This window comes from Natrialba aegyptia DSM 13077 (assembly GCF_000337535.1).
Classification (GTDB): Archaea; Halobacteriota; Halobacteria; order Halobacteriales; family Natrialbaceae; genus Natrialba; species Natrialba aegyptia.
Window position 1 is genome coordinate 1 of record NZ_AOIP01000022.1, and the last position, 53,829, is coordinate 53,829.

Below are 53,829 nucleotides of genomic sequence, written 5' to 3' on the forward strand. Positions count from 1 at the left end.
GGTGTGGTCAGTGTTCTCTACTCCCGCATCAGTCCGACTAGATTTAAGTCGGTTAGGCTTGAACGTCTGCATGCTATCCTTGTCTCCAAACGGGGTAGCGCCGAACACTGCGCCCATAACGCAGTGTTTTCCGTGACTCAGTTACCGGAGAGCCACTGGTTCAGCGCTTGATTACTCTATATGATTGATACCACTTATAGATTCGGTATTATCCGCTTATCAGGAATAGCCTTTTAAGCTACTATTCCGTAAAGGCGAATAGATGGATTCCGAGTTAGTTGCGGTGACCTACAAACACGCACCAAGCGAACGGCAAACAGTATGGAAACAACGTGCTATTGGGACCGCCCTCGAGAAGTGGGAACATGAGCATCCGAGTGACTTTGAAGAGGTGTTCTACGAGTACGATACGAACTGGCTCGTCGACATTCGCGTTCGAACGAATGGTCTCGGTCAATACGGATGGGATACTGGTTTCGAGTTATCAGTCGAGATCGATGACGAACTACTGTCCCAGGTCGACGTGTCTGACACCTACCTCAAGTCATTGGAACAGTTTGTGAGCGCCGTCCAAGACGAACTTGTCGCTGTTGTCGAAAGCGAACAGGAACAATCGCAGTTCTCGTCGAAAGAGTTCGCGGCGTTGATGCTCTATAAACGAGAGATGGTCAGCGAGAACGAGGCCGCCGATGCACTCGACGTGACGGTTGGGACCTACCGTGGGAAACTGGGTCGTATCCGCGAGAAGATCGCCGCAGCCGAGCTGACCGAGCAATTACTTGGGGAATTTGAAGCGCATAACGAACGCGTGCGCGAGTCGAGCGGCTATCGGGCCTATGGCGATCTTGTTTCCATTCACGACGCAGAGGATTACCCTGTTTCAGAGTCAGATCACGGCAACCAAGTTCGTCACCATATCCAGAATATTATCGACCTACTCGAGCATGATAACGATGCCGCGTATTACGATAGTGTGATTGAACGGGCACAAGACCGACTCGAGATTAGCTACTACCGAGCGCGATACGAACTCGAACGGGCGATCGACAAAGACCTCGTTGTCCGTGACGGAAATACGGTTACGCGGCCAGAATAGAGAAGTTAAAGCAGCCTGACTAAGTCTACGACCCGTCGATCGGCTACGGACGGCACAACTTCGAACATCATAACACGTCTGTTATCACAGTGTTATGAGATCCTATAACAGCAGTAGAAGGTCAGAGAGTAGCGTCTATCTGGAAAGCGCCGGTTCTGATAACACCTGTTGTTATGAGATTCGTCGTACTGTTCTGACCTCGACCAGGGAGTTCTAATGAGAGATCAATGCCGAGAACAAGTATAGTGTCCGATAATCGGGGAATCAGAGTTTGAGTCTACTGAATGGATCTCATAACACCGTTGTTATGGAAAGCGAGGGTCTGTTGTTGTGAGATTCCGCCGAATCAAGGGTTGCTTTCACTTTCTCATAACAGTGAGAGAACAGTGAGAGAATAGACCTGCTAGTAGAGAAGTGTTGTTTACAACCGTGTTCTGTGTGGTTTGTTTAGGTTGGTGTAGCCGAGTGGGTCTGAATGGGGGCTAGCCATAACACCGGACCTTCGAATCCCATAACAACGGTGTTATGAGATTTCGTCCATCGCGATCGGGCTCACCCCCTCCGTTCCATCCGATCCTTCGCGGGATCGGAACTGTGGGCAACACTCGTCCTGAATGTCTTCAACGTCGCCACGCAGGCAGCTACGTCCTTTCTTGTCGAGTTCTTTCGTGAGTGCGCCGTTAGTCCAGTCTTCGAAGCGATCCATCACACGGTTCGCTGTCGTGTCCATGCCGCTGGCTGAGGCATTGAACTGTGCATACTCGAGGATAGTTTCGCGAACATCCTCTCCGGATATCTGAAGCGTGTCACCTTGATCGTCGCCGACCAGGTACTTGTTTCGCCAGATCACGAGTGCGCGGTACTTGTTCCGTCCACCACGCTCGTTCAGCAGATCCTGTTTTGATTTGACCTTATAGTTGAGTTTCAGCAACTCCGCTTCGAGGTCGCAGTACTTATCGAAATCAGGGATCTCAGTCACGGAACCTCCGCCACCGCTCTCCTCGGTGTCGGGGTTCATCAGTCGGATGTGGTTGTTATCGTCGCCAACGATCGCGAGGTTGTCACCGAACTCGTCTTTGAGTACGTTTTCGTCGACGCCGTCGCGGCTGACAACCTTCCCTTCTTGAAGCCGTTCCATCTGGATTTCCGTCACACCGACGCGCTGGCGACGGTTCTCCTTAAAGAACTTATTTGCCTGTTCTTCTTGCCGGTCCTGGCGTTCTTCGACGGCGTCGAGGCGGTCGAGCACGTCAGTCAGCAAGCCTTCGAGCTGGCCGACGTATTCCTCTAGGTCATCGGACCCTTTGCGCAGCGCCTCGAGTTCTGGCCGTGTCGTCTCGTCGGCCGTTTCGACAGGGTCATCGGTCGTCGAAGTCGCCGTGTCTGTGGTGGACTGATCGAGTGCGTCGGCGAGATACAGTCCGCTTTGCCCCGCAGAACTCGTGATGACCCCGTGGTCGAGTGCGTCTTCCACGAGTTCGTCGGCCTCGTCCTCGTTTGCAAGGTCGAGTTCGAACATGATACCGAGGTTCCGCTTCCCTTCCGGTGGAAGCGGCTGTTCGACACCGCCGGCCACTTCTTCAAACACGGCGTGCCAGTCGACGTCGGTCACGTCAATCCTGTCGCCGCCATCGACTGGGACGTAATAGTCACCATTGCGCTCGTCGATGTGTCCCTGTTCGGCGGCGTCGACCAGTAGCGCCGAGGCTTGCCGGCTATTCTCGATCCCGTCGATAGATGTGGTGAGTGCGTCAGTCCGGTGGGATGCATCCAGCAGACCGTCACTCGAGGCGTGTTCGGCACCGATTGCCGCCCAGTCGACCTCGGCCGGGTCGACGGTGTGCGTTTCTGGGACCGACTCCTCGAACGTCGCTGATTCCCCCTCCACGCTCATTCGCCGACCTCCGCGTGCTCGTGCTGGATGAACTCGAGGGTCGTCTCGAGGTCAGTCAATCGTTCTTCGACCGTCGCGAGCGCCTCGCGATTTTGTCCAGGGTCGGCGTCGAAATCAACGTCGCCTTCCTCCCCCGTGAGCGTCTGAATCAGGATATTCACGACTGATTCGTTCACGGCCGCTTGGTCGACGCGCTCGATGTGTTCGCGAAGCTCGTCAATCTCGGCTTCGATACGGTCGAGCCGATCGTCGATACTCTCGTTTCCGTCGTCTGGGTGTGTACTCGTATCTTGGTGAGTCGCACTCATGCGTGTCTCCGTGCGGCTCGGCGACGCCCGAAGACGCCACTCCGAGAAACAAAGCCACGGCTCACGCCGGTAGATTTATTCTCTCGGAGCAAGAAGGGGAGAGTGTCCAAGCGCCCCCCTTCTGCCGAGGTTGCATTCTTCAGCGGTGCGTGTGTCCTATCCTTCTCACTGTATGTATGACAGCGGCGTGGCTTAAAACTAGTAGCCGCGTCAGACGTTTCGCTAGGACTAGACACGTCTGCTGACGTGCCGTCACCACGTGCGATACTGGTCCTCATTCGTGTCTCCAAACGGGATCATGTTGTTCTCATGTGCGTCAGTGCGCGCGTCGCGGATGGCCTGCCCATAACAGGCGTCGCGACGGGAGTCGATACGTCGGTCGTACTTCATCGCTGAACGCTGATCTCCGTCACGTCCATCGATTCGAGCACTTTGTGCATCCATCCGGGCACGCGCTCGGGTTTTGCGGCGTTGCGCTCACCGAAGACGCCGGTGAGTTCAGCAGTTGAACCGCTGCCCTCGATAATCCAGCGCTTCCCGACGAACCTGATCTCGATAGTGAACGCGCCTGGTTTCCCCCGGAACGTCACCTCACAGGTCGCGTCGTCGGGCAAGTCGTCGACCGCTTGGCCGATCTCGATCTCGTCGGTCAGCTCGACGCGCGCCGCGCCAGAGTGGTCGGATTGCGTGATTGCCATGTTAACCGATACGTCGGATGGGAACTTATTCGATGGGGGGTGAGTTCCACCCGTTCCACCCTCGCCTGCTTGCGATTTTGAATTGCCGTTCGCGAGTTGGTGCTCGTGAGAGCAAGTGGCAGATGACTCGCGCGCGTCGTTAAGACAGGTCGCGAAATCAGACGTTTCGCGTGTCATAACTGTCTTAGGAACGACATTGTTTTGGGGTTGCGTACCGTCTTTCATGGTAGGGTTGTCAGAATTCTAACCCACTGGACGGCGTGTTGAGGCCACGCCCGTCCATCATTTTCACGGACAGGTAGTCCGTCCAGAGCGTCGTACTTTCTGACACTGCACCTCTTGTTAGGCTATCACTATAAATCTTGGCACTATTCAGTGCCACAAATTACAGGGATATGTGCATAGTAGCATTCATTAATGACTAATGACATTGTATGGTATGGAACTAAGACGAGAAAATTGCTATTGCGGGATAGATGCGCCCGCGTGTTTCGTGGATGACTGGGAATGATGACTCCATTTTGGAGTACCTCGCTGAGCGTGATGTGGCGCTCTCACCGCGCGGACTCGATATCAATCTTGAGCGTGAAGGTATCGGGATCTCCTATCGGACAATCAATAGACGTCTCAAACAGCTACATGAGAAGGGGCTGGTCGAAAAGGGGGATGGTGATAAAGGATGGTACATAATTTCAGACAAGGGCCACAAGTACCTCGAGGGCGACCTCGACGCAAGCGAACTCGAGGATGACGGGGACAACGATGGGCAATAGCCCCGACGCCCCGTCTCGACTTGCCGAACTCACAGGCGAACCACGCGAGAAATTCGAGTTCACGGGTGAGATCCGCGACCTCTCGGAGATGGAATCAACGCCGATCGACAACAGCGGCGGTGTCGATGTCGGGTCTGGCCCGTTCGATGCGCTGGCTCACCACCATCACGAGTCCGACGCGAGCAAACCAAAGGATAATCATTCACGCTAAATGGATCCAACCGGTAATTTTTTATAAATAGAAGGCCTCAACCCAAATGCTAAGTGTGGACGAAGGGGTCCCAATTTGTAGGACCCAGTCCTCTATTGCTCTTGAGCGTATGCTGTTCGCTACTGTTCAAGCACTCAGTACTGAAATACAACCGTCCTTTCTCTCTAAAGGGGAAGATTCCCCTCCCGTTCAGAAGGCGATACCAACGGACCGCACCTAGACGCTCAACCCAATTCCGACGAAATCCGCCACGACCTGGGCTGCCAGGAGCGTGAGGTTCGCAATCGTCATCTTCCGGTCGAACTCCCGATTACCGGCAGTGTCTAAACAACACTGCGGACACGGGCGTCTATCTGCGGCCCACCGCCGTCGACAGTTCTGACAGTGGGTCAAGATTATCGTACTTGCCCACGGCTCACGTCCGTCGGAGCCTCCGTCACGTGCTAAGTGTGGACGAAGGAATCCCGATCTTCAGCGGCAGTGGGTCTTGTCGCCGACCCGTCTCCAGACCGGCTTATTCACTAGTACTGACTGATCAGGAATAAGTATTACCAACGCGCGCGAGCGTTGAAATGCTGGTGAGTGACAGACTTGGCGTACTGGAATGGCTAGTCGAATCTCTGACGATATTATGGCAATAACAGTTCTTCTAATCTACACCGTAACCCCCAGCTCCTCGATCACAACCTCGCGAACCTCATACACTGGCTCGTAATCTGGCCCCGACACCGTCACGAGTTCATATTTCTTGAATTTCGGTAGCCAGCCCCGCATTGTCCGATCGCGAACCGGCGATGCTGACCGCTTGTTGTAACACTCGTAGATCGGGCCACTGGTCGCCGGACCGACGTCGGCCAGACATTCAAGAGCGAGCCGCTGTTCGCGAGAGAGCGACGACAGTCGCGACCGGATAACGTGCCGGGTGGCATCGGGTTTCGATCGATCGATAACTGCTTTCGTGAGCGTTTCCTGTCCGTCCTGGTCGGCGTTCCGAACGCTGTGGTACAAATGCGCAATTGCCTCTCGTGCATCGTTGTCGGCCTGTCGAGCGATATATTCCAAATCCGACTGCGAGACAACACCGGGCTTGATACCGACGCTTGCGCGCTTATCGAGGATTGACACGAGTTCACTATCGGTATAGGCTGAGAACGGAATTTCACCGAGTGAGCCGATGCGTGAATCCAGGCGGGGGTGTGATTCGACATCTCGTAGGTCGAACTCCCGCCACGGCTCGTTCGAAATAAGCACGAGTGTCAGTTCTGGGATGCCATAGAGTTCGTGCACGACGCGCAACTCATCGAGCTGGTCGGCCTCGTCGAGCACCACGACCGTCGGTGTGTCGATCGTCCGCCGAATCCGTGCCGACAGATCATCAGTTGAAACCGACCGCCGTCCAAGAGAGTTGCCCTCACCAAGCCCTTCGAGGACACGGTTCAGCACCGAGCGTCGCGCGTGTGATCCAAGACAGTCGATAAAGATCACGTTCTCAAGTTCGTCGCAGACACACCGTACTGCACAGGTTTTCCCCGCACCGGGCGGGCCGTAGACGAACGCGCCATTCGGTGCCACACCGTGGGTGATCGGCTCGAGGACGGCCGTGAGATGGTCAATCTTCCCATCTCGCTGCATGATGACCTCCCGATCGGGCTGAATCTCCGTTTGTAACACAGCGTAATCGGTAATCATACTACACCTATCAGACGGCGTGAGCATAATAGCAGTGGCTGTAGTGGCATTTACTGTCAATAACTTACAGAAAAACAATCGTATTGATTCGACTGCTATTCTCCGCGCGGCGTTACGCTACCGTTGTAGACGATCGGCTCGACGATGACGTTCTCGTGTGCGAGCACTGGCTTTTTCGACCGTCCATTCTGCTCGTAGTCGATGATATCCGCTTCGAACAGGATATCGAGATCGCGACTGACGACACTGACGTTCCGATCGACGCGCCGTGCGAGGTCGCGCATTGAACTACTCTCTGCTGTTGCGATTGTTTCGAGCAGGCGCTCCCGTTCGGGGGTGAGCACTCGCTCGGCTGTTTCGCGCCGAATGATGTGGATGTCCTCGAGTTCGGTTTTCGAAAGGTCGCGGACAAACTCCATTTGTGATGGATACATTTATTTGGAGATATGTAATCATATCTGTATGTACGATCTTACGGGCTTCCAGCGCGACTTATTGTATACAGTTGCTGGACAGGACGATCCACATGGCCTGGCAGTCAAAGATGAACTCGAAGAGTATTATGAGACAGAAGTCCATCACGGCCGTCTCTATCCGAATCTCGATACACTTGTAGACAAAGGTCTCGTTGAGAAAGGCCAAGAAGATCGCCGGACGAACTTCTACTCGGTTACACGTCGCGGAACTCGTGAGATTGAAGCACGGCGTGAATGGGAAAACCAGTACATCGACGGTAGCTAGGATTGGTTTCCTTTCCCTGAATCGAGGCGCTAAGCCCTCTTCTTCAGCGAGTGCCGAAGGCGTGAGCAAAATCTTCGTTTTCTGATGTGCGAACGAGATGCGGAGCGTCTCGTCAACGCTGCTCGTGTTTCTTGGAACGACCTCCGAAATCCACATCCAGACAGATGCGTCGCAGTGCACTCTAGTTCCACTCTCTGAAAGCAGGTATGAAAATACGCGTAATACCTATTAGGCATTACATCTTAGTAAAGATATGCCGCGCGTTACCACTAAAGGCCAGGTCACTATCCCGAAGGAAATTCGGGATACGCTCGGAATCGAACCCGGTGACGAAATCGCGTTCGAAGAGGCTGAGGCTGGCTACAAGATCCGAAAAAAAGAACCGACTACCGCAGACGGAGAAGATCCCTTCGAAAAATACCGTGGCAGTGCCGAAAGCGATGAGACAATGCCGGATCGAATGCGTCGGCTCCGCAGCGAGTACCCCCGTGATGTCGGTAACGATGAAGACGATGAGTCGGAGGGAGAGGCGTGATCACGGCAGTCGATACAAACGCTCTTCTCGCACTTTTGTACGAAGACGAACACACCACGAAAAGTGAAGCGGAACTTCGGCGCGTCTACAGAGAGGGGCGGGGTGTTATTACACCACTGGTGTACGCTGAACTCGCAGCAGATGGCCACTTCGATACCCCATCGGAACTCGATCAGTTTCTTGAGGACTTCAGTATTCAGCTCGTTGAACCATCACGAGAGGCATTGTTCCGAGCAGGTGAGCAATTCCAGCAGTATACTGTTCGGCGGCCAGATGGGCTTCAATGTCCATCTTGTGGGACGAAACAGACCGTCCGTTGCGAGGAGTGTAGTGAGGATCTTGCACCGCGTCAGCATATTGCTGCGGACTTTGTCATTGGTGGACACGCGGCTGTCGACGGAGATGCGTTGGTCAGCTTCGATAACGCCTTCTACGAGACATATTTTCCAGCATTGACTGTATATCCTGAGTGAAATGACCTGGGCAGGAACTGATTCGTCTACTGTCTGTTGTGAACTCAAAACCCGTATGTCGATTAGCTCTCCCCGAGGCGATTTACTTTCTCGAATCGACTCCAATCGTAGTGGTCGCTCGTCTGGGTAACGACGACAGCTCGAGTTCCGTCGTCGACGATCGAGACGATAATCACGATCTTCTCGTCTTGCCCGTGATTCCAGTTCTCCTTGTGGACCTCGCGATAGACAGGAATCAGGTACTGGTCCCGCTGCGGGTTGTAGTACACCGTGTTGGGATCGTGGATGTGTTCCTCGATTTCCCAGGCTTTGAGGTAGCGAAATTCCTTCGACTTGGCAGTGTGGCTCATCGTTACCTCGTACTGGTCGATCTTATCCGACTGCTCGTCACCCATCGGCGTCACCGGGTCTGGTTCCCGATCGACTGTCCGTGACCTGCTGACTCTGTCGGCACGCCATACGAACCAATACGCGAGACGGTCACATAACTAGTAGGGTCACTACCGCCGAATCGTTGTTGTGTGGTTACTCTCTGTCGCTCCGACCGGTGGGACGATGGACACTATGGAGTCGCGCGTATGGTCATTCTCGGCGTCCAATCGGTCAGCACGAACACGCCACTATCGAACTGTAACAAAATCATCTCTATTCTGGTAGGTTGTTCTGAAATAGGCACTACGTATACTGATTTTATGATAGTCAGAAAATAGAGATGAATGCGTATCTTTATAATGAATGCGCCCTAGAGATGTACCTAGGAAGTTCGAGGGTTGTCGGGAAGAATCCCGGCCCGCTGTTCCAGCAGCGGACCTCGAAGCTTCCGGAGGCTCCAGAAGCTATGAGCAAATCAGAGACGACTCCTCAAAAGCGTACCGACGACCGACCGATCCGTCACGAACGATCTATCCACCCCGTCCCTGCCGACTGGGTCCGTCTCGGTCGCGACGAACACATTCTGGCGGGCTACTCTCGATTTGTCGCTGAGAAAGTCTGCTACGAGTATCGCCTCGAGCGCGACCCCCACGCCGTCGGCGGCCACGTCGAGAAACACCTGCTCTTTGTCGCCTATCGGCAGCCCGAAACCGATGAAGTGATCGAACGGCGCTATCAGGCGTCAGTCACTGAAACTGATGCTGAGTCGCTGTCAGTCCCGACCAGCGATCGCGACGGCGACCTTGGTCCCGAGGATTGGGGCCGGGTCGATTACCAGGCGATCGTGCCGACCGACTCACTGGCCGTGATTCCGAAATGTGTCCGGAACGGCGAACCACGCAACTTCCGTGCATCCGTGGCCGTTCGACCCGACGAGCCCCGAATCGGAGGCGAGGAATGAACGTTGACGCGGCCCTCGCGAGTGGGCTGCCCGTTGGGATCGGCCAGCGAGTTCATTTCGATGTGTGTTCGAAGGAACTTGCCCCCCAACGACCATGTTGTGGGTTCAAATGATGGATAGCACTAATCACCTATTATTAATAATAACTCCTACTGAATAAAAGGAGTATGTCGACGGTCGTTATGTGTATGCGGGAAGCTCAACCTCGGCGTCAACAACCGTTGTGTCGGAAGAGGTATCGACAACTTGAGCTTGGATAGTTGCCTCGTTAGATAGATCAGTATCTTCAACTCCAATTGAGTCAACGAGTTCAACAGTTATTGTCGAACCTGCACCGAAATCTTCAGCAGGACCTGCTTCTAGAGTCACGTCCTTACTTCCTCCGGCCCCGTCATCAACGCTTGCGGTGCTTTGCTCGCCAAGTCCCATTGATGCTATCGTCGCTCCGTCGTCGTTTCGCAGAACAACATTGATGTTATCTTGGCTAATCGAGTCTCCAGAGCCATGGCTAATATACACGACATCTTGGTTCGAACTAGAGTTATCATAGTCTGAATTAACGTTCACATCTGCGTTGACGGTTGGGGATGTGTCTCCAAGTCCGTCTCCCATTCCCATCACAGCAGCTGCAATCACAGCAGCAAGAATCACAGTGACAGCAACCATTAATATGACTCCAATGACAGGCGATACAGCGCGTTCGTCCTCGTTCCCGAGGAGTTTCGTATTGAGTTTGTCGAACATGTATGATCGGTCGCACCCACGACAGCCGAAGGATTATACATTGGACCGTGGTACGGCCACCCGTGCGGATGGGGGCTCTACACCGACCCACCTGCACACCCTCTCCGTGTCGCGTTGGTGCTGATAGCAACCAGTGGAGTACCGGTATATATAACTAATCGATAGTGTACGGTTTTGGGTCACATCAGGTTCTGCATGGGTTTCACATCTGATAATCAGGGGGGCACAGAAGACTTACAGCACTCTCTTGAACCGACGCCATCTTGCGATTTACTAATCTAATCCTGAAACGGCAATACCCAAGCCAGTTCAACGACACGAATCACATATGAGCGAGATCGAGTTCGTGACTGCGCGCGATCTCGCGCGCACCTACGACGGCGGGTCCTATCGCGATGCTTGGGAGGTCGTCGAACAGTATCGTGAGGCGACCAAATATGCAAACACTCACGATGCTGGCTCAAGTGCAGCCGCATCGGCGCTGGACCTTCCCCGAAGCCGACTCCGAACGTGGATTGATGACGGCGGCAAGCCAGACGTAGTCCATGGTATCGACACGGCCCGCAAGCACGGTTGGCTCGAGTGCACGACTGACGATGATGTGTTCACCGCGCTGAACGCGCTCGTCGCGAACGTTTTCGCGGGCGGCGCGATCGCCGAGCAATACTATCGACCCTCGTTCGCGCTGAACCATCTCGGTGAGGACTCGCACGTGATCGACGCGCTCGAACTGGCCGGCGTCGACTGCCAGATTGTCGACGATCGCGATGGCCGGGCCGACGAAGTCCGCCCGACTGAGGACGGAACCGTTCTCGGGCGTGTACTAGCTGTCCTTGGCGCTCCCGTTGGCCCGAAGGCTGACCAAGATATCTCGTTACCGACGTATCTCGTGACTGGACCCGATGTTCGAGAGACGTTCGTCTATGCGTATCTCGAGAACCGTGCAGTCAAACATGATGGCAAAGATACGCTCACAGTTCGTGAGAAGCGTAACGACGACTATCTCGCGGGGTTAGCTGCAGTAATCAATGACGTTGCAGGTGGGGGTGTCGAGCGTGGTGAGGGGTCCATCACGATCTCCGCTGAGGCTGCTCGATCGCTTGGAACAGTGCGCTGACCGAATCGGTTTTCACGACAGAGAGTGTAGCCACTGGCTGTACCCCGGCACCTGCCACAGTCCTCGGGGGTTCTTATTCCGATTCGTTTTCGTCGACGTCGAAGTCGATCGTCAGTGACGACGCATTGTTCACGAGCCATGCCGCCCGACGCAACCGAGCAGCGTTGTTATACTCGTCGCCGAATCGATCTCCAAGCTTCTCGAGTTCAGATTTCGGCATCTTGACCGTCACCGACACATCTTCGTCTTCGTCGCCGACGGGCTCCTCGCCCATGCGTACCCACTGACGGCGACGGGGCAAAAAGTGTAGGAGTTCACGAATGCGACCATTGAATTTTCAGGACAATTCAGAACTTGGTCTAGCTGTCTTTGAATTGTATAAACAGTAGTTAGCGGTAGTTTCATATGACTAGGAATCTATTCATTTGATAACAAGGTCATCGTCACGGTAATCGTCCCGCACGGCCCGTATTGGATCGGTGCCGGGGTTTGGGCAGCACCCTCATGGGTGGCCGGTTGACGGGGCCGGGCCGTCTTAGTCGACGGTCCTGAGTAGCCGTTTCTATCGACAACCATGAGTCAGTCACAACAGTCTGAGCACCAGCAGTCGGGAGCACAGTATGCCGATCACGATTGGTGGGGGAACAATGATGTTGACGACGAATCGACAACCGGTCACGACCCGGCAGAGTTTCACTACAAGCGCGAGCGAGCGCAGTGGGTCGCACACGATATCCTCAAGCAAGCGGCCACGCTTGCCTGCCCGATCGCGCTGAATGCTGACCCAAATCGCCTTGCATCACTGTTCGAGTGGCTTGAGAACGGCACCGCACGGACAGGGCACGACCCAGATGCGATGCACACGGATAACGAGGTCGTTGAGCTGACTGATCCTGAGATATACATGCCGTTGCAGACAAGCGAGGACTATGGCGGCCGTCCACTCGAGTATGGCCAGCGTCCGAGCCGGTCGCGGATCAACCCTGAACACGGATACATCGTCGGCCCGCAGATTCTCGACATGGCAGAGGACGAGTTCCTTGCGATTATCGATATGGTGCTCGATCACCTCGTCGCTGATTCCGCTATCGGCCTGTCAAAACGTGAACGCGACAAACTTGCTCGTGATTCGCGGCGACTGAAACAGGCCGGCGATCGACGTGATACGGACGTGCTGGCAACGATAATCCACGATGCAACGTCGGACGGACCTATTATCGAGTAACGGATTCTCTATGAGACGCAAACGCACCCAGAGCGACGCGGATAGCCGCTGGTTTCGGCTGACCAGTGCGATCACCTCATCTTTGCCGTCTATCACACGCGGCCAGGCTCGAGCGCTGTTGTTCGTGCTTGTGATGGTCTCGTCGATCGTGGCAATGCCGTTGATTGATGGGTTCGATAGCGGAACGGCCGCGGCAACGTCAGACAACACACTCCCGAAACTGACAGCCCAGGATAGCACGGATGACGATATCTCCTATTCGGGAGGAACTAATAACGCGGTCACAGCGACAAATGCGGAGACTGGCGAACTCATATGGAATTTTACTGGGCACTCGGATAACGTCCTATCAGTTGCCCCGTCTCCGTCGGGAGATGTCGTGTATAGTAGCTCATCGGACACAACGGTAAAAGCAATCGACGCGGCGACGGGAGACGAAATATGGGAGTCGACGGTCTTCTCGACTGGAGTCCAAACGGTTGCCCCTGCTCCCTCTGGAGATTACGTTTTCGCTGGCGGTGATGGGGTAGTCCGCGCACTTGATCCGGATACAGGCGATGAGGTCTGGAATTTTACCGGGCATACATCCTGGGTACAGTCGATAGGTCCATCCCCCTCGGGTGCCACCGTCTACACTGGATCGGGAGATAACACAGTCCGCGCGCTCGATGCGGAAACGGGCGACCAGGTTTGGGAGTTTGCTGGTCACTCAAGTACGGTCCGGACAGTTGCACCGTCGCCATCGGGTGACGTTATTTACAGTGGCTCATCAGACGCCACAATAAAGGCTGTAGACGCATCGACAGGCGATCTTGCATGGGAAATCGACAATCCTGGAACCACTGCATACTCTCTCTATCCGACGCCATCGGGCGAATCACTTGTTACTGCATTTGGCGATGACACCATCCGGAAACTAGACTCGGATACAGGCGATGAAATATGGAACTCAACTGCACACACAGATGCGGCATATGCTGTTGTTGCATCTCCATCGGGAGACTATGTCTTTAGTGGAGCACAGGATGGGACAGTTCGCGCACTTGACCCAGATACAGGCGATGAAATACGGACACTTGTCGAGAATGCAGGCAACGTTCAGTCAGTTGCGGCAGCAGGGATGTACGCACCGCCGACAGAGCCAATCACTGGCCAAGTCACCGACCAACATGGAGACCCAGTCTCGAACGCAACAGTCGAAGTTTGGGGGACCAACCCACCGAACTTCGATGAATCGTCTCTCTCCGACTTGAACTCAACGATAGCTGACCTTGAATCTCAGGTTGAAAACCCACTTCCAGAGGATTTCGAAGAGTTCCGCGACGAGTTCGAAACCGGAGATGGACATCTCGACTCTGAGACGTTCTCAAGTGATATCGACGGAACCTATCCGCTCGTGCATCAAGAAGACGACTGGGGGAGCGGGGCTACTACAATCCTGAGCCAAGAGGTTGATGACCCGCGTCTAACCGTCGACAGCGGAGAAACTATTGTCCTTACGCTGTGGGATGCGACTGAACAGTCGGGGTTCTTGAGCGCAGATGGCCCGATCGATAATTCCCACCCTGGAGAGGTGACTGGAGGTACAATTGTCGTTGAACAGATCGATCCGATGGGAGATGGAATCGATCGTCAAGAGTTCGATACCCAACCAACCTACAAAACGACCACGAGCCTGTCCGAAGGATGGGGTGGCGACGAGTATCATGCAGTTCAGACAACCCTGCAGACGGGCGTCTATCGCGTCTACCCCGAAGACCATCCAGAACGGGCATATTCGTTCACTGTCGGCTCGCCAACCGATATCGCGGACTCGATCGTGAACGATTTCGAGGACAAGATTGTTAGTCTGGAAGGCCAGCAAGAGCGAATCAGCGACCTGCTCAACGACGAGCGAATCGTTCGCAAAACCGTCCAGGCGAACGAAACTGGCGAGTTCAGCGTCGATATGCCGTCGGGAGTTGAAGACGCAAATGTCCACGCCATGCGCGCGAACGGGTCGATTTTGCAGGGACTGGAAGATCCGTCGATGGACGATCTTCGCGATGCCCAACTCGGTGACTATAACGGTAGTTTCTACCTTCCCTCACCGGAACCGAATGTCGTCTCACCACCTGCCCAGGATGTCGACGTGACAGTTTACCGAAGCCCTGAACTCCCGTACGGTGATATTGAGTCGTTCTCGGATCTCATGTCGTTCCTTGACGAGCAGCGCTTGAACGAGACGGTCGAGGAACTTCGAAATGAGTACGATCAACGATTCAGTGAAATGGAACGTTCGACTCTTGAGCGCGTCTACGACAGCCACCGAACCTTGGTTGAAACCGTTCCGGGCGCGGAAAGACGCTATCTCGACCGGTCCGAGTTCGAGGAGATCCAGAACGCATCGGACCTCTCGGAAGACGAGCTGTCGACCGAGACGAATCACATGCAGCTCGCACTTGCAGGAATCGGAGAGATCGACCCTCCCGACCTCGGCGACGAGAACCCGATCGACATCGGCGATGACGGCCTCAACCTCGAATATCCGCTTCCCGACGGCGTCAATCCTGACTCAATCGCTCCCGAGATCCACTGGACCGATGGAACCGTTGAGCCGATCGGCGAGGAATACTGGTCAGTCGAGTCCGGCGGCATCCTTGGAAGCGATACGCTCGTTATCGAGGACCTGCCGATCGACAACTCCGATCCAGCCGCGTTCGACGTTCGCGTCCAGGCTGCGTCAGATGATGGCGTGCTTGACGACCGCGTGTCCGGTACGAACCCGGCGTTCGGTGGTTCGCTACCCGAGATCGATGCGGTTGACTTTTCGACGCTGGCTCCCGGTCCAAGCGAGCGCGTCTACGTCGGCCTCGATGCCGCAGACGGCACAGGCTACGACTCGCTCGTCAGCGCCGAAGCGTGGGCTGCCGACGGCACCGAGTTGAATGCAACCATCGACGAATCACGCGATCGGGCGACCTTCAGAACCGACGGCGAAGGCACGCACACGGTCCGACTTACGTTCGAGACTCAGCAGGGAGAGCAGATTGTGGTCTCTGAACGCGTCCGCGCGCACGAACAATCTCGGTCGGACCCAGCGACAGTACGAGCCGCCGACGGGACGCTCGGGACCTACGCAGTCACGGGCGAACGCTTGGATTCGGCACGAATCGAATCGAGCGCTGGCACACTCCGCGTCGACGTGATTGCTGACGACAGCGACGGTCCGGGTGAGTTGCATATCAAGCCAGCAAACGCGATGACCGGCACCGAACACCGGTTCGAGGTCAACGTGCTCCATGGTAGCTCCGAAGAACAGGTGTCTGCTCAAGTTCCCGTCCGACTCCACCTCGAAGGACTGGAAGAAGAGGGCGCGCTGTTCTGGCGCTCTGACGATGGCTTCGGCGGCGACCCGATCACGTGGGATGGCTCAACGAGATATGGAGAAGTATCGTGGCAGGGCGACGGTAAGGCCGTGCTTCGGACCTACACAACTCCGTCCGGAACCCTTGACGTGACGACCATCCAGTCGGCCGGTTATCTGGACCGACTCACACATCGCATCGCTCGCACGCTCACGGGCCTGCCGTCCCCACTGATGGTGTTCCCATCGGGTAGGTTCGTCGGTCTGCTCGGACTCGCCGGTATCGTTCGCCGTCGACGGAGGTTTTCCCAATGACACGACACACACGACGTGAATATCTGTACGGCATCGGTGCGACTGGTATGGCGGTCGCAAGCCTTGCTCCGACAACCGAACCGGGACTGCTCGGCTGGGATCGGCCCGACGATGCAATCGTGCACAGTGACGATCGGCCGAGTTGGATCGTCTCGGTTGAGGGCGACGACGCCGACGAGCGGGCGGACAATCTAAGCGCACTGCGCGACTGGGTTGCGTCAGCGAATAACCGTGAGCTCATTCCCGAGCGCGAGCACGAGGGCAGTGGCGTGGCGACGATAATTTCGTCACCCAGCGATATCGGTGCCCGAAACCGTGAACGCTGGCTCGGTGACGGTCTTCAGTCCCTCTCCTATATCGATTCGATTGAACTGAATCGGTCGGTCTCGCTGGCCGATCCGCTGACCCCAGAGAGTTCATCGGCCTGGTCCTCACCAGGACCCATGCAGTCGCTGTTACTCTCGACGTTTGCTGATGGCTCTCCGGGCTCAAGCGGTGTGGCCTTCGATTCCGATATGGACGGCGGGGAGATGACCAACGCTCGCGAAGCCACGTCCGCAACCGCAACCGACCTCACACTGCCTGATACGTCGTCGGTGACGGTCGCGGTGGTCGATACCGGAGTCAGCGCCAACGGCTATCTCGAGGACGATAGCGGCAACACACGACTCCTCGATTCATCGACGAACTTCGTTGAAGATGGTGATCCCTCAGGTGTCGGCGAAACCCGAGACGGAAACGGACACGGGGACTGGGTTGCGGCGTGCTATGCAGCAAATACCGACGATCGGCTGCGTGGCTTCCTCCCCGAAGCGAACGTCCTCGCGTGCAAGGCGCTCTCGGATGCCGGCAGCGGCTCGTTATCGGATATTGCAGCGGCAATCCGTCACGCTGCCGATGAAGGTGCTGATCTCATCAACCTCTCGCTCGGCTCACCCCAGTTCAGCCAGTCGATCGAGGATGCGCTATCATACGCGGTCAAACAGGGCTCAATCCCCGTTGCCGCGAACGGAAACGACCGGCAAGCGACCCGCTGGCTTGCGTTCCCTGCATCAAGCGAGAACGCGATTGCTGTCGGTTCGACGACGGTTGATCCGCCCGAGGACGCTCGAAGCGCCTATTACTCGAACGTTGGGCCGCACAACGGCTATACTGACCTATCGGAGGGTGCAACGGCTGGCGCAGAACCGGACGTTGGCGCGCCGGGCTGCAAACTCGAGTCCGCTTCGGGCGACACTCTCACAGGCACGAGCATGGCCGGACCGGTCGCGGGCGGGGTGATCGGGCTCTATGTCGCGGACACTGGCACGACGGATCTTGAAACAGTCCGCGACGAGCTGACCGCGACTGCTGAACCGATTCCGAACGCAGCCAGCGAGGAGATCGGCGCTGGAATGCCGAACGCTGAAAACCTGCTTTCGGGAACGGAACCCGACGAACCACAAGAGGACGCTGTTACGACCGAGGCAGCATCCCGTGGCGCGGCCTACGACTTCTTGTCTGGAAGTCGCTATACCCGCCTCATCGCGAACTTTTAGACCATGTTCTCACGACGCCAGTTCATCGTCTCGGCGAGTGCCACGGCCGCCGCTATCGCTGTACCGGGGCTTGTCAGTGCGGAGACGCCCGAGTGGTCGCCCGATCACATCACGATGACCGGCGACGATGAAGACGAACTCCGGCGCTACCAACCCTATCTCGATATCCCGTGGGCAGACCAGCAGTCACTCATCGGCGTCTACGGGTGGTTCGCAGAGAGCGAGGATTATGATACTCGCGCGTACTACTACTGGGCAAAATATAATTCGCAGAACTCGCTGTTCGACGCACTTCCGCTCATTGGCGGCCTATTCAGCGAGGACGCCCATTTCGGAGATCACGAACCCGTGATCGTCCTTGCGGACCCCGACAGCGGCGAAGTTCAACGAGTGCTCTACTCGGGCTACCATCACTTCGCTGTCGACATTTCGGGAGAGGACATGACGCTCGTCGAGGACGCTGAGTCCTACCCGACTCATCCCTCGTTGCAAGTTGCGGTGCCCCATCACCACTTCCGGCACCAACGTGACGACTCGCGCACGATTGCTGCGTCGTCGATCTCGGGCGCGGAGTTCGGTTCGTTTCTGGACCAGCGGTCCAGTTGGGAGCAAAACGGCGTGTTCGACTCATCGAGCGACACGGCTATCGCAGACCCGTGGGCTATGTCGGACCGTGGAACCTGGTGGGACGAGAGCACGACCGACTACCAGTTCGCTCGCATCCGGGTCTTGCTGAATTGGCGAGATAGCGACCACGACGAGTTGATTCGCGAATGATCCGCTACCAATCAGGAGGGGTGCCACCGCCCCCATCGGTGCCACCTCCGTCAGTTCTTCCAAGCTGTACCGCTCGACAACTAACCCATCCAATAACACATCAACACAATGAGACCCATCTTTCGCAAGTTCGCAACGCTGTTCCTCGTCCTAGCTGTCGTCACGTCCGGCCTCGGTGCTTTCGCCGGGGGCGTGGCCGCCGAGACAACGACGCTGGCCGGCGACGGCACTGATGAGGTTACAGACTTCAACGCATCGGCTTCTGACCACATCGAATACAACCTAACTGCAGATGACGGAACGAATGGTTTTGATGGCGATGGGACGACAACGGCACGTCTGAACATCACCTACGACGGCAATGAGTACGTCTCAGTCACGGACTCCATCGATGATACCACAGCCACGAGCTACATCATCAACGTGAGCCAGGACGAACTTGAGAAGCTTCCTGGCGACGCAACGGAGTCGACGGCTGTCAACGTGACTGCATGGGGCGAGGACTCAGAGGGTAACGAGACGACGACGGCTGACTCGTTCAGTGCCGACGTAACGTTCAACGAGTTCCGTTCTGTTCGGACCGTCCACACGACGAACGACTCGATCGTCAACAACTTCGAGGCCGCTGACGACGATGGCGGTCTGTTCGCGTCGCTGTCGAGTTTCAACGTGTTCTCGTCGACGCTCGATAGTTCGGCTGAACTCGAGGACACTGTCGGTGTCTCCGGCACGACTACCGACATCCAGGTCTATAGCGAGGATTCTGATCTGACTGACGCCTTTGACGCAGCCGCAGAGGACGCTAACTCTGGCGACCGACTCGGCTACCTCATGACCTCAACGCTTGACGGGCAGATCCTGCGCGTCTACAACGAGGAGCCCGGTGCGAAGTACCCTGGCGGCGATAACGTCACAGAGACTGACGACACCTACGCTGTCTACGACGGGAACGGACAGCTCACGGTCAACCTCGGCGAGGACCGCTACGACGCTGACACGACTGAGGTTGACATGACGATCGTCTCCGGTGAGGACGTTGGCTCGTCGGCCCTGCAGGAGGATCTGGACTACAGCATCTTCCAGGCGTGGGGTCTGAGCTTCGGCTCGCTGTCTGAGACCCTGAGCGACCTGCTGCCGTTCTAACGCGACGCTGTTCACTTTCGATTCTCTCGCTATCGCCCGCTCACGTAGGCGTGAGTGTCCGGTTCGATTCCGGCAGCGGGCCTGCCTTATGGCAACCAGACAGACTCATCCGACTCACGAGACCGTGTCATCCCCGACCGAGATTGTGCTCTGGACCGGGATGCTCACCGTATCGCTGCTCACGAGCGCCATCCTGTTCGCGAGCATTGCATTCGACTGGGGTGTCGTCGCCGTCGGCGGCACGACCGAGCCGATCACGGTCGCGACCGTCGCCGTTGGCCTCCCAGTGTGGATTGGCGTGATGTTCGCGAGCGAATACGATCTGCTGCCGTTCTGACCCGCGTTGGCGTACCGTCGGTTCGATTCCGACGGGCGGGCGTCGCCTTGGTTCAGGGCATTGTACTGAACTCGGTAGGTGTGGGGCGCTTTCCTCGCCCTATCACCGCACTCCCCCTCTCACCCACCATACCCCTACCCTTTCAGTACAAACTATGACAGAATCTGATCCCGACGAGCGTCGCGTCTCCCGGCGGGCGTTCGTCACGACAACGGTCGCGTCGGTTGCGGCCGCAACCGTGCCGGCGAGCGCGGCCGCAGAGACGCAGATCGAAGAGAGCAACCGGATTACGCTCCTCTTAGCGTCGGTCAACGGCAAGCGAAAGAGTGTCTGGGAACGATACGTGTGGCGGCAGTTCACGGGCGTTCCAGACGCCGAACAGACAGCACGTGACGCCAAAGCAGAGTTCAATCAGAACGCCGACGCGTGGGTCGACTACGTCAACGAGTATTCGAGTCTCGACGGCTCGATTCAAACACTCTCGCTCGAGTTCGTTCCCGCGGCTGATGAGGAGACGGACGTCGGCGACGTTGACTCGCATACCGTCTATCTCGTCAGTGAGCATGACGGCGAGGGATACACCAGCGCCGAAATCGTCGACGAGACAGATCGCGATATCGACGAGCTGGTACAGTTCAAGTCGATCGCCGCGGACAACGCCGTCGACGAAATCGAATACGCCTACAAGAACTTCGTCGAACCGGACGAACCACCCTCGGAATCACATCTTGCCCATCTCGGTGCGAAGTACCGCTTTGGCACTCAGCACGTCACGAGCACAATTCTCGGAGACGAGTTCTGACCATGCCCTGGAAACGAGACACTGACGACTACAGCGACAAGCCGTATGGCAACCCGCGACGGGCGGCGAATATCCGCTGGGAATCCCGTTCCCGACGAACGCTCAGGCGAACTCGAGAGGGCCTCGGATCGGTCTTCCGATTGCTCACGTGGCCGTTCCGGGCGGCCACAAGCCGGATTACTGGCTATACCGGGCGGGGGCGATAACTATGTCCAACCTTCGAAAAGCACCACGGCGAGCTGGTCGGCTACTCCTCTCCGGCGCTCGAGCATTCGTCATGCTCCCGGTGTCGATCGGCCGGGCTATCGCCTCGCAGACGCGTGGCACGTGGGCAAACGTCCGCGGGTTCGCCGGATGGCTCTCGATCGATCGGGCACTGCCACCCGCCGTTGCGTCGACACTCAAGTGGCTCGGTGGCATCCTGCCACAGGCACTCGGATCGGGTTCGTCGTACGAACAGACCGCGGCGTCGGGCGTCCTGATTCTCGGGGCTATCTCGGCAACCGTCCTGACATTCGGACTGACAGCGGCGATCGTCGTCGCCATGATCCCGTTCCTGTTCATCGGGATGTGGCGGTTCGTTCCGGTAGTGAACACGTTCTGGAAACGCGGGCGACGGAAAATCACGTCTCGTGACGGTTCACTTCCTCGGTGGGATCGATGAGAATTCTCGCCCTATGCCTGTTGCTCGTGCTTACGCCGATCGCGGCCGCGACACCCGCTACGGCCAGTGCGGTGACTGACGAGCAACCGCAGTGTGAGACGACGGTCACGCACGACGCGTTCCGGACGGACAATGCGACGGTTTCTGACGCCACCAACGGCACAGCGACGAGTTCTGTCGACAATACGGAGGTGTCGGTCGATACAAACGTCGCGTTCGTCCACCTGAACGCGAAGAATCCGAACGGCTACTGCGTTCGGTACGTCGTCGAGATCGGTCCTGAAGTGATTGATCCGGCCGACCTCGGTCATATCGATGCGAACAACGGGAGCGAAGAAGCGACGTGGCGGGCGCTGCACGATTTCGATGTCGACGAGACGTACACGCAGGTCGAGTTCGTGCTTGAGGGCGGCGAGGAAGCTACATTCGCGCCCTCGAAGCTCCGGGTTACGTCGCTCAAATGGACAGGAACGGCAAAGAACGCCACCTCTGGTTTGCTCCCCGATATCGGACTGGGGTCAATCTTCGGTGGCGGCGACCTTGAGCAACGTACCTACACGTTGACGGCCGAGAACAGCTCGGAAAGTGTCTCGGTCGCGCTCTCGAATGAGAGTCTGGACAAAGAAGTGGGCGAGTACCAGGCGGTCTACCGGACCGATGACCGCGGCTGGACGCCCGTCGAGACGGATTCAGACGATGCGGTATTCCTCCGCGAAGCCGACGGCGGCGACGTCGTCGAGTTCACGTTCAACGATCCGGATGCAGAGGTCGAGTTCACAGCCAATCCATCGGCCCTGGACAAGGCTCGCCACCAGTACCGATCCTATCTGAGCGGGGCCGACTGGATTCGAGACCTAATCCCCGGCTTTGCTGGCGTCACAGCGGCGCTCCATGCGGCCCCCCTTCCGTTTGCAGTGGGGGTGAGACACCACTCATGAACTGGTTCAACACAATCGTTGTCGTCGGTATCGCACTCATCGCACTCCCGGCGATCATCGCCGGCGGATGGCTGATCGCCCTGCTCTTAGGCGGTGCGTGGCTGGTCGTCACGTTTGGTACCAAGGGCGGGGGGGAAGTCTTTAAAGAACGCCAGAGCGGTGCAACAGCGGCAAAATACAAGTCCCGGTCGCTCACGAGCGAGCGTGACGAGGGTCAACGGTGGGACCGATGAACGGGCTCTTACTCGGTCTGCTGGCTATCGGTATCGCCGTCTTCCTGAGCGGGACACTGTTCGAGCGCCGTGGCGACCAGTCAATCACCGTGTCAGCCGTCACAGGACTCACGTCGAACGTCATCTGGTCGGCGGCGGCTGTCTTCCTGATCCTGGGGAGTTCCGGCGTCGGCGCACAGGCGCTTATCGGCGTGCTCTGGCTGACGCTGATGTTGTATCTCGCTCGTGGAAATCTCCAACTCTTGAGAGAATCTGAGGTGCGGGCGAAAATCGCGGGGCAAACGTGATCGACGTGGCTCGAGGGCCGTCTCCCGGCCCGCCCATTTTTCTGTCGACCCCGATTGCAACGACGCTACAATCTGATTGAAACCTGCTCTCAACACCAGAGACAATGCTTAAACCCACCTTTCAACTCCAGAGACGAATCACTATCTCGCGACGCGGAGGGCCGGCGTGATGGCGCTCCAATTCGCGGATACGTTCGACAATCCTTCCGAATCGACTGCTCGGGTCTACATTCCGGCCGAGATCGTCACAGACTCAGCGTTCCCCTTCGGACCAGGCGACTCCTACGTTCTGCGTGTCGCTCGTCACGAGGGCTTTGCCGTCACGCCGCCGGATTCTGACCGCGAGACCATCGACCTGCCGCCAATCAACGAGGAGATCCTATGAGACCAGAGAAACGCGTTGACGAAGCGCAACAGCGACGAAAACGGATCGATCGGCTATACGAACACTTCGACGACGTGGTTGGGCTGATAACCGAGAATGACCTGCAAGACGCCGTGCTCGACTGGATGGATGACGCCGACCAGGTGCCGGCGACATCGATTTTGACCCATATCGAGACGATGCTCGCCGAGTTTGAAACTGAACACGACATGTACGCCGTCGACGTGAACGGGGCTGACCACTTCCCCGATGACTGCTCGGACTGCGAGCACTACGGCGTTGCTTGCCCCGTAATCACGAATCGGTACGAGGAGATCGAGCGCGAGCGCCTACAAAAGCGCTTGCGCGGGGCCGGTGAGGACGAAGTGAAACGCGAACTTCGGCGGTATGCCGGTCGAAACGGCTGCGAGGCGATGATTAACGAAATCGACGAGTGGGAAAGCGACTACCGAGAACTGCTCACGGAAGGCCGTGAACTCCGTCGGAAGACCTTCCACTATCTTCGCCAGGCCGACGATCGCGAACAGGCCGATACCGCAATCGGTGAATCAGTCGCTGACGCCACGGAGGGACTACCGTGAACTGGAATTACGTCCTTATCGGTGCAGTGGCTATCGGTGTCCTGCTCGTCATCGGATATCTCGTCGAACGCTGGGGTGTCTTCGAGGACTCCCGCGCAGCGACGGGGGCCAACCGTGTCGATCGGTCCGAGACAGGACCCGAAACACGGCCTCGAATCCCGGTTCGAGACAAACCCCGGCAACTCCCGTTCGAACTCAAGGTCATTTCTTTTTGTCTCATCGGAATTGCCGGCATCGTGGCGTTCTACACCTACCAGTTCCTCAAAAACGGCAGTCCGGCCGAGTTCCAGTACACGACACAACTACAATTCGCGGCCACAGCCTTACTCGGCGTCGGGGCCGGCGTTGCCTATCGTGGCTACAAGGACGGCGATGTCGGGGAGATTCACCTGATCAACGAGTCCGAGAACGGCGATATCACGAGCGAACGGACGATTCCCTTCGACCGGGCGTCGGCTGAACGGCTCGATGATGGACGCATGCTCATCAAAGAGCTTCGCGATGAGCGTATCTTCGGCCTCTTCCGACGGTTCAAACTCGTGGGTCACGACCGGAAACTTCGGTCCGACCGGCCCCTCGGCGATATCGTCACTCACGAAATCCACTCCGATGCGGTGCAGCTCGACGAGGGCAAGTGGGTCATGCGAACGCAGGGACAGATCACCGTCGACGGTGGCACGAACAAACCTGCTGACTACCGCTACCACCCACCGCTGCGGCTTCCGTATGAGAAACAGGTCAAACAGCAAGAGCAGATGCGGAAAATGAGGATTGAAACCAAATCGATTCGAGCGCAACTCGCGGAGGCACACAACCAGATCGGCGATCTCGTCCGGATTCTCGAGAACAGCGAGCACCGTCAGCGCGAGGAACTGAAAGACGACCTGCGGGACATCAAGGAACTCGTCGGTCCGTCGCAAGAACACGTCACAGTCCAACAGAGCCGTGGCCAGCAGCGCCGTCAGGTGCGTAGCCAACGCGATATCTCGAATCACGAGAACGGTTCCGCGGGAGGTGAGGCATGAACCGACGCGTCGCGATACTGGCGGTCTGTCTCATCCTCGTGAGTGCCGTTATGCCAGCCGCTGCGGCGGTGGGTCCATCAGCCGACGCTGGGGCCGCCGACACCGCAACACCGTCCTACGCGGTGCAAGAAGCAAACGAGACGGACGGCAATGCACCGACGAGTGCTGAACAGGTCCGCATTAATCCCGTCTCTCTCGATGTGGATTACCAGGCCGTCGAGGTCGCGGAAGACGACTCGACGTTCAACACGACCGGCGAGTTCGTTCTGTTTTCGACAACTGAGCCCGTCGATGCGGTCCGTATCTCACAGTCCAAGGCGACAGCACGAGTGCTCGAAGGGGGCCAGACGGTCCGCGTCGAGTACGCCGATGATGCTGCCCCGCCGGACGAACAGTCGCTCTACACGCTTGAGGTGTTCTTCGAGGACGGCTCGTCGAAAGACGTGACACTGTACGCGTCGGCAACGGAGCAAAGCGTCAATGCGGCATCGCTCGAACGCTGGGAACCGGTCATCTCGACCCTACAGGACTTCGCAGAGGAGAACGGCTACGAGACCGATCCCGACAGCGTCGAATCCTACATCACGTGGGTCGACGATCGTGCTCAACTCGTCGACGGGTTCCTGACTGAACTCGCGGCCCAGACGATTGCCTGGCTCATTGCTGGTGTGATGAATCCGCTGAACGTGATTCTCGCACTCGCACTCGGCGCGCTCGCGATGTGGCGGCGGCGCTCGAAACATGGCGATCTCGTCGACGCACTTTCGAGCATGGCCGGCCGGTACGAACAGGAACTCGCCAAACTGCGGAACAACCGCCAGCAGGCGAAGCGTACTGCCGACGACGATAACCTCTCCGAGGTGCCAGCGATCGGTAGCTACGCCGACTACTACGAGGATGCATTCGGTGTCAAGTCACCGGCCCAACTCGCTCACCTTGTTGCAGCGGGTGAAGCTCGAGCGACCAACGACGGTCTCGAAATGGTTCACAACGGCGTTGACGACCTCGATTCCGAGGACCTACATGGGACGTGGCTCGAACCCGTGCTCCGCCATATCCCCAACGAACGGCAGGTCCTGAATCACCTCTTGCAGACGATCAAATACATGGAAACGGAACATCAACTCGGGTCGGTTTACCGCGAGACGCGCAACGACCTCGAAGTGATGCTTGACGATATCGAGCGCAAACAGACTCGGATAACCGGAACGCCGGCGGCGACGGGGGACGACTAGATGGAGCAACTTCTCTACATCGCGACCGGCCTTGTGCTACTGGGACTCGCTGCCGTCGCTGGGTTGTTCTGGCGAGAGATACTCGATGTGAGCCGATCGGTTGCGACGACGGCTCGCTACCGGTTCAAACAGGGTATTGTAGGCTTTCTCATGGGCTCTCACCCGAATACGTCTCGACTCCTCGCGACGGTCGTCATCGGAAGCGGACTCGTCGCCGGGGCTGGCGTAATCGGGCTCATGGTCAATCAGGCTGAGACAAGCACGTCGTCCGCCCCGATCGTGACGACAGTACTCGGGTTCGCAACGAGCCCGTGGGTGTGGGCGCTCGCGATCATCCTGCTCTGCCGGCAGTTGCTCTTTTTCGGCGACCGACTCCTCGCCAGGATTACGGCACGGAGATCCGGCTTCAGCTACAAGACGATTCGCCGACTCGCCGAGGAAGCCAAGCAACCGGACTTGGACCGCTGTGAACGCGTGTTGGTTCAGTCGGGTGACAGCGCCGAGCAAATCGCTGAGTGGGTCCGTGCGGCTTTCGACGGCGACGGTCATGGGACGCCAACGTTCACGCCGGCGGATGTAGACGACGACCCCGACGAACAGGGCGCTGGTCCGTCGGCCACTGAACCCACTGACCTTGCCCGCCGAGACCCGAACAGGCCGATCGACGTGGCTCCGAACTCCGAAGACGAGTCGGACCCGGACTTTTGGACGCAACTCCGACTGTTCCGTCTTGAGCTAGCGTCGGCAGTCGACCTGAACGGTGTCCTCTGGCGGTTCCTCGTGCCAGCAGGACTCACGTTCGTTGGCGTGATGCTCTGGCTTCGCATTTGGATTCAACTGTGGTTCTTGCCAGTCGTCGTCGCGATTTCGGTGTTCGTCGGCGGGACCTACTACTGGGCCGTTGACCTCCGTCACCGTCGCCGACTGCGGGCGCTGCGGGCCGACGATGATCCGACACGCTGGACCGATCTGGCGATCCTCACGAAGACCGTCGACGTACCCGAGACCACGATGTACTACGGCTATCTCGACGGGAACGTGTACGCGAGCGAGGACAAGTATGAACTCGCGGAGACACTCGCTGATCGGGCGATCGACCGGCTTGAGGGCCGCCAACCCGCTCCGGCAATCGAGGAGACCAACGCCTATCTGCTCAAACGATACCTGCCGATGCTCGAAGCGTGGGTCCAAGAACACGAACGCAAGGCGATTATGGACCAACTCATCGATATGGTCGCTGACGCGCCGGAAGGACTCCTTCCGCGGGATATCCTCATCGATGAGGTAATCGAGTACGACCGCCGGTATGCTGCATGGGGCTTGATCTTCATCGGCCGAGGGCGAGATCCCGATCTCGTTCGCGAGGTCTACTGCGATCTTGTCGAGATCCACGCGCTCGCGGAGACGCCCGTGACGGTCTCCGACACCGAAACTGGCGACGAACGCGAGCTGGTCGCTGTCTCGAAAGGTGATGAGTCGTTCCCGCCGAACGTCGTGCAACTCCGTGGCGAGTTCTCATCGCTATTCGGTAAGCAAGCCTTCGAGACGCGGTACGATCCCCCAGAGATTGAGACCGACATGTCACCAGCCCCGTTCGTGCGACCAGAAACGCATGAGCAAGCCGATAACTGACTGATTCAGTACTTATGAGTTCAGAAACCAGCCTTCACCAGCCGAGTGACAACACTGAAACGAGAGTCGCTGTTCGGAACAAACTCTCCTCTCGAATCGAACAGCAACGGCGCAAAGAGGAGCTAAATACAGAGGCTTATGTCCGCGAACTAATTCGCGAGGCCGAGAACGCTATCGTCGGCGAAAACGATACTGGCCGCCAACCAGAGGAGATTCTTGAGGAACTACACCTCTACCTCTGGCATGACCCGGATCGGCCGGTAGCTACCACTGAGGCAGACGTAGAACCGGACATGATCTACCGGTTCAATCAGATTCATCGTCGATTCGAAACAGGCCACGATATCGATGCCGCCACGTGGTTCGAGATTCTGGTCGCCGTCGCGAAGGGCCTTGGGATCGTTGAAGCGTTCTCGGATCTCACGCAGTATGCACCGGTCAGACTGGAAACACTGGACGAACAGGGCCGCCAGAGTAACGTCGAGACGGCGACGCCGATCGGTCGGCGTCGGATCGGTGCCGACGACGCGGCCGACCTGGAAGACCGCGCCGTCGAAATCACGCACTCGTCGTGTGACCACATTCTCGCGGTCGCACTCCCGCGCTCGGGCAAGGACTCGACGATCACCAGTATCGGGATGAACCTCTGGAACGAGCACAACTACTCGTATTTCAGCATCCTCGACGACGGACGGATGGAAACGCCGATGATCTCGATTCCGAATGACGAGAAAGCGATTCGGGAGAATCTCGATCGGATGGGACAGGAACCAGCGGCGTTCAACGCCGAGGTACTTGTCCCTGCAATGGATGGAATCCCGGCGAAGCTACCGGCGAACTTCCGCCCGTTCACGATTGGAATTGATGATCTGACGCCCCACCTAATCCTTCGTCTCGCTGGGATTACCAAGTCCGATGCGAACACCGAGCAGCGGATCAAACAGGCGTTGGATAAGACGCTTGAACGGACTGGTGAAGTCACGGAGTTGGTATCGCGATTGCAGGTATACGCCGAGGAAATGGACGCGACAATCGAGTGGACCGAAAAGCGCGACAGCAGTGCCAGCGACGGCAACGGCGTACAGACCAAAAGCGTTCAGTACCACATGGAAGCGGAGGACGCGCTGAATAAGGCGGCTCAGCGGCTCGCACACCTCGCTGGTGAGGGTCTGGTTGCTTCGCCCGAAGCCGAGACGAACATCAACATGCAGTCGGTAATTGCAAACCAGGACCAGGCGAGCGTTCTGTGCTGCAATTTCCTCTCGCAGGGCCAAGAGGCGCTGAAATATACGATCATGGACCTCTGGCTGCGGCTGATCTACAAGGCTCGCGACCAGAACAGTCGTCTCCCGCGAGTCTGTCTCGAAATTCGAGAACTGAAGAATATCGCCCCGAGTAAACTGGCCGACGTCCGGTACAAAGACACGATCAAAACGCTCCGACAGACGATATTCTTCATCTCGACACAGGGTGGGAGTCGACGGATTCTGATGCTCGGATCGACGCAGAAACTGAACGACGTGTACAAGCCCGTCCGATCGAACATGGCGACGAAGATCCTGCTCCGTCTCGGCGAGGAAGAGATCGAGACGCTGGATCGGTCGTACAATTTCAGTAACGAGCAGATGGACCAGCTCTCAGAGTTCAACATCGGGCAGGGAATGATCCTTGCCGGTGGTGACGCGTTCTGGCCGCTCGAGTTCCGCGGTGCGCCGTGTGGTCTCGGTCTCGGCGATCGTCATTGGCTCGATCGCTATGGCATCGCGTGGGGGGCTCGCGTCCGCGAAACCGAGTACGACGGTTGGCACTCGAAACACGGCGACTGCGAGTACTGGGTGGATCTCACCGAGCATACAGTCGTCACTGACGAGTCGGTTCCCGAAGTTGGGACGTGGCACTTGCTTCCCGAGGATTTCGACGACGATCTGGCTCCCGCTGACGTGGACCAAGACGCGATTGATGCAGCCCTACAGCGCCGTCGTGACTATCCCGTTCCGGCAGACCTCTCGTTGCAATCGACCGGGTTCGGTGATCGGCAGCGTGAACTCTCCCTTCAACAGCAAGACCGCGATACGACGCTTTCGGAGGTCGTCGAGCGCCACAACATCCCCGAGTCAATCGCACCGTGGCTTTCGAAAGAGGCCCCGACGCGCAAGCAGTTGGTCGCGACCTGTCGGGCCGTCGACGAGCATGATGACCTCAAACGGCAGGAAGATATTGCTGAGAATATCGGTTGGACACGTAGTACGCTCTCTAGGCACCTTGGAAAAAGCGACAGTCTCGAGAAGTGTATCACGCAAAACGGGAAGTACTACGAACTCACGCCGATCGGCAAGCGAGCGGCTAAGATCAGGTGGGATGTTGTGATGGAGGAGCTGAAATAGGGGTTTTCGAGTATGGGGCAACACGATGACCCGATGAAAGCGTTCACCGAGTTTTTCACCGGACCATACCGTGCTGAAGTGCAGAGACTCGATAATGAATATCCTGACGAGCAATCGCTTCGAATCGATTGGCACACCCTCGAGTCGTGGGACGGCTCGGTCGCCGACGAGATCCTCCGGAAGCCTGCTCGCATGCGGCAATTTGCAACGAACGCACTGAACCGTCTCGACGACGCCTCACTACTCGGCGTCAATGTCCGCGTCTACAATCTTCCCGATCGACAAACTGTTCGCGTCGGGAAGTACCGAACGCGGCAACTCGGCCAGCTACTCTCCGTTCGCGGAAAGGTTGTCGATATGGAGGGTGTGAAACCGTATGCGGAGGAAGCGGCGTTTGAATGCCCGCTCTGTGGAACCCTCTCGAGAATGCCACAGAGCTACGGCGACCTCATGAAACCGAACGAATGCATGGGTTGTGAGCACTCAAAGCCCGGGTTCATATTCAAACGAGAACAGTCTGAACTCGTCGATCTCCAAAAGATCGTCATTATCCCACCGGATAGCAATCTCGACGAACCGCCGGCGACGATCGCGTTTCTAAAAAACGATCTCGTCGACATGGTCGGCCCCGGTGACTTCGTGACCATCAACGGGATCTACGAGACGTTTGCTGGCCAAAGTGAGTCAACGCTCTCAACGTATATTGAAGTACTCGACCTCGATATCGAAGAACGGATCGAGATCGACACCTACGGCGCAAGTGAGATTCAAGAGTTCATCATGGAGACGCTCACTGATCGAATCGAAGTGACTGACGACTGGGCTGTTCCACGAGCCGAAGTTGTTGACGCAGTCGTCGATGCACATGGTGTTCGTCGCGAAGAGATTGATGACCAGATCAACGCGTTGATTGACGAGAATAAGATTGGAAATGAAGGGGCGAAACTATTCGATATTTGAGTTCTTCCTATCTGGCATATGTGTTCCAATGTTCGTGGTGATCGGTTGGTCGATGAACACGGAAAATACGGCCTCTAGCCGACTATGTTCCTGTTTATACCGTTTAAGAAGTTATTGTGCACGTGTGCACCGCGTTCGCGACAGGTACGCCATACACACTAGAGTCCATCTGAACTAGAACAATGGTTTTGTCGAACAGACACCACGGCGTCCAGGGGGCAGCGGTTGTTAGAAGGACACCGGACGAATAGAGCTGAAGATCCGAACTCGAGTTCAGTTATGCCACCAAATCACGATCGCGAGCCGCAGCACCAGTCACCGCGCGAGCAGATCGATGCACTCGCCGAGCAGTATGGCGTCGACGTTGACGACCTCCTTATCCAGAGCCGTCGACGTGACCCGATGTACAAGGGGACAGACGCCGATCACGCGAAAGCCGAGTGGTTCGCCCAACTCTGGCAGCAAGCCGTTGAGCAGCGCGAGAGCGACCGTATCCACGTCCGCGGTGTCCACTACACCGTCTACATGTCCGATATGGACGTGGAACCACCGACTGACTGCTCGTGGGACACCTACGACAACACCCAGCGGTGTTACGGCTATCTTGAGGAATGTGCCGTCCTCGCCCGTATTCTCGGCTACATTCCGCTGGACGGAATTATCGACAAACGCGCCGACACCCGAACCGTCACCGAGTACGGAACTCACACTGTCCAGCCTGATCCCGAGAGTCTCCCCACGCCAACCGGGGTTCGAACGCCACAGATACCCAATCCGGAGTCCCGTGCTGAACTCGTGTTCAATCCCGTGGAGACAGATTACTCTGAGTGGGTCGCCGATCGCGTCGCGTCACGTGCACGCGAGCAACTATCGTTCGATAAGGCCCGACAGTCGCCGTATCACATCGAACTGTGGTCCGAGAAGACGCTGCCCGATTACATCCGCGGCCGGGGCGGGTTGGCCGCCAAATATGGGTGTAACGTTGTGGTAGAGGGCGAGGGCGACCTCTCGTTGACCGTCGCGAACGAGCTGGCACAGCGGATCGACGACGCCGGCAAACCCGCGGTGATTCTGTATCTAGCCGATTTCGACGTGAAAGGCTACGATATGCCGGCGAACATGGCGGGGAAACTCGCCTGGTTGCATCAACGTGGCGACCTCGAACAACGCGTCGTGATCAAGCGGCTAGCCGTGACGACCGATCAAATCGAGAACCTAGACCTCCCGCGAAAACCCATCGAAGAGAGTTCAGCGACAGGAACCGGCGGCGTTGCGTACAATCGTCGTATCACCGAGTGGGAGCAGGAACACGGGGCCGGCGCGACCGAGTTGAACGCGCTCGAGCAACACCCTGACGAGTTCCGCCGCATCGTTCGCGATNCCGAGTGGGAGCAGGAACACGGGGCCGGCGCGACCGAGTTGAACGCGCTCGAGCAACACCCTGACGAGTTCCGCCGCATCGTTCGCGATGCTCTCGAACGGTACACCGACCCGGATCTCCCTCGCAAGAACGCCCGCCGCAGCGAGCAGTGGGAAGACGACGTCCAGGCCCGAATCGAAGATCGGCTTTGCGAGGCCGGCGTCGACGATGAACTCGATGACCTGGAAGCGTGGATCGAGGACTTCAATGACGCCTATACGGAGGTCGCGGACGTATTCGAGCGCCTACGCGGACTGATGGACGATGAGTCGCCACTTGGCACGTGGGAATCGATGGTGCAGGACCTCCTTGCGGAGACTGAACTCCCCGTCGCGACGGTTCCTGAGGGTGAGGCGACGCTTCCGGATGACCCGATCTATGATTCGGGCCGGTCGTACGCCGAGAACAAAGCCCGAATCGACCGGTATCGCGTTTCAGAGTAACGTTAGTTAGAGAGGTCACCATATCTCCCGTTCTTGGGCCACAATATATTTGTATTTAGGTTTGAATGTTTGTTTATAATGCCATCAATCACGGACCTGAAACGAATGATCCTTGAGTCAGAAGGGACCGATTGGAAGTTTTTCGATTCCCCTCAAACCTACGTCTATTCACCAGATCCACGTCTCCGAATTGAGAAATGTGGAGACTGTGAATCAGGAAGGGACTACCAGCATACCTGGACCAATCGATATAACCATTCTGAAGATACCGAGGTTTTGACTTTCAGAGTTTACTTCAATGAATCTCTGATAGATCAGCTCCAGGTTCTTCGGATCGACGAATTCCGGTGTAAGATGCCGATGCCACGGACAAAACCGGACCTTATCGATGGACTTGAATCACGCGAGGACTACAACGAAGTCTCAATTAGCAGGTACCAAGAAGGGATTGCAAGAGCGATGACTGATGACTGGGATCACTATCGAAACGTTGGTGACATTACTGTTCGCGACGAAGACGGGATTTAACCGAACTCAGGTTGGGCTAGGACAACTTCCCTATTGAGCAGTCTCTTGTTTCTGTACCGGGGTTATTCAATCGTCAGTCTTCCATGTCTCTGATTTCCCGCCAAAATTGATCCGCAACTCAGGGGTCGCACCGGTATCAATAACACCAACCCCCCAGCCTGTAATCGTTGAATCTGCGTCGATACTTGGTCGCGATCGTCCAGCAGGATACGTCTCTAACTGTTCTCCATTAGCTCCAAGTTCATACCCAGTATTGACTTGCATTTCCTCTTGCCAATCTAAATCTGGGAAATGCCCACCCTCACCAGAGCCATAGACACGGATATCGTTGATGTCATTGAAATAGATAACATCCTCTTCCTTTTCCAACGTCTCATATTCGGGGATACTCACATACGGGACATCCCTTTCGGTTACATCAGTATTGTGCGCCTCAACCTCGAATAACGCATAGATTCCGTTTGATGGTGCAGTTTTCTCGTTACCATTGAGAGTGATTTTCCCAGTTGTCATCGAGTCTGTAACAGTGATGTCAATATTGCCGAAACTAACAGTATCACCGAGTGTGGTTTCTTCACCCACATTGCTTGCTAGCTCCTCTACTTGAGAGCACCCTGCAATCAATGCTGAGGTGGAGACTGTCGCCGCCGTGAGGTACGCGCGCCGATTCATGTTCAAGATAGTGTCTCGGAAAGTGATAAATATGTAGGCCAATCCAAACATATTCTTTGATCGGATTGCTTCCATTATTCATAAAATCATGCCAGCTAACGCGACCTATACAGTGTCTAAAGGAGACGATATTTTAGAGATTGAACTGATATCAGAAGACCTTGAACCCCGCCGTAACGTCTATTTCACAGACCAATCACCTAAATTTGAAATTCACGCCAAAAATATCGGCGATAAGCCTATAGAGGGTAGAACAACCCTCAGATTCTCATTTGAAGAATCAGATAACAAAATAGAAAACGGAGTTGTAACCGTACTTGAGCTTGATATTGATCCTGGAGAAAGCAAGACGGTTACCCATCAAATTCGCATGCTTCCATATCAGGGAACAGCAGCCGTAACAGTCCGTAAATGCCGGGCCAGAGACAAAGAGGATCACATTGAATTACGCAAGATGTCGAACCATTATGAAAGAATATATACATTCATGGTTTATGACCGCAATTATTACAAAGTGAATTATCTTTGGCCAAGACGTGCACAATATCTTGCAGCCTTCCTTTCTGTTCTTATTGTTCTAGTCGGCGTTCTACAACTCACAGGCTAGCGATCACTTCCGTCCTCATCAATCGGCTCTGCCCCATCTGTTAGCCATCAAGTTGATAATTAATCTCTTTAAATATGATTGTATGGTAAACCAGGAAGCTAACTGTGAGGTTCGCGTCAATATCCTTGAATCAGATCGTATCGCTATTCAGACTCGCTCTTCTGACAGTGCTACGGATCTTGAAGAGCATCGACTCGATCAGATAGTGGAAGCGATTGAGGATTCGATTGGAAATCTTGAACCAACAAGCGGTGGAGAGATTGACGGAAATATGGATCGAGAGGGGATTTACGATAATAGAGAGCCACCTATGGCGTAGTTTCTTCAAATACGTCCGCAGGCTCATTATGCGTGCTATCGTGCCCACCGGGCAGGTTCATGACCGCTCGGAGTTGTGTATACCGCCAGAGAGTAGACTGGTGAGACTGTGAACAGACGTGTGAAATAAGAATATTACCTCCTGCCGCTATTTCTGAAATTTCACAAGAGTACTTGTGCTACTCCAACACGAGTAGGATAACAACATCACGTTTTATGAGGAATGCATGAATACGCCTCTTTGCGCACGAGCCCCTCTCCGGGCTTAGGCACCTTTAGAGGGGATATTCGTGCGAGTAGTATCAAGTATGATCTCCGTCGAACTCTCATTCGAGATGTCGGTTACGGCACTGATTACGACTGTGTACGTACTCAACGCTCTCCGGGTGCAGTACCGGGGGAGTTAGAAGACAACTCCCTCTCCGGGCTTAGGCAAGTTGCACAACGAAGGGGACCACTTTCAGTCTTTCGCAGTTGGTGACACTGGATCTTCCACCGTGTCTTGGACTACTCATGGTCTATATCGAGATCCCAATGGCTGTGATGACTCCAAGCAATCCAGCAATAAACTCTGCGACTTGTTTACCCTGCAAGATTTTCAACTCCAATATATTATTCCCAATCAGTGTTATTCAATGTTGCGACGGATAAAGTGGTAACCAATTGGTGGTATACCTACGATCAACCGATAATAGATCTATTTCTATCCACTATACTGTTGATTCGTTTACTATCCGCACAGTACGAATACTTTTCAATTTGTTTTGAATACTCTCTGTATGGAGTTCAATGTAACTGTTCTTTTGAACGGTGAGGAACCCGTTAGAGAAAACCCACATACTGTCGAATCCGGCTCTGTACTCACGATCATGGGCAAGAACTCTGACCAAACACTTGGCGTTAAAATAGAGCCGCATAGTGATCTCGAGCGAGTCACGTTCGGTAATATGGGAACCTGTCCAGTGTGCGGTGATGAGATGAACGACAAGTATGCCGATCTCTCAGAATACGCTGGCGAAACACTGCCGGTATCGAAGCAATGCGTACTCAGTGAGAACGGTGAAACAGTCCTTATAACGCACTATGAAGGTGAGTAACACAATAAGAGAGAATTTAACGGAACTGGTAGAACCACATCCACCACACGTAGTTCCGTTCGAACTCATAAGACCTCTCATACGTCCAATAATGAAGTTTCGATCCTTCGCTCCCACTTAACTGTTCAAAACGCTCACTCACGGATGCCTTGTGACCCTGCTTCTTGTACTTGTGGTAGTTGCGCGCACGCTTCGCTTTCCCCTTCTTGAGGAATTCACGGTGATATCCACACGTAGAGCAGTTACACGTGTACGTATGCATTGACGCTGGCATACTACTCCCGTACCTTATCAATCGACTCAGCAACGTCAGCGGCCTGGATATCGCTGTAGGCTTCGTGGGTCGTCTCGATTGACTTGTGTCGTAGCGCCGCCTGTGCGAGTTCAGAGTGACCCTGTTCATACAACTCCGCACCGAGCGCCCGTCGCGCTCCGTGGGGTTTCAGATATTCCTGGTCGCCCTCGAGTTCAATCCCGGCCTCGCTGGTTAGCATCTTGAGGATCTGCCGGCCGGCCTCTTTCGTGATCGACGGCGGAGCGATCGCCTGCTCGTGAAGAATTGCATCGATGTCGCTGCCGGGTTCGGGACGCTCGCCTGTAGCGTCCTCAACAGCCTGGTACTTGCTCGCCGTATGCCCGGTCGGGAACACTGGCCAGTCGTCGATCGGTGGCTTGTGAGCACGCTGAAGACGCGAGAGTGCGTTGTGTGCGCTGTCAGTGAGCCCGACGGCCTCGTACGCTCGAGATTTACCATACACTTCGAGTGTCCGATTATCGAGATCGACGTCGCCCCACCGAAGGCCGCGCCGATCGTCGTCGTTCTGATCCCGAAAGAGTTCGGCCCCACGCACGCCGAGTTCCGCGAGCAGGACAACGATGGTTCGGTCACGGTAGGCTCGTTCGAGCGGCACATCGATAGTTTCCTCACGAGCCATCCCCACGCGTTCGTCTGCGTACGAAAGAAGTTGCTTGCGTTGCTCGGGCATCCAGAACTGTGTGTCTCTCGTCGGTCGGTCCTCGGGAAGGAACTCCTCGGCACGTTCGGTGTCTGCGGGATTTGTGTCGAGCTGCTCATCGCGAACACAGAACGAGAGGAACGCCCGCACGTACCGGAAGTACGTATTTGCTGTCGAACCCGCAAGGTCGCCGTCAATCGTGCGTTCACGGAGTCGAAGCCCGTACTCGCGGCAGTCACCCGAGTCGAGTTCAGCGACGCTGTCGATTTCTTCCTCGTGGCAGAACGAACTGAACTCGGTTAGCGCCGGCCGCATACTTGCGCGACTGCCGCCCGAGTCGAGCGAGTTCAGGTAGCGGTCGACCGACTGTTGGATGGTCGAACCCGTGGGGTGACGATCGCGAGAACTGGTAGTAGGCCTCGAATTTCCCGAATCCATGAGTCTCACTGTGGGGTACAGCGTCCACCCTCCTAAACTTACTTGGTTAAACTACCTTTTAGCCATGTAACTCCGATACTGCCTCTATCGGGGATAGACGGCAGTTATAGAGCATCTACCTACAATATGCGCATCTATAAACTGTATGTCGATGTATGAAATAGACGGGTCTATTGCTAGATGCTATGCCAGCAGAAACGAGCGTCTGACGAGTTCTAGAACGTCTACAGAAAACAGTCGATTCAATTAGCACCACTTACATCTTGCAACCAAACCGACGGGGGATTCAAGTCCTTTCAATGATATTTCGTAATCATGCTATCGTCCGACGTCGAGGAAATTTCGATCAGCGAATTAGAACGCATTGTTGAAACTGGCGTTCCCGAGAGGACAGAGCTTGAATTCAAGTATATGCTCGATCCAGCCAACAATAATCATAAAGATAAATTTCTTAAAGAAATAACATCATTTGCGAATACGACTGGTGGTGACCTTCTGATAGGAATTCCTGATCCAGACGATGGAAATTTAGATGAAGAGTTGAATTGGATCACTGACTACAGCCAAGATGAGTTCAAATTAAAATGGGAAGATATACTCCGAACAGGTGTTGAGCCTCAGATTACGAGTCATACAATTCAGACTATTGAAAACCCAGAACAAGAGGGAGAATTCGTTGCGGTCGTCCGTGTCCGTAAAAGTATGCTCTCGCCGCACCGTGTAACTCGAATCTCTGGAAAACCATTTATTGCTCGAAATTCCGCAGGAACGTATCCAATGGATGTTGATCAACTGCGCGAGGAGTTCGTCGAGCAGTATCGGCTTACTGATGAGATAGAGTCGTTCCTTGCTGATCGGATTTCAAAGATCAGAGCAGGCGATACACCTGCTCCGTATGAGCCAGGCCCATCGATCGTATTACACATAGTACCTACTACTGCATTTAGTTTAAAACCGGAGATCGATATATCACCAAAAGAGAACGAGATGGTAGGATTACCTCTTTTTCACCGAAACAGTAGCTCTTCCCCATATGGCAAGTCAAGAAGAAATATAGATGGAATAGTCTGCTCAAAGGATTTCTATCCTGATAGAGATCAACCCGATTCAGAATATATCCAAATATTCAGAGATGGCCGCATAGAAGCCATCCATTCGTTCCACATGCGCAAAGATTGGAATGATGAAAACAGTATTGGGATCACGACTCTCTATGAAATATTTCGTGACCGGTTAATGGACTATACCAGTTTCTTGTTCGATAGAGGTGTCGGAACGCCGATTTTCCTATATATTTCTTTCATTGATTCAAAGGGTTACGTTTTAGCAAAAGACCAACGGAGGCGTACAGATCCGTTGGATCGGAATGTTGCAACACTGTCGTCTGTCACAGTCGAATCAGATGATGATATGCTATCTGATGTAGTTAGAGATCTACTGCAAGAAGTCTGGTATGCATTCGGAGAACATGGGGATATATACGAAAGATATGGCAACCCAGCAAAAATGTAGTATCGAGTTATCAGTTCGAGATGGGATTGAATTCTACCTGATCTCAAGATCGACAACTCGCCGTTAGGGTTGCTGGGCTCGAGTTCGACCACGAGTGAGCCGTCTGCGTTCTATTCTGACTGAACTATTCGATCCGTCCCGCTGGCGAAGCGCGTCCTCAAGTGTGAGTCCGTGCGACGCTGCGAGTGTCTCCGCGAGAAGTTCGGCTTGACACGCACGATCGGGGCGGCTATCCTGGTGCGTGACATGGAAGTCGACAAGCGCTTCAACGACGAGTAAGTCCACCTATGGGGAGCGGTGGGGCATTACCGCGGTTTGGCCGCGGCTTCCTTAATAAAAAGTCGGCTAGAGAGTATAGGCGGCAGGCCCTTCCTTAGACTCCGATTCGTCACCTTCCATGCTTAGTTCGAAGTCACGTGGGATAATTGCGTGGAGTAGGTCGTGCGGGATGTATCCAAGATCTTCGACACCATCGGACTTATCGTACAATTCCACACCCTGTTCTTTGATGTTGTAGCTGTCGCATTCGATTGATTCGCCGCTTTTGAGTATCGCTCTCATGCAACCAGGTATTGGAGCACTGACCAGTTAAGAATTGAGAAAGCGTGGTGAAAGTGAACGATTACTCCTCGATCACTTTCAGTCGCCCGTCGGCCTCCTCGAGCCGACCCTTCTCAAGCGCCTCGTGAATCGCCGCCTTCGCATCGGCTGAGGGCACCCCTGCGTTTCGGGCGACCTGTGTAACGTGTTCGACGCCGGCCGTCTCAGGCTGGTAGTCGTTGCCGCTCTGGTAATCCACGATTCGCACGAGTTTGTCGACCGGTACGTCGCTCATACCGACTCGTTGGGCCAGCGCTCGGGTATAGTTTCTGCCCCCCCACCGCTTCGCCTGTAACTCCGACGTACAGACGCCGAGAATACGGTAGTCGGCGGTATACTTATCCGTATTATTCAAGAAACATATAGATGTAGATCGGTGGTTTCGGGCATCCGAGACCACCAAAATCAGTGAGACAGTATGAGCACAAACGCAGCAACTGGAACGGTTGAACAGACACCCACCGTCGGACCGCTGGCCCTCCTTCGCGAGGGTGAAGTCATACGGTGTGATAGCAACGTACTCGGCGAGTGGACGTGGTATTTCGCCGTTGAGGACGGACAGTCCGTCCGCTATCACGAAATTGAAGACTACGAGCGCGAGGACGTGCTCGCCCGCCATGTCGCGGCGATTGTCGCTGATCCCGACGTGGAGGACACGGTCGTCTCGCAGCGGGAACTCGAAAACGTGCGAGGTGAGTCCGATGAGTGAGGCTGAACACGAGACGAGCCCACTTGAGGATCTTTACGTCGACGAAGATGAGCGGCCAGACGACATCGAACTCGAGTCAGTGACGATCGACACAGAGCAGTTCCACGACCAAATGGCAGCTATCGCGACGGCCGCAGCATCGATCGAAACACTCGCGACGGATCTCCGGGAACTTCGCCGAAGCGGGCTCACAGATGAGGACGTAGTCGCACTGCTGTACGGTCGGAACGCAGGGCTGAACAAATCGACAATCGAAACCGTACTCGAAACGATCGACACGACGGTTGATGATATCGAGTCCGGACAGCGCAAGCGCCGGGAGCTGTTCGTCCGTCTGCTTGCCGACGTGTCGAATCACTCGATCGGCGATACCGAACACGTCGTCGACGAACTCGAGGATGTCGTCGAACGGTACGGATACGACGACCTCCAGAACAGCGGGGTGAGAGCGGATGAGTGAGTCGTCTACGAACCAGACCGGGGAAAGAGGTGCCCAACACCCACACGCTCCGCACTGGTTCGAGTTCAACCAGATCAATGACCTGCCGAACGACTGGTCGTTCGAAGTCCTTGAGTGGAACAACGATCCGGAGGCCGATGGTGTCGACGATCGTGGCGAGGCCGAGGTTGTTCGTGATGACCACCGTTTCGTCGTGACGACCTGGCTCCAGCCACGCGACCGCACGCATGACCGATACTGGAGTGTCGCCTACGAAACCGTCAACCAGGACGGTGAGCCCGAGCCGCTGTCATTCCACATCAGCAAATCGCAGTCAATCGCGCGGAACAATCTTGGACATGCACGGGACGTGATCGACAGCAACGAGACGGAACCACACGTCCTCGTTCGGGAACACAACGACGGCCCGCGTGAGACCTTCGAGTATCCCACGGAGCACATGGCCGAGAAAGCAGCCGACCTCCAAATCGAGTTGAAGATCGATAACGACGATCGGGACTATCTCGTGACCGTTCACTCGAAAGCCGAGTGGGAACATCAACTCGAACTCGAGCGGTCACTACAGACAGATACCGACCGGTTGAGAGGTGAGTTCGATGGCGAAGAGTGAGCAGTCTACAGACGTTACTGACCGATTCGCGGATTGGGCTGAACACCAGCACGAGGTCGGTGATGTGCTTACGAAGGTCGACACGTCAGAGTGGAAGGTCACGAACCGGATGGTCGACATCGACACTGGGGAGACGCTGTATCGACTCCACGAGATGGACGTCCCCTCCAACTTCAGGGAAAATGAGATTCTTACCGAGTCTCAAATTTCCCGAAGTTTCGATATAGAAGCCGAGAGACAGACCACGGACACTACCCAATCGGGAGGTGCGTTCGATGGGTGAGACGATCCGATTCACTCCGCTGCACCCACCGGACTACGAGTTCATCGCCACCCAGAGAAACAGCTATAGCACAGGCGTTAAGATCACCGACCCTGACGGGCTCAAAGACGCCCTGTCGGACACGTTAGCCGGACAGATGGACACGCGCGAGTACACCCAGCGCGATGAGTATCCTGGCCGCGAGTGGACGCTGTTGCTCGGGTTTACGACCTACGGACGTGACGATGACGACCCCTTCGGCGGGGCAGACTACCACAACGTTTCGAACACTGGACCGGAGAACATGTCCGACGTGTTCCGGACGGTGTCGGAGTACACCGAACCGTTCGTCGTTTGGATGTGCACGGTTGAAGGCTGGCCCCACGCTGCTGAACTCGATGGCCGCAAGCAGGACCTATTCCGCGTCGAAGCCGATGCGGGAACGGTCACAGTCGAACGACTAACGGTCGGTATCGTCGATCGGGAACCAGCCGGGTTTGGTGATGCCGATGAGTGACGACGATCGCCCGCTCTCTCGTGAGGAGCGCATCGAGGAGTTCGACGAGCAGCAAGTCGACCATACGGAGTGGTGGGCTGGTGAACTCGACCGCGTCGACGAGGTCCAGGGTGAGATTCTCGAGTCGATCCGCGAGCGCCCGGACTGTCGCGTCGCCAAGCGCGGGACATCAACCAGTCGTGACGGCGTTCACGAGCTGACGTTCACCGTCAGCGTGGTCGGCGAACCGTGGGTTCCCAAAGGAGAGTACGACGATGAGTGAAACAGACGCCGAACCGTGTCTCCACTGTGGCACGGAAACGATCCAACGTGCCGACGGGGAGCCCTACTGTTCGATGGACTGTATCAGGTCAGAGCGGCGCAAGCAAGAGCAAGAGACGATCGACTGTCCGTACCCAGATTGCGACTGGTATACAACGTATCGGTCAAACAACGGGCTCTCCCAAGCAATCGCGTTTCGTAAATCCGAGAACCATCGCGAAGAGCACCGCGCTGAACTCGAGGACGCCCGAGGTGAGACGGCGTGAGCGAGAGCGTTCGGAAGATCGTCAACGGCGAGGTCGTCGGGCCGAGTTCTGACGACCTAGTCGATCGGGCTGTCGACAGCACGGGAGAACTCGTGCTTGACTTTCCGGCCCGTGTCGGTGCGCGGCCGTTCGCTCGCTTTACGCCCTACGAGAACCACCGTGGGGTACGAGTTCACCATTGGACCGTCCTCTCGATGTACCTCGAACCGATGCCCGGTCGGACGCTCCTCTCTGAACCACACATCGTGCGGCCCCACGAGCACGAGGACTACCCGCTGCGGCATTTCTCGACGCCGTGGATTCGACAGATGGTCCGTCGGTCTCGCGTTGTCGAGTTGGTGCCGGTTGAAGACACGCCGTTCTCGACAGGTGCGTGGCAGTTCATGGATACCGAAGACACAAGCGGTGATGCCAATGCGTAGCTTTGCACGCTCACAGACCGTCGAGTGCTCGCACTGTGCCGGCGCTGGTGAACGATACGAACTCGAGCATCCCGAGGGTGGCACCGACTGGGACGCCGGCGTGTCGCTGTTCGATCGCGTCGACGGCGAATGGTCGATAACCGGTCGCGTGCGGGAGTGTCCGAAGTGCCACGGCTTCGGCCGGCGAAACAAAGCCGAGGTAAGTCGATGAGTCTCGGACTCTCGAGTACCACCGACGCCGTCTGTCGGGCCGAGTGCGCCGACTGTGACTGGACCCACGATCGGGCGCTCGATGCCGGCGACGACCTGGACGCCGAGGACAACTGCGAAATCGTCGAGCGGGTTGCTCGCCATCACGCACACAAGAAGTGCGAAGGGGTCGACGATGTAGCGGATGTGACGGTCGCCGTCGACGCGCGCGGTGAGCAGGCGTGACCGACGAGAATACGGTCCCGACGCCAGGCGAAAGCGAACTCACAGCCGGACTCAAGACGATCGCTGACACTGGAACAGCATACTGTCGCCTCTGTGATGAGCCAGTGATTGCCGACGGCGACGGGTGGAACGCTGTTCTTGAGGCACTGTACGAGCACGGCGTCGACGAGCACGATCTCCCTGAAGATGAACCGTGGACGAACGATATGCTGGCCTCGGAGCGTGATTCTGAATGACCAGAGATCAGCAGACGTCGATCGATCCGTTTCACGAGTTGAATCGATACGACGAACGAGGCGAAGACTGGCCATCAGCAGAGGTCTTCAAAGAACCTCGGCGAACACTCGGGAATCGTTGGGCGAAGTTCCACGCTGCCCGAGACTGTGGTTCCCGGAACGTTGCTTTCGTCGAGAACACGACTCACCGCCCAACGAGCGAGAAGTACGAGTTCAGCCTTCGATGCTGGCAGTGTGGCCACGAAATCGATGAAGATGAAGTGCTGTTCATCGGTGGTGACTGGTTCAGTGAACACGGTTGGATGGAATATGGGCGGCCGCTCGAAGATCTCTGGATACCACCGGAACGCGTCCTTGAACTCGGCTCCGATCCCGACCGAGACGAGCTGGTCCATGTGCTGAACCTCTGTCGAATCGAGCGCAACGCGAGTTTCCATGGTGTTTCATTCAAGAACGAACAATACGACGAGTGTGAGGACTGCGGGAAAGAGACGATGCTTCGCTTCGACCGACGGTGTCGGATGTGCTACGACGGCGAGTGGACCGATCAGATGCAGTCTACGGTCGAATCGCTTGGTATCTCAGTTCGTGAGCGGAATCACTCGTTTGTGCACCGACTGGAAAGCGAGATCGACCCGCTGTCGATCAACGGCCGGGCGTTCGAGGATAAGATTCTCTGGCGGCGTCACGATGCTGAGAACGTGCCGAAACTGGTAGAGGTCACGCAGTGTCTGAAAGACGATTCCGACGGCCACTGGGAGTACGTCCTCACCGACATGACGCACACGAGCGAGTGGCGATATCACGAGGACGATCTTGCGGACTGTTTCTGGGACACCGGACTCTACAACAACGAATACGCGAAACCGGTGCAAGACGATCGGATTCGGGAGGTCTACCAGCACGTGTGTGACCACTCCTTTTCGATGGTCTACGACCCTGATACGCACGAAACCGATGGTGAGCAGTGTCTGAACTGTCGGAAGCGTCGGGAGTAACAGCAGAGAAGTACACTCCGTATTCTATATCCGTATCCAGAATACAGATACGGAATACAGATACAATATCTAAATCTATAATTCGGATTCAGAACTCGTCAGTCTGCGATTCGAGGAACAGACGCTTTCCGTCCTTTCCCGCTTGAATTACGTCCTCGTCAACGGTTTCGAGCCCGATCCGGACTAGGAGGCGAAGGGTGGCAGCACGGGTGTCGACGTGTTCGGTGTCTCGATCGAGTTCACCTGCGGCGGCGGCCCCGATCTCCGCAAGTCGATCAGCGTCCTCGAGTCCGTGGAACAGTGCCGCAAGATTCTCGTCGCGAAGCGTGAGGTTTGACGACAGATCACCGTCGTCAATCTGCTCATAGGCGTCGGCGATCGCGTCCTCGAGTTCGGGCAACTCATCGTCAGTCTGGTCGTCTGTCGGCTCTGTCTCGTGACGGCTCTGTTCGGTCTGTCCTTGCAACAGGGCTTCGGCTTTCTTTTGGTCGTCAGTCATCGTTAGCGTGCGTCAAGTCGGTTGAGAAGGTCAGTCGTCAGTTCACGGTAGGCGTTACGTGCTCGCTTCCCGGTCGTATAGAGTTCGTCATCTGGCAACGCGAACAGCGTTTGGCCGGCAGCCTGTTCGTTCCCGATGTTCGCTGATTCCGAGACCGACGTGCCAGCAATCTCAGGATATTCGGACTCGAGTGAGTCTGTGAACTCATCGGCGAGGTTGGTTGTCTGGTCAACCATCGTCGCAAACACAAGTCGGAGTTGCGGTTGGGCGTCGTGGTCCTCGTCGTCACGAATCAGCGCCAGCTCCCGTTCTAGATTCTCGAGTTGCTTGCGCTCGAACTCGCCGGGCCGAAGTGGTGCAATCACGTTCTCGGCAGCGAACAGCCCGTTAATCGTGATATTGTCCTCCTTGCCGGGCAAGTCAAGCAACACGAGATCATATTGCGGGGCGACCTCATCTTCGATGAACGACTCAAGTCGATCGTAGCGATTCTCCCGCGGGACGTTCGCGAGGTTATTGTCTTCCGCGCCGAGACCGTCGTCAGCAGGGATCAGGTCTGGCCCCTCATCGGTCGCGAAGACCATGCGGTCAAAGACATCGTCGATGTTCTCACGAATGAACGACCAGTTTTCACCGAAGATCGCCGAGATCGGCGCGTCGGGGTCAGTCACCTCGTCAGCAATTCCGAACTGCGTTGCGAGGTCGTTCTGCGTACCCGCAAGGTCAATCACCAGGACGTCGAGACCGTGGTCTTGGGTCGCAGACACAGCAATGTGGGCTGTACTCGTCGTTTTGCCGACGCCGCCTTTCGGGACGTAGGCGCACGATCGCATTATGCTGTTTCCCATATACATATACTGGATACAGATACCAGATACATATAGGTTATCCAGACTACGAATACAGAAACAGTATTCAAATCAGGAATCTGTAAGGAGTAATTACTCACGAGTAAAATAGTACTTAGTTGAGTAATACGGTATTAGTTACCGCTTCGGATAGCCGCCCCGAATACAGAGTGAAAGCAGCCGTCGCCGTGACGGTCCGACGGGATGGCAACACGCTGTCGGTCCCGATCGGCCGGCAGACACGACGGCCACGCTCCGCTTTCGGACGGCACTATTTGGTAGTTTGGATGCCAAGAGCACACCGGATTTCGAGTGAAAAGAGAGCTACAAATCGACTGCCTTAAGATGGTAATTCCCTGAGCGCCGTTCGTCAAACACAGAAATCTCAAACCCAGTTTCATCGAGGATCTCGATCACATCGTCAACAGATCGTCTATAGTCAGACAACAGCCCTTCGTGTACCTCGATATAGGCGAGACGAACATCCGCAAGCGTTTCGCGTAGCCCGTCGAGTGCATCGGCCTCTGCCCCCTCAACGTCCATCGCGAGCACAGATGGTGCAGGTGTATCTGTCGCACGAATGAGATCGTCCCCGCGCTTGACAGGGACCTGTGCCGATCCACTCGAAGAACTCAATTTATGGTTCTCACCTGGTTTGGAGCCAGTCGGCACTGAAACTGTCCCCTCCGAAGACCCCAACGCAGCCGCGATGATCGTCGAATCATCCCCCAGATCGTTTCGTGAGAGGTTGCGACTCAGCGCCGAGACATTGCTTGGGACCGGCTCGATCGCGACAGACTGCGACGCAATTTCAGCAGCGAAACTCGCATAGAGACCCACGTTCGATCCCGCATCCCAAACGATATCGCTGGGACGGAGTTCAGCAACGTAATCCTCGAGAATCTGCCGCTCATGCATCTGGGTTCGAGCACGTCGATATTCGATAGCAGAGTCAGTCTTGAACTCGATGTGGTGGTCTCCGACTTCGACAGAGACACTATTGTTGAGAGCTGCACCGACACGCCATCTGGCACGGGCAGCTCTGATTACGGCGAAGTCTCGAATACCTCTGGATAACTCGGGTACTCCACCGGTTCGGTACAGTTCAACGGCTCGTGACGGTGAATTCATAGTTGAATCATCGGAGTTGGTTAGTTCGAAATGGACTATCTGAACGGTCAAGATTCCATATAGTCCGCAAGCGTCACGTCAGGCTGTAGCTCGGCGTTACTGTTCTCGACTGCCGTCTTTGCCTCGTGGCACTCCGCACAGAGCGTTTGCAAGTTCGACGAGTCGAACGGGTGGCCACCATCGGAGATCGGCGTGATATGGTCGACGTGGAAGTTCCCCGTCGGCGAACCAACGTCGTAGCGACGCTCGAGTTCACGCCGTCTATCCCGCCATGCATCGAACTCCGCTTCGGTCCCGCCCGACGGGTGTGGACATCGCTCTTTGATCCGCTCGTGGACCTGATGGTAGGCACGCCACTGCATCTCTTTCGAGAGCCCGCAGTCTTGGCAGGTGAACTCGTCGCGCTCGAGAATTTGGTCGCGTACTTCATCCCACACGAACATCTTCTGGACCGCTTGGGCGACCTCGCGACACCGATCCGAGCAGTAGTTCCACCGCCCGTCGACGACGGGTTCCTTGCAGACACGACACTGGTCCGAATGCTCTTGAGGAAACAGCGTGTCCATCGACTTTCGGAGCCGACTCTGGCGGTTCCAGTGGTTGGGGAATCCGTTACTCGCCATCGTTGCCCTCCACGAGTTCATATCCGTCGCGATTCCAGTGCTCGCGATACTGAAGCGCGTTGGCCTCGTGCTCAAGTGTGTTCCCGTCGGGGTCAGTCCCGAGGTAGATCGGATAGCGGTCCGCACCCGATCGGAACGCCCCGACCTGCTCATAGTCCTCGCCGTACCACGGCATCGTCGAGACGCGGACCATATCCAGGTGGTTCGCGAGGATGTATCGGTAGGCGGCGTCGGCAGCGAACGACCGCGTTTCATACAGCAGTGTCCACCCGACGTGCTCCAAGTCTTCATCGAGGATTTCGGCCCGCCAGAGCGCGTCGTTGACCATCGGCTCGCGCGTCTGCCGGCGAGCGAAGACAGTGAACTCGTCGTCAGTGTAACGCCCGAGGACGGCCGCGTGTCCGATCGCCTCATGGCGCGTGTCGAAGGTCTGCTCAGCGAAGCGTTCGGGTCGATGAGCGACGTACTCGTAGCCATCGGGGTCGCTACTCATCAGACTCCCTCACGAGCGTCGTCTGTTCCGGGTCACCGTCCGATTCGATAATCTCCGACGGTGGGTAGTGCGCTGCCGATCCCATGATGTTCGTCAGGAACTCGCGCGTGTACTCGTGTAGCGTCTGGTCGTACTCGTCGGGGTCACGCTTGACTAGTGGGTCGTTTTGCCGCCAACGGGCCAGTACGCGCCACCACGACCGGCAGACCTCGAAGCTATTCTGCCGGCGCTCGCGAAGTTCAGCGTCACTCTCGTCGACGACGCCGTCGGCTTCGAGATCGACGAACCGCTCGAAGGGCATGTTGATCTGCTGCTGACCCTGCTCGATTGCCAGACACGGGATACACTTCGATACAGGCCCGCGTCCCGAATGCAGCTCGTACACGAGTTCGGTGCCGTCGCAGTAGGTACAGGATTCGGTCATTGGTCGACCTCCGATCGGTCAGTGCCCGTGCTTAGTGTGTACGAATCGGGATTGAACGGACCCGCGACCATGTAGACGCATGGGTCCGTCATCCCGTCCTCCCGAGCCTGCTTTATCGCTTTCTTTCGGGCTTCTTCTTCCGTTCCAGCGGGAGGGTGGTGGTGTTCCCAGTTGTCGGGATGTCCTGCGGGATGGACGCCGATTTCCCACGTCTGGAACTGTTCAGTATCGTCTGTAGACTGTTCGCTACTCATCGATCGCCCGGCACCTCCTGGAACTCGTCGCACTCGTCAAGCGGGTACTTGTCGATCGGTTGTGGGTACACATCGTGGCCGTCAATCACCGCCCGGACCTGGCGGGCGGCATTCTCGTCACGATTGCCGCGGTACAGCTCGCCCGTACGTTTGGTCCCGTAGATGAACGCCGCCCCATCATATCGGGCGTACCAGGTGTGCTCGCTATCGGACATGCCGCGATACGAGGGTTCGTGCGCGTAGAGGTACAGATCCTCGCCAGCCGTCTCAAGCACGTCAAGCCACTCGTCAGACGAGAAGTCCGGTGTGTTGGTCGACCAGATATCCGACTCGTGCAGAGCGTCAGCGAGCGTCGCGACCAGGGGATCGTCGTAGGCATCGAGTGTGTCGCGGAACTGTTCGAGCTGTGCTTCGGCCTTGCGCATGGCATCTGTAGTCATGACCGAACCAACTCCGAAACGTCTGTCTCGTCGGCGGCAACGATGTCGGCCTCACGTTCCGACACCCGCGGTTCGAACGCCCACGTATCGGCGGTGTCGTTACAGTCGGGACACGCGGGCACCGAACAGCCCTTCCAAAACTGCCCGAGAACCATCGGCGACCCACAGCCAGGACAGTCGACGATGAACTTCGACGGGTCCTCAGCGTGGTGGCGAGCGTTCAGGTCACGATACTCGGCTTCGCGGTCGTCATAGAACTGTTCAACATCGGATTCGGCGCTCATCGAATCACCCGAATCGTACCGTCGATCTTGCCAAGTTCGAGTTCACGACCACTGAGACGGCCCGAGTCGCCGTCACTGAACTCGAGGTCGTAGACCACTTCGTCGGTCTGCTCGACATGCTCCACGGTTGCGCGATCGCCACAGTCGACGATCGTTGCGCCCTCACGAAGGGCGTGATCGGTCGGGTCCGGAAGAGCAAGCGTGTTCATGGCAAATCACACTCGAGCACGCCCCCGAGGTCGTCGAACCGCGGCCACCCAACGTCGTACTCGTCGCGCAGCAGTGAGATGATCTTCGCGTAGGCGGTCTCAGCTTCGTCGGCCTGTCGGGTCTCCGTGTAGGGACCATGCGAGCGCTCGTGCGCATCGTCGGCACGCTGTGAGAGCCACGCCATGAACTCGCGCACAGCGACCGTTCCATCGGCGTTGTGGAAGCGTCCAGTGCTTCCGTACTTGGTTTCGGCGTGCAACTTACGCATGGCTTCGGCGACCGCGATCCGGCCACCCATCGCCTCGAGCGACCAGTAACGTGCCTCGGTGTGTTCCTCGAACGTCTCAAGGCTGTCGCGCCACCAGCGATCCTTTTCAGCGTAGTCAGCAGCGTACTCGGCGGCGATCATCGCGAGGTCTGCGAGCAGCTCGTCGGCGTCAATCTGCACGTCGTAGTCCGGGCCATCAGTTGGTGTAGATTTAGTGCTCATTACGAATCGTCCTCCGGTAGTCTCGGCGCGAGGACGAACCACGCGCTAGCCGTCTCCCTACATGCAGCACCAATCGAGACGCGGAGCAGATTGTCCGCACCGAAGCTAATCGTCACATCTCCCTCGGGTGGGAGTGCCGAAGCAATATCGGTCAGATACGACTGTGAGTACGCCTGGACGGAGTCCTCACCGTCAATCTCCGCATCAATCGTCCAGTCGTCCGTCGAACTCTCCGGTGAGAGCGTTAGCGATCCATTGCGGGCCTGAAGTTGAAGCCCCGCGTCCACCGGGCTGGACACCGCACCGACCGCGGCCTTGAACGCTTGGGCCTCAAGCGTGGCCGTCGTCTGGTACAACACCTCCGGTGGGGCCGAATACTCTCGAATCGAATCGGGGTCGACCAGCGCCGCCTCGTCGAGCCCGTTCCCGGCCATGATCTGAATCCGCTCCTCGCCGTCGTTTAGCCGAAGCGTCGCCGTCTCAGGGGTGCCGATAAATCGCGTCGCCCAATCGAAGTCCTCGTGTTCGACACCGATCGTGACTGATTCGTGGTCGGTCTGGTAGTCGATCGGTACCGAGACGCCGCACGCAAGTGTGTTCGACGGATCGGTAAGTCGGGCGTCGATCGAGGTCTCGGTGAACTCGAGACGATAGGCGTCGGCGAACATTCCGAGCGTGTGGATTGCCCGGTGGAACGCCGTCGTCTCCACGTCGCCCTTGAGGTAGACCTGGTACATGTCGAGTTCAGCGTTGTGAGTAGTGGTCGCCATTACACTGCCACCTCCTCACCGCGGAGGAACGCGCCTTCCATTCGATCGGCTTCGCGAGCGTCCTCGTACATCGCCATGTCCGAGTACTCTTGCTCGAGTTCATGGCACGCCGTCGAGAGTTCATTCAGCCACCGTACTTCCATGTTCTCACCCCAGAGAACGAGTTTCTCTTTCCGGAGCGTTCGGAAGAACGCGTAGTTGACCGGCGGCCCGACACGGTACTGAATCGCTTCGAGCGCAACGCTACGGCCGCCGGCCGGCACGTCGATTACCGCGTGTGGAATCTCGTCGCCAGACATCTACGCTGGCACCTCCTTGTCCGCGGCCGTTTGGATCTCAACCGTCTCGACGTGATGGACGTCGTCGTAGAACGCGCCAGGTTTCTCTGTTTGCTTCCACTCGATCGTCGGGTCTGAGTCATCGCGTTCCCATCGGAGCGTTCGCGACGAACTGTCGATCATCGCTGTGACGAGTTGGTTGTCATCGACGGATTCGACCGGCCCCATGAGGGTCGCCGGCCCGTCACCGCTGATTACGATGCCGTCCCCAGGCTCAAGCGTTTCGAGCAGGTCGATGTACTTGATGAGTTGTCCGTTCTCGGGTTTCCAGCCGGCACCGTGGCCGTCGAGACAGCGAGTTTCCGGCGGGTAGCCTGCGGAGCAATAGACCATCCCGCACTCCTTACATTTCCAGTCGATGTGCGGGAACTCGTAGTCATCGGGCGTCGCAAGGATCATTGGTCGCCCTCCGCTAGCCCGAGCCCTTCGACGGGAAATGGTGTTTCTACCTGCATGGTTACCTCTGTCCAATCATTGCTGCGTCGTCTTCGGCACCAACGCCATCGAGGATGCAATCGGCTGCGGCTCGAGCGTTGGTCTCGTCAGAGAACTCCACGATCGCCTTGCCACCAGGCCCGTGGAACGCGACTGCACCGTCCTCGTAGCCCATGACATTCATCGCTTCGCCAACCTCAACTGTGTCCTCTCCCTCGTCGAAATACTCGCGAAGGATCTGTTTCTCGGTGTCCCATTTGGCCGCGAGTTTCGCGCCTTTGACGCACTCCTCGTCGTACTCATCGAACTCGTCTTTGAACTCGTCACGGGACTCTCGAACGTCGATACCGCGAAGCCCATCGCCTTCGATCTGTTCGATGCGCTCGTGCGTATACTCGACGCGCGTCTCGTGATACGCCGCTTCGATTTCGTTGTCCGCGTTCTCGTACTCGTCTTCAGAGAACGCCGCCTGTTCGTGCAGCAGATGTGCTTTCTCGACGCTCACCGTTCGAACCGGATCTGGAATATCGTCGGACATTACGCACTCACCCCTGCGACCAGTTCGGATTCCCACTCTCGTCGCGCTGCGATTGCGCGCTCGCCACCAGCCGTCAGTTGGTAGTAGTTCGTCCGTCGGTCGAGCTGGCCTTTCTCGACGAGGCCCATGTCGACCAGCGTGTCGAGATTCGGGTACAGTCGCCCGTGGTTGATCTCGCTGCTGTAGTAGGTATCGATGACATCCTTGACGTCTTGGCCGGACGGTCGGTCTTCCCCTGCAATGGCGAACAGCAGGTCCCGCTGGAAGCCGGACAAATCGTCCATCGTCTGTGGCGTTCTATCAGTATGCGCCATATTTCAAAACTCGTGAATATTGTACTTGAACATTCTCCCGACTACCGAGATATAGGTCTTAGAAAGCCGATGAATTAGAAGACACCTCAGTAAAGAGAGATACCCTCAACTACTGGATCGGCGGTCAGGAACATCGTGCTCGGAACTAATCGGTGGTATCGTCAAGAATCAGATTCGAGTCAGTCGAGCAGAACACCTATTTGATTCGAAGCCACATTCGAAGATGGGTTGATACGGGTCATTTCGTAGCGCGAAAGCGCCGAAATGACATTTGGAGAAATTCAGCAGTGCCAACGGTGAGCTCTGCATACTGATTTTCGCTACCGCTACACCACGGACAGAATCAGCCACGAGTTCAGCACGACCGCAATTGACCACGGCAGCGCCAGGCATGCCGGCACGATGAATTGATACGAGCGCGGACAGAGTGGCCGACAGGCCAACCCGACACCGATCGCGAAGGCTTTCAACGTGAGTATTCCGACCAGCCCGTAGCCCTCGATCGCCGCGCGACCGACCGGATTCGATTCGACGAGCCCGAGCTGCAAGCCG

Annotated in this window: 73 protein-coding genes and 1 pseudogene (1 of these 74 only partly in view); 44 read left to right on the forward strand and 30 right to left on the reverse strand. The window is 56.4% G+C overall.

The genetic code is table 11. The features are described 5' to 3' along the window. Positions 1–262: 262 nt before the first annotated feature. A complete protein-coding gene (locus C480_RS09800; protein ID WP_152424028.1) occupies positions 263–1,096 on the forward strand; it encodes a hypothetical protein in 834 nt (277 codons plus the stop codon). Positions 1,097–1,619: 523 nt separating this feature from the next. On the opposite strand, the gene C480_RS09805 is transcribed toward C480_RS09800, so the two are convergent. The 3 genes from C480_RS09805 to C480_RS09815 all read right to left on the reverse strand — a co-directional run bounded on the left by C480_RS09805 (position 1,620) and on the right by C480_RS09815 (position 3,996). Beyond that, entirely contained in the window at positions 1,620–2,990 is a 1,371-nt protein-coding gene (locus C480_RS09805; protein WP_006665458.1) for a hypothetical protein, read from the reverse strand. Continuing rightward, positions 2,987–3,298 carry a hypothetical protein gene (locus C480_RS09810; protein WP_006665459.1) on the reverse strand — a complete coding sequence of 104 codons (312 nt, stop codon included), beginning with the start codon at positions 3,296–3,298 and terminating at the stop codon, positions 2,987–2,989. The genes C480_RS09805 and C480_RS09810 overlap by 4 nt, the downstream gene beginning before the upstream one ends. A 386-nt stretch (positions 3,299–3,684) precedes the next feature. Beyond that, entirely contained in the window at positions 3,685–3,996 is a 312-nt protein-coding gene (locus C480_RS09815) for a hypothetical protein (RefSeq protein WP_006665460.1), read from the reverse strand. A gap of 497 nt (positions 3,997–4,493) precedes the next feature. Between C480_RS09815 and C480_RS09820 the strand changes: the two genes are divergently transcribed. Next, positions 4,494–4,769 (forward strand): winged-helix domain-containing protein, encoded by a 276-nt coding sequence (locus C480_RS09820; RefSeq protein WP_006665461.1) that lies wholly within the window; start codon positions 4,494–4,496, stop codon positions 4,767–4,769. Further along, positions 4,759–4,980 (forward strand): hypothetical protein, encoded by a 222-nt coding sequence (locus C480_RS09825; protein ID WP_006665462.1) that lies wholly within the window; start codon positions 4,759–4,761, stop codon positions 4,978–4,980. Before C480_RS09820 ends, C480_RS09825 begins: the two co-directional genes overlap by 11 nt. A 654-nt stretch (positions 4,981–5,634) precedes the next feature. Here C480_RS09825 and C480_RS09830 read toward each other — a convergent pair. After that, positions 5,635–6,669, reverse strand: a complete 1,035-nt coding sequence (locus tag C480_RS09830; protein ID WP_006665463.1) for a Cdc6/Cdc18 family protein — start codon at positions 6,667–6,669, stop codon at positions 5,635–5,637. A gap of 95 nt (positions 6,670–6,764) precedes the next feature. After that, positions 6,765–7,088 (reverse strand): HVO_A0114 family putative DNA-binding protein, encoded by a 324-nt coding sequence (locus C480_RS24065; RefSeq protein ID WP_006665464.1) that lies wholly within the window; start codon positions 7,086–7,088, stop codon positions 6,765–6,767. 43 nt (positions 7,089–7,131) lie between these two features. On the opposite strand from C480_RS24065, the gene C480_RS22165 reads away from it, so the two are divergent. The 3 genes from C480_RS22165 to C480_RS09850 all read left to right on the forward strand — a co-directional run bounded on the left by C480_RS22165 (position 7,132) and on the right by C480_RS09850 (position 8,418). Then, the gene (locus C480_RS22165) at positions 7,132–7,410 is read left to right on the forward strand and encodes a PadR family transcriptional regulator (protein ID WP_006665465.1); all 279 of its coding nucleotides are present in this window, start codon (positions 7,132–7,134) and stop codon (positions 7,408–7,410) included. A 253-nt stretch (positions 7,411–7,663) separates the two neighbouring features. Next, positions 7,664–7,945 (forward strand): AbrB/MazE/SpoVT family DNA-binding domain-containing protein, encoded by a 282-nt coding sequence (locus C480_RS09845; RefSeq protein ID WP_006111354.1) that lies wholly within the window; start codon positions 7,664–7,666, stop codon positions 7,943–7,945. Continuing rightward, positions 7,942–8,418 (forward strand): PIN domain-containing protein, encoded by a 477-nt coding sequence (locus C480_RS09850; protein WP_006665466.1) that lies wholly within the window; start codon positions 7,942–7,944, stop codon positions 8,416–8,418. Before C480_RS09845 ends, C480_RS09850 begins: the two co-directional genes overlap by 4 nt. A 62-nt stretch (positions 8,419–8,480) precedes the next feature. On the opposite strand, the gene C480_RS09855 is transcribed toward C480_RS09850, so the two are convergent. Then, positions 8,481–8,813 (reverse strand): hypothetical protein, encoded by a 333-nt coding sequence (locus C480_RS09855; RefSeq protein WP_006665467.1) that lies wholly within the window; start codon positions 8,811–8,813, stop codon positions 8,481–8,483. Between the two features lie 443 nt (positions 8,814–9,256). On the opposite strand from C480_RS09855, the gene C480_RS09860 reads away from it, so the two are divergent. Beyond that, positions 9,257–9,751 carry a hypothetical protein gene (locus C480_RS09860; RefSeq protein WP_006665468.1) on the forward strand — a complete coding sequence of 165 codons (495 nt, stop codon included), beginning with the start codon at positions 9,257–9,259 and terminating at the stop codon, positions 9,749–9,751. 180 nt (positions 9,752–9,931) lie between these two features. On the opposite strand, the gene C480_RS09865 is transcribed toward C480_RS09860, so the two are convergent. Further along, entirely contained in the window at positions 9,932–10,495 is a 564-nt protein-coding gene (locus C480_RS09865; protein ID WP_006665469.1) for a type IV pilin, read from the reverse strand. A gap of 328 nt (positions 10,496–10,823) precedes the next feature. Between C480_RS09865 and C480_RS09870 the strand changes: the two genes are divergently transcribed. After that, on the forward strand, positions 10,824–11,612 hold the full coding sequence (locus C480_RS09870; protein ID WP_006665470.1) for a hypothetical protein: 789 nt from the start codon (positions 10,824–10,826) through the stop codon (positions 11,610–11,612). Between the two features lie 73 nt (positions 11,613–11,685). On the opposite strand, the gene C480_RS09875 is transcribed toward C480_RS09870, so the two are convergent. After that, positions 11,686–11,886 carry a hypothetical protein gene (locus tag C480_RS09875; protein WP_006665471.1) on the reverse strand — a complete coding sequence of 67 codons (201 nt, stop codon included), beginning with the start codon at positions 11,884–11,886 and terminating at the stop codon, positions 11,686–11,688. 300 nt (positions 11,887–12,186) lie between these two features. On the opposite strand from C480_RS09875, the gene C480_RS09880 reads away from it, so the two are divergent. The 20 genes and pseudogenes from C480_RS09880 (at position 12,187) to C480_RS09975 (ending at position 33,810) form a co-directional block, all read left to right on the forward strand. Continuing rightward, positions 12,187–12,837: a hypothetical protein gene (locus tag C480_RS09880; RefSeq protein ID WP_006665472.1), complete on the forward strand. Its 651-nt coding sequence runs from the start codon at positions 12,187–12,189 to the stop codon at positions 12,835–12,837. 154 nt (positions 12,838–12,991) lie between these two features. Next, positions 12,992–13,894, forward strand: a pseudogene (locus C480_RS24770) (WD40 repeat domain-containing protein); the annotation flags it as partial. Positions 13,895–14,449: 555 nt separating this feature from the next. Continuing rightward, positions 14,450–16,498: a hypothetical protein gene (locus C480_RS24205; RefSeq protein ID WP_006665474.1), complete on the forward strand. Its 2,049-nt coding sequence runs from the start codon at positions 14,450–14,452 to the stop codon at positions 16,496–16,498. Next, complete coding sequence (locus C480_RS09890; protein WP_152424030.1) at positions 16,495–18,036, forward strand: S8 family serine peptidase; 1,542 nt, start codon at positions 16,495–16,497, stop codon at positions 18,034–18,036. Before C480_RS24205 ends, C480_RS09890 begins: the two co-directional genes overlap by 4 nt. Before the next feature lie 3 nt (positions 18,037–18,039). Then, positions 18,040–18,813 (forward strand): hypothetical protein, encoded by a 774-nt coding sequence (locus tag C480_RS09895; RefSeq protein WP_006665476.1) that lies wholly within the window; start codon positions 18,040–18,042, stop codon positions 18,811–18,813. Positions 18,814–18,921: 108 nt separating this feature from the next. Further along, a complete protein-coding gene (locus C480_RS09900; RefSeq protein WP_006665477.1) occupies positions 18,922–19,956 on the forward strand; it encodes a hypothetical protein in 1,035 nt (344 codons plus the stop codon). A gap of 88 nt (positions 19,957–20,044) precedes the next feature. Next, positions 20,045–20,293 (forward strand): hypothetical protein, encoded by a 249-nt coding sequence (locus tag C480_RS09905; RefSeq protein WP_006665478.1) that lies wholly within the window; start codon positions 20,045–20,047, stop codon positions 20,291–20,293. A gap of 154 nt (positions 20,294–20,447) precedes the next feature. Next, the gene (locus C480_RS09910; RefSeq protein WP_006665479.1) at positions 20,448–21,095 is read left to right on the forward strand and encodes a hypothetical protein; all 648 of its coding nucleotides are present in this window, start codon (positions 20,448–20,450) and stop codon (positions 21,093–21,095) included. 208 nt (positions 21,096–21,303) lie between these two features. Further along, positions 21,304–21,759 carry a hypothetical protein gene (locus C480_RS09915; protein WP_241433811.1) on the forward strand — a complete coding sequence of 152 codons (456 nt, stop codon included), beginning with the start codon at positions 21,304–21,306 and terminating at the stop codon, positions 21,757–21,759. Beyond that, positions 21,756–22,697 carry a hypothetical protein gene (locus C480_RS09920; RefSeq protein ID WP_006665481.1) on the forward strand — a complete coding sequence of 314 codons (942 nt, stop codon included), beginning with the start codon at positions 21,756–21,758 and terminating at the stop codon, positions 22,695–22,697. Before C480_RS09915 ends, C480_RS09920 begins: the two co-directional genes overlap by 4 nt. Further along, positions 22,694–22,930 (forward strand): hypothetical protein, encoded by a 237-nt coding sequence (locus tag C480_RS09925; protein WP_006665482.1) that lies wholly within the window; start codon positions 22,694–22,696, stop codon positions 22,928–22,930. Before C480_RS09920 ends, C480_RS09925 begins: the two co-directional genes overlap by 4 nt. Next, on the forward strand, positions 22,927–23,217 hold the full coding sequence (locus C480_RS09930; RefSeq protein WP_006665483.1) for a hypothetical protein: 291 nt from the start codon (positions 22,927–22,929) through the stop codon (positions 23,215–23,217). Before C480_RS09925 ends, C480_RS09930 begins: the two co-directional genes overlap by 4 nt. 169 nt (positions 23,218–23,386) lie before the next feature. Continuing rightward, a complete protein-coding gene (locus tag C480_RS09935; RefSeq protein WP_006665484.1) occupies positions 23,387–23,602 on the forward strand; it encodes a hypothetical protein in 216 nt (71 codons plus the stop codon). Continuing rightward, a complete protein-coding gene (locus tag C480_RS09940; RefSeq protein ID WP_006665485.1) occupies positions 23,599–24,183 on the forward strand; it encodes a hypothetical protein in 585 nt (194 codons plus the stop codon). The genes C480_RS09935 and C480_RS09940 overlap by 4 nt, the downstream gene beginning before the upstream one ends. Beyond that, positions 24,180–25,208, forward strand: coding sequence for an MlaD family protein (locus tag C480_RS09945; protein WP_049903528.1), 1,029 nt, complete (start codon positions 24,180–24,182; stop codon positions 25,206–25,208). Before C480_RS09940 ends, C480_RS09945 begins: the two co-directional genes overlap by 4 nt. Continuing rightward, complete coding sequence (locus C480_RS09950; RefSeq protein WP_006665487.1) at positions 25,205–26,443, forward strand: hypothetical protein; 1,239 nt, start codon at positions 25,205–25,207, stop codon at positions 26,441–26,443. Before C480_RS09945 ends, C480_RS09950 begins: the two co-directional genes overlap by 4 nt. Then, complete coding sequence (locus C480_RS09955; protein WP_006665488.1) at positions 26,444–28,075, forward strand: hypothetical protein; 1,632 nt, start codon at positions 26,444–26,446, stop codon at positions 28,073–28,075. A 14-nt stretch (positions 28,076–28,089) separates the two neighbouring features. Further along, positions 28,090–30,459: a hypothetical protein gene (locus tag C480_RS09960; protein ID WP_006665489.1), complete on the forward strand. Its 2,370-nt coding sequence runs from the start codon at positions 28,090–28,092 to the stop codon at positions 30,457–30,459. Between the two features lie 12 nt (positions 30,460–30,471). Then, positions 30,472–31,419: a minichromosome maintenance protein MCM gene (locus C480_RS09965; RefSeq protein ID WP_006665490.1), complete on the forward strand. Its 948-nt coding sequence runs from the start codon at positions 30,472–30,474 to the stop codon at positions 31,417–31,419. A 1,941-nt stretch (positions 31,420–33,360) separates the two neighbouring features. Next, positions 33,361–33,810, forward strand: coding sequence for a hypothetical protein (locus tag C480_RS09975; protein WP_152424031.1), 450 nt, complete (start codon positions 33,361–33,363; stop codon positions 33,808–33,810). A 66-nt stretch (positions 33,811–33,876) separates the two neighbouring features. On the opposite strand, the gene C480_RS09980 is transcribed toward C480_RS09975, so the two are convergent. Continuing rightward, positions 33,877–34,482 (reverse strand): hypothetical protein, encoded by a 606-nt coding sequence (locus C480_RS09980; RefSeq protein ID WP_049903542.1) that lies wholly within the window; start codon positions 34,480–34,482, stop codon positions 33,877–33,879. An 88-nt stretch (positions 34,483–34,570) separates the two neighbouring features. Between C480_RS09980 and C480_RS22990 the strand changes: the two genes are divergently transcribed. From C480_RS22990 to C480_RS09990, 3 genes are all read left to right on the forward strand, one after another. Further along, positions 34,571–35,089 carry a hypothetical protein gene (locus C480_RS22990; RefSeq protein ID WP_152424032.1) on the forward strand — a complete coding sequence of 173 codons (519 nt, stop codon included), beginning with the start codon at positions 34,571–34,573 and terminating at the stop codon, positions 35,087–35,089. An 82-nt stretch (positions 35,090–35,171) separates the two neighbouring features. Beyond that, positions 35,172–35,408: a hypothetical protein gene (locus C480_RS22995; protein ID WP_152424033.1), complete on the forward strand. Its 237-nt coding sequence runs from the start codon at positions 35,172–35,174 to the stop codon at positions 35,406–35,408. Positions 35,409–36,186: 778 nt separating this feature from the next. Further along, positions 36,187–36,504 (forward strand): hypothetical protein, encoded by a 318-nt coding sequence (locus tag C480_RS09990; RefSeq protein ID WP_049903531.1) that lies wholly within the window; start codon positions 36,187–36,189, stop codon positions 36,502–36,504. 275 nt (positions 36,505–36,779) lie between these two features. Here the strand turns inward: C480_RS09990 and C480_RS10000 are convergent, their stop codons facing one another. Further along, complete coding sequence (locus C480_RS10000; protein ID WP_049903533.1) at positions 36,780–37,898, reverse strand: tyrosine-type recombinase/integrase; 1,119 nt, start codon at positions 37,896–37,898, stop codon at positions 36,780–36,782. Between the two features lie 315 nt (positions 37,899–38,213). On the opposite strand from C480_RS10000, the gene C480_RS22175 reads away from it, so the two are divergent. Then, complete coding sequence (locus C480_RS22175) at positions 38,214–39,410, forward strand: AlbA family DNA-binding domain-containing protein (protein WP_083873366.1); 1,197 nt, start codon at positions 38,214–38,216, stop codon at positions 39,408–39,410. A 345-nt stretch (positions 39,411–39,755) separates the two neighbouring features. On the opposite strand, the gene C480_RS23635 is transcribed toward C480_RS22175, so the two are convergent. Next, positions 39,756–39,971 carry a hypothetical protein gene (locus tag C480_RS23635; protein WP_006665497.1) on the reverse strand — a complete coding sequence of 72 codons (216 nt, stop codon included), beginning with the start codon at positions 39,969–39,971 and terminating at the stop codon, positions 39,756–39,758. Between the two features lie 61 nt (positions 39,972–40,032). Next, positions 40,033–40,245, reverse strand: coding sequence for a hypothetical protein (locus C480_RS10010; protein ID WP_006665498.1), 213 nt, complete (start codon positions 40,243–40,245; stop codon positions 40,033–40,035). Between the two features lie 183 nt (positions 40,246–40,428). On the opposite strand from C480_RS10010, the gene C480_RS10015 reads away from it, so the two are divergent. The 11 genes from C480_RS10015 to C480_RS10065 are packed head-to-tail and all read left to right on the forward strand — an operon-like array spanning position 40,429 to position 44,188. Next, positions 40,429–40,719, forward strand: a complete 291-nt coding sequence (locus C480_RS10015) for a hypothetical protein (RefSeq protein WP_006665499.1) — start codon at positions 40,429–40,431, stop codon at positions 40,717–40,719. Beyond that, positions 40,712–41,179 carry a hypothetical protein gene (locus tag C480_RS10020; protein WP_006665500.1) on the forward strand — a complete coding sequence of 156 codons (468 nt, stop codon included), beginning with the start codon at positions 40,712–40,714 and terminating at the stop codon, positions 41,177–41,179. Before C480_RS10015 ends, C480_RS10020 begins: the two co-directional genes overlap by 8 nt. Continuing rightward, positions 41,172–41,789 (forward strand): hypothetical protein, encoded by a 618-nt coding sequence (locus C480_RS10025; RefSeq protein WP_006665501.1) that lies wholly within the window; start codon positions 41,172–41,174, stop codon positions 41,787–41,789. The genes C480_RS10020 and C480_RS10025 overlap by 8 nt, the downstream gene beginning before the upstream one ends. Further along, positions 41,776–42,072, forward strand: a complete 297-nt coding sequence (locus C480_RS10030) for a hypothetical protein (RefSeq protein ID WP_006665502.1) — start codon at positions 41,776–41,778, stop codon at positions 42,070–42,072. The genes C480_RS10025 and C480_RS10030 overlap by 14 nt, the downstream gene beginning before the upstream one ends. Beyond that, on the forward strand, positions 42,065–42,568 hold the full coding sequence (locus C480_RS10035; protein WP_006665503.1) for a hypothetical protein: 504 nt from the start codon (positions 42,065–42,067) through the stop codon (positions 42,566–42,568). The genes C480_RS10030 and C480_RS10035 overlap by 8 nt, the downstream gene beginning before the upstream one ends. After that, complete coding sequence (locus C480_RS10040; protein WP_152424034.1) at positions 42,561–42,830, forward strand: hypothetical protein; 270 nt, start codon at positions 42,561–42,563, stop codon at positions 42,828–42,830. The genes C480_RS10035 and C480_RS10040 overlap by 8 nt, the downstream gene beginning before the upstream one ends. Then, positions 42,823–43,095 (forward strand): hypothetical protein, encoded by a 273-nt coding sequence (locus C480_RS10045; protein ID WP_006665505.1) that lies wholly within the window; start codon positions 42,823–42,825, stop codon positions 43,093–43,095. Before C480_RS10040 ends, C480_RS10045 begins: the two co-directional genes overlap by 8 nt. Beyond that, positions 43,092–43,517: a hypothetical protein gene (locus C480_RS10050; protein WP_006665506.1), complete on the forward strand. Its 426-nt coding sequence runs from the start codon at positions 43,092–43,094 to the stop codon at positions 43,515–43,517. The genes C480_RS10045 and C480_RS10050 overlap by 4 nt, the downstream gene beginning before the upstream one ends. Beyond that, entirely contained in the window at positions 43,510–43,728 is a 219-nt protein-coding gene (locus tag C480_RS10055) for a hypothetical protein (RefSeq protein WP_006665507.1), read from the forward strand. Before C480_RS10050 ends, C480_RS10055 begins: the two co-directional genes overlap by 8 nt. Then, a complete protein-coding gene (locus C480_RS10060) occupies positions 43,725–43,952 on the forward strand; it encodes a hypothetical protein (protein ID WP_006665508.1) in 228 nt (75 codons plus the stop codon). The genes C480_RS10055 and C480_RS10060 overlap by 4 nt, the downstream gene beginning before the upstream one ends. Then, positions 43,949–44,188, forward strand: coding sequence for a hypothetical protein (locus C480_RS10065; protein WP_006665509.1), 240 nt, complete (start codon positions 43,949–43,951; stop codon positions 44,186–44,188). The genes C480_RS10060 and C480_RS10065 overlap by 4 nt, the downstream gene beginning before the upstream one ends. Positions 44,189–44,262: 74 nt before the next feature. On the opposite strand, the gene C480_RS23000 is transcribed toward C480_RS10065, so the two are convergent. Continuing rightward, positions 44,263–44,583 carry a hypothetical protein gene (locus tag C480_RS23000; RefSeq protein ID WP_152424035.1) on the reverse strand — a complete coding sequence of 107 codons (321 nt, stop codon included), beginning with the start codon at positions 44,581–44,583 and terminating at the stop codon, positions 44,263–44,265. On the opposite strand from C480_RS23000, the gene C480_RS23975 reads away from it, so the two are divergent. Beyond that, positions 44,584–45,186, forward strand: coding sequence for a hypothetical protein (locus C480_RS23975; RefSeq protein WP_193787807.1), 603 nt, complete (start codon positions 44,584–44,586; stop codon positions 45,184–45,186). An 88-nt stretch (positions 45,187–45,274) separates the two neighbouring features. On the opposite strand, the gene C480_RS10075 is transcribed toward C480_RS23975, so the two are convergent. From C480_RS10075 to C480_RS10155, 17 genes are all read right to left on the reverse strand, one after another. After that, entirely contained in the window at positions 45,275–45,685 is a 411-nt protein-coding gene (locus C480_RS10075; protein ID WP_006665511.1) for a hypothetical protein, read from the reverse strand. Between the two features lie 2 nt (positions 45,686–45,687). Further along, entirely contained in the window at positions 45,688–46,533 is an 846-nt protein-coding gene (locus C480_RS10080; protein ID WP_083873367.1) for a ParA family protein, read from the reverse strand. Positions 46,534–46,857: 324 nt separating this feature from the next. Further along, positions 46,858–47,451, reverse strand: coding sequence for an FkbM family methyltransferase (locus C480_RS10085; RefSeq protein ID WP_006665513.1), 594 nt, complete (start codon positions 47,449–47,451; stop codon positions 46,858–46,860). Positions 47,452–47,711: 260 nt separating this feature from the next. Further along, positions 47,712–48,287: an HNH endonuclease gene (locus C480_RS10090; RefSeq protein WP_006665514.1), complete on the reverse strand. Its 576-nt coding sequence runs from the start codon at positions 48,285–48,287 to the stop codon at positions 47,712–47,714. Further along, on the reverse strand, positions 48,277–48,780 hold the full coding sequence (locus C480_RS10095) for a hypothetical protein (protein WP_006665515.1): 504 nt from the start codon (positions 48,778–48,780) through the stop codon (positions 48,277–48,279). The genes C480_RS10090 and C480_RS10095 overlap by 11 nt, the downstream gene beginning before the upstream one ends. Continuing rightward, a complete protein-coding gene (locus C480_RS10100; protein ID WP_006665516.1) occupies positions 48,773–49,204 on the reverse strand; it encodes a hypothetical protein in 432 nt (143 codons plus the stop codon). Before C480_RS10100 ends, C480_RS10095 begins: the two co-directional genes overlap by 8 nt. Then, positions 49,201–49,458 carry a hypothetical protein gene (locus C480_RS10105; protein ID WP_006665517.1) on the reverse strand — a complete coding sequence of 86 codons (258 nt, stop codon included), beginning with the start codon at positions 49,456–49,458 and terminating at the stop codon, positions 49,201–49,203. The genes C480_RS10100 and C480_RS10105 overlap by 4 nt, the downstream gene beginning before the upstream one ends. Next, a complete protein-coding gene (locus tag C480_RS10110) occupies positions 49,455–49,898 on the reverse strand; it encodes a hypothetical protein (RefSeq protein ID WP_241433812.1) in 444 nt (147 codons plus the stop codon). The genes C480_RS10105 and C480_RS10110 overlap by 4 nt, the downstream gene beginning before the upstream one ends. Next, complete coding sequence (locus C480_RS10115; protein WP_006665519.1) at positions 49,895–50,182, reverse strand: hypothetical protein; 288 nt, start codon at positions 50,180–50,182, stop codon at positions 49,895–49,897. The genes C480_RS10110 and C480_RS10115 overlap by 4 nt, the downstream gene beginning before the upstream one ends. Then, on the reverse strand, positions 50,179–50,391 hold the full coding sequence (locus tag C480_RS10120) for a hypothetical protein (protein WP_006665520.1): 213 nt from the start codon (positions 50,389–50,391) through the stop codon (positions 50,179–50,181). The genes C480_RS10115 and C480_RS10120 overlap by 4 nt, the downstream gene beginning before the upstream one ends. Next, on the reverse strand, positions 50,388–50,882 hold the full coding sequence (locus C480_RS10125; protein WP_152424036.1) for a hypothetical protein: 495 nt from the start codon (positions 50,880–50,882) through the stop codon (positions 50,388–50,390). Before C480_RS10125 ends, C480_RS10120 begins: the two co-directional genes overlap by 4 nt. Beyond that, on the reverse strand, positions 50,882–51,652 hold the full coding sequence (locus C480_RS10130; RefSeq protein ID WP_006665522.1) for a beta clamp domain-containing protein: 771 nt from the start codon (positions 51,650–51,652) through the stop codon (positions 50,882–50,884). The genes C480_RS10125 and C480_RS10130 overlap by 1 nt, the downstream gene beginning before the upstream one ends. After that, positions 51,652–51,951 (reverse strand): hypothetical protein, encoded by a 300-nt coding sequence (locus C480_RS10135; RefSeq protein WP_006665523.1) that lies wholly within the window; start codon positions 51,949–51,951, stop codon positions 51,652–51,654. The genes C480_RS10130 and C480_RS10135 overlap by 1 nt, the downstream gene beginning before the upstream one ends. After that, positions 51,952–52,389: a hypothetical protein gene (locus C480_RS10140; RefSeq protein ID WP_006665524.1), complete on the reverse strand. Its 438-nt coding sequence runs from the start codon at positions 52,387–52,389 to the stop codon at positions 51,952–51,954. 58 nt (positions 52,390–52,447) lie between these two features. After that, positions 52,448–52,963, reverse strand: coding sequence for a hypothetical protein (locus C480_RS10145; protein WP_006665525.1), 516 nt, complete (start codon positions 52,961–52,963; stop codon positions 52,448–52,450). Then, the gene (locus C480_RS10150) at positions 52,963–53,247 is read right to left on the reverse strand and encodes a PadR family transcriptional regulator (protein WP_006665526.1); all 285 of its coding nucleotides are present in this window, start codon (positions 53,245–53,247) and stop codon (positions 52,963–52,965) included. Before C480_RS10150 ends, C480_RS10145 begins: the two co-directional genes overlap by 1 nt. Positions 53,248–53,603: 356 nt before the next feature. Continuing rightward, positions 53,604–53,829, reverse strand: the 3' portion of a protein-coding gene (locus C480_RS10155) for a hypothetical protein (protein ID WP_006665527.1). It continues 122 nt past the right edge of the window; the window shows 226 of its 348 coding nt (coding positions 123–348); its start codon lies off the right edge, out of view — the gene reads right to left on this strand; it ends in the stop codon at positions 53,604–53,606.

Bases quoted from the DNA above. Each gene is read 5' to 3' on its own strand.
- C480_RS09800 (WP_152424028.1), top strand. From the start codon at position 263: ATGGATTCCGAGTTAGTTGCGGTGACCTACAAACACGCACCAAGCGAA.
- C480_RS09805 (WP_006665458.1), bottom strand. From the start codon at position 2,990: ATGAGCGTGGAGGGGGAATCAGCGACGTTCGAGGAGTCGGTCCCAGAA.
- C480_RS09810 (WP_006665459.1), bottom strand. From the start codon at position 3,298: ATGAGTGCGACTCACCAAGATACGAGTACACACCCAGACGACGGAAAC.
- C480_RS09815 (WP_006665460.1), bottom strand. From the start codon at position 3,996: ATGGCAATCACGCAATCCGACCACTCTGGCGCGGCGCGCGTCGAGCTG.
- C480_RS09820 (WP_006665461.1), top strand. From the start codon at position 4,494: ATGACTGGGAATGATGACTCCATTTTGGAGTACCTCGCTGAGCGTGAT.
- C480_RS09825 (WP_006665462.1), top strand. From the start codon at position 4,759: ATGGGCAATAGCCCCGACGCCCCGTCTCGACTTGCCGAACTCACAGGC.
- C480_RS09830 (WP_006665463.1), bottom strand. From the start codon at position 6,669: ATGATTACCGATTACGCTGTGTTACAAACGGAGATTCAGCCCGATCGG.
- C480_RS24065 (WP_006665464.1), bottom strand. From the start codon at position 7,088: ATGGAGTTTGTCCGCGACCTTTCGAAAACCGAACTCGAGGACATCCAC.
- C480_RS22165 (WP_006665465.1), top strand. From the start codon at position 7,132: ATGTACGATCTTACGGGCTTCCAGCGCGACTTATTGTATACAGTTGCT.
- C480_RS09845 (WP_006111354.1), top strand. From the start codon at position 7,664: ATGCCGCGCGTTACCACTAAAGGCCAGGTCACTATCCCGAAGGAAATT.
- C480_RS09855 (WP_006665467.1), bottom strand. From the start codon at position 8,813: ATGGGTGACGAGCAGTCGGATAAGATCGACCAGTACGAGGTAACGATG.
- C480_RS09860 (WP_006665468.1), top strand. From the start codon at position 9,257: ATGAGCAAATCAGAGACGACTCCTCAAAAGCGTACCGACGACCGACCG.
- C480_RS09865 (WP_006665469.1), bottom strand. From the start codon at position 10,495: ATGTTCGACAAACTCAATACGAAACTCCTCGGGAACGAGGACGAACGC.
- C480_RS09870 (WP_006665470.1), top strand. From the start codon at position 10,824: ATGAGCGAGATCGAGTTCGTGACTGCGCGCGATCTCGCGCGCACCTAC.
- C480_RS09875 (WP_006665471.1), bottom strand. From the start codon at position 11,886: ATGGGCGAGGAGCCCGTCGGCGACGAAGACGAAGATGTGTCGGTGACG.
- C480_RS09880 (WP_006665472.1), top strand. From the start codon at position 12,187: ATGAGTCAGTCACAACAGTCTGAGCACCAGCAGTCGGGAGCACAGTAT.
- C480_RS24205 (WP_006665474.1), top strand. From the start codon at position 14,450: ATGGGAGATGGAATCGATCGTCAAGAGTTCGATACCCAACCAACCTAC.
- C480_RS09890 (WP_152424030.1), top strand. From the start codon at position 16,495: ATGACACGACACACACGACGTGAATATCTGTACGGCATCGGTGCGACT.
- C480_RS09895 (WP_006665476.1), top strand. From the start codon at position 18,040: ATGTTCTCACGACGCCAGTTCATCGTCTCGGCGAGTGCCACGGCCGCC.
- C480_RS09900 (WP_006665477.1), top strand. From the start codon at position 18,922: ATGAGACCCATCTTTCGCAAGTTCGCAACGCTGTTCCTCGTCCTAGCT.
- C480_RS09905 (WP_006665478.1), top strand. From the start codon at position 20,045: ATGGCAACCAGACAGACTCATCCGACTCACGAGACCGTGTCATCCCCG.
- C480_RS09910 (WP_006665479.1), top strand. From the start codon at position 20,448: ATGACAGAATCTGATCCCGACGAGCGTCGCGTCTCCCGGCGGGCGTTC.
- C480_RS09915 (WP_241433811.1), top strand. From the start codon at position 21,304: ATGTCCAACCTTCGAAAAGCACCACGGCGAGCTGGTCGGCTACTCCTC.
- C480_RS09920 (WP_006665481.1), top strand. From the start codon at position 21,756: ATGAGAATTCTCGCCCTATGCCTGTTGCTCGTGCTTACGCCGATCGCG.
- C480_RS09925 (WP_006665482.1), top strand. From the start codon at position 22,694: ATGAACTGGTTCAACACAATCGTTGTCGTCGGTATCGCACTCATCGCA.
- C480_RS09930 (WP_006665483.1), top strand. From the start codon at position 22,927: ATGAACGGGCTCTTACTCGGTCTGCTGGCTATCGGTATCGCCGTCTTC.
- C480_RS09935 (WP_006665484.1), top strand. From the start codon at position 23,387: ATGGCGCTCCAATTCGCGGATACGTTCGACAATCCTTCCGAATCGACT.
- C480_RS09940 (WP_006665485.1), top strand. From the start codon at position 23,599: ATGAGACCAGAGAAACGCGTTGACGAAGCGCAACAGCGACGAAAACGG.
- C480_RS09950 (WP_006665487.1), top strand. From the start codon at position 25,205: ATGAACCGACGCGTCGCGATACTGGCGGTCTGTCTCATCCTCGTGAGT.
- C480_RS09955 (WP_006665488.1), top strand. From the start codon at position 26,444: ATGGAGCAACTTCTCTACATCGCGACCGGCCTTGTGCTACTGGGACTC.
- C480_RS09960 (WP_006665489.1), top strand. From the start codon at position 28,090: ATGAGTTCAGAAACCAGCCTTCACCAGCCGAGTGACAACACTGAAACG.
- C480_RS09965 (WP_006665490.1), top strand. From the start codon at position 30,472: ATGGGGCAACACGATGACCCGATGAAAGCGTTCACCGAGTTTTTCACC.
- C480_RS09975 (WP_152424031.1), top strand. From the start codon at position 33,361: ATGCCATCAATCACGGACCTGAAACGAATGATCCTTGAGTCAGAAGGG.
- C480_RS09980 (WP_049903542.1), bottom strand. From the start codon at position 34,482: ATGAATCGGCGCGCGTACCTCACGGCGGCGACAGTCTCCACCTCAGCA.
- C480_RS22990 (WP_152424032.1), top strand. From the start codon at position 34,571: ATGCCAGCTAACGCGACCTATACAGTGTCTAAAGGAGACGATATTTTA.
- C480_RS22995 (WP_152424033.1), top strand. From the start codon at position 35,172: ATGGTAAACCAGGAAGCTAACTGTGAGGTTCGCGTCAATATCCTTGAA.
- C480_RS09990 (WP_049903531.1), top strand. From the start codon at position 36,187: ATGGAGTTCAATGTAACTGTTCTTTTGAACGGTGAGGAACCCGTTAGA.
- C480_RS10000 (WP_049903533.1), bottom strand. From the start codon at position 37,898: ATGGATTCGGGAAATTCGAGGCCTACTACCAGTTCTCGCGATCGTCAC.
- C480_RS22175 (WP_083873366.1), top strand. From the start codon at position 38,214: ATGCTATCGTCCGACGTCGAGGAAATTTCGATCAGCGAATTAGAACGC.
- C480_RS23635 (WP_006665497.1), bottom strand. From the start codon at position 39,971: ATGAGAGCGATACTCAAAAGCGGCGAATCAATCGAATGCGACAGCTAC.
- C480_RS10010 (WP_006665498.1), bottom strand. From the start codon at position 40,245: ATGAGCGACGTACCGGTCGACAAACTCGTGCGAATCGTGGATTACCAG.
- C480_RS10015 (WP_006665499.1), top strand. From the start codon at position 40,429: ATGAGCACAAACGCAGCAACTGGAACGGTTGAACAGACACCCACCGTC.
- C480_RS10020 (WP_006665500.1), top strand. From the start codon at position 40,712: ATGAGTGAGGCTGAACACGAGACGAGCCCACTTGAGGATCTTTACGTC.
- C480_RS10025 (WP_006665501.1), top strand. From the start codon at position 41,172: ATGAGTGAGTCGTCTACGAACCAGACCGGGGAAAGAGGTGCCCAACAC.
- C480_RS10030 (WP_006665502.1), top strand. From the start codon at position 41,776: ATGGCGAAGAGTGAGCAGTCTACAGACGTTACTGACCGATTCGCGGAT.
- C480_RS10035 (WP_006665503.1), top strand. From the start codon at position 42,065: ATGGGTGAGACGATCCGATTCACTCCGCTGCACCCACCGGACTACGAG.
- C480_RS10040 (WP_152424034.1), top strand. From the start codon at position 42,561: ATGAGTGACGACGATCGCCCGCTCTCTCGTGAGGAGCGCATCGAGGAG.
- C480_RS10045 (WP_006665505.1), top strand. From the start codon at position 42,823: ATGAGTGAAACAGACGCCGAACCGTGTCTCCACTGTGGCACGGAAACG.
- C480_RS10055 (WP_006665507.1), top strand. From the start codon at position 43,510: ATGCGTAGCTTTGCACGCTCACAGACCGTCGAGTGCTCGCACTGTGCC.
- C480_RS10060 (WP_006665508.1), top strand. From the start codon at position 43,725: ATGAGTCTCGGACTCTCGAGTACCACCGACGCCGTCTGTCGGGCCGAG.
- C480_RS23000 (WP_152424035.1), bottom strand. From the start codon at position 44,583: ATGGACCAGCTCGTCTCGGTCGGGATCGGAGCCGAGTTCAAGGACGCG.
- C480_RS10075 (WP_006665511.1), bottom strand. From the start codon at position 45,685: ATGACTGACGACCAAAAGAAAGCCGAAGCCCTGTTGCAAGGACAGACC.
- C480_RS10080 (WP_083873367.1), bottom strand. From the start codon at position 46,533: ATGGGAAACAGCATAATGCGATCGTGCGCCTACGTCCCGAAAGGCGGC.
- C480_RS10085 (WP_006665513.1), bottom strand. From the start codon at position 47,451: ATGCATGAGCGGCAGATTCTCGAGGATTACGTTGCTGAACTCCGTCCC.
- C480_RS10090 (WP_006665514.1), bottom strand. From the start codon at position 48,287: ATGGCGAGTAACGGATTCCCCAACCACTGGAACCGCCAGAGTCGGCTC.
- C480_RS10095 (WP_006665515.1), bottom strand. From the start codon at position 48,780: ATGAGTAGCGACCCCGATGGCTACGAGTACGTCGCTCATCGACCCGAA.
- C480_RS10100 (WP_006665516.1), bottom strand. From the start codon at position 49,204: ATGACCGAATCCTGTACCTACTGCGACGGCACCGAACTCGTGTACGAG.
- C480_RS10105 (WP_006665517.1), bottom strand. From the start codon at position 49,458: ATGAGTAGCGAACAGTCTACAGACGATACTGAACAGTTCCAGACGTGG.
- C480_RS10110 (WP_241433812.1), bottom strand. From the start codon at position 49,898: ATGACTACAGATGCCATGCGCAAGGCCGAAGCACAGCTCGAACAGTTC.
- C480_RS10115 (WP_006665519.1), bottom strand. From the start codon at position 50,182: ATGAGCGCCGAATCCGATGTTGAACAGTTCTATGACGACCGCGAAGCC.
- C480_RS10120 (WP_006665520.1), bottom strand. From the start codon at position 50,391: ATGAACACGCTTGCTCTTCCGGACCCGACCGATCACGCCCTTCGTGAG.
- C480_RS10125 (WP_152424036.1), bottom strand. From the start codon at position 50,882: ATGAGCACTAAATCTACACCAACTGATGGCCCGGACTACGACGTGCAG.
- C480_RS10130 (WP_006665522.1), bottom strand. From the start codon at position 51,652: ATGGCGACCACTACTCACAACGCTGAACTCGACATGTACCAGGTCTAC.
- C480_RS10135 (WP_006665523.1), bottom strand. From the start codon at position 51,951: ATGTCTGGCGACGAGATTCCACACGCGGTAATCGACGTGCCGGCCGGC.
- C480_RS10140 (WP_006665524.1), bottom strand. From the start codon at position 52,389: ATGATCCTTGCGACGCCCGATGACTACGAGTTCCCGCACATCGACTGG.
- C480_RS10145 (WP_006665525.1), bottom strand. From the start codon at position 52,963: ATGTCCGACGATATTCCAGATCCGGTTCGAACGGTGAGCGTCGAGAAA.
- C480_RS10150 (WP_006665526.1), bottom strand. From the start codon at position 53,247: ATGGACGATTTGTCCGGCTTCCAGCGGGACCTGCTGTTCGCCATTGCA.